We start from the raw sequence: 57,671 nt of genomic DNA, 5'->3' as shown, positions 1-57,671 counted from the left end.
AGGGCACCATCCCATGATTTTTTTGATATATTTCAGGGTCATGGTCGTTACTCCGCTTCCGCATTTACGATACAGATCTCTGACATTTTACGGTCATATACAAGCACTATTTTTCCATTCCTCTTTTCCCAGTATACATCCGTAAGGTAATACAGAAAAGCTGTCAAACAAATGCCGGCTATGCCAGATGAAAATACCGTGTTGGGTGAACCTAAGTAAAAAAGAAACACCATGGGAGAGAAATCAAACTTAAAGTAGTACAACAAAGCTATCAAACAAAAAGCAGAGATTAAAAACAAAACGAATCCCCAATTAAATTGTGAAAATAAGAGATACAGTATTACCAATGCTATTATTATATTTATTAACTTTATTATTTTCTCTTTTGACGATACAGTTATAATTTTTCTTTGTCTGCTTGAGTTCTTTATGTCATCCAGATAACTCCAGGTCCGGATACAGAGGCTCAGGTTAAAAATAATTCCTAAAATTACCCCGGACATGAAACGTTCATCCACGGGGCTAACTCCCTGGAATCCGATCAAATATATGGAAAAGAGAGTAAACACGGAGGAATCTATTAATGACCTGTTATGACGTTTGTTCCACCAGCCGGGAGATGGAACCGGAGAATTCCCGGCATCTTTTCCCCTGGATTGGTTATCAGCTTCCAGATATTCAGGGCAGACGGAACGCCTAGTTTCAAATGCTTTAGCATTAGGACACCATCCCATCAGTTTTTTGATATATTCCAGGGTCATGGTCATCGTTCCGCATCCTTATTTATAACGTAGATCTCTGGTGCGTAATACCCTTCCAGAAGCACAATTTTTTTGTTTTTCTTTTCCCAGTATGTATCCGTAAGGTAATACAGGAAAGCTGTCAAACAAAAACCGGAAGCACAAGTCAAACTGAACGTTAAAACGAATTCCCCTCCACGTGATGAAGATTCTATAAGCAGTGTTGTAAGGCCCAGTATTCCAGCTATAGTCATCAATTTATTTTTTGTCCGGACTTTTTTGTTTGAGTTTTTTATTTTATCCAGGAAACGCCAGTTCCAGATGCAAAGAAGCGGATTTAAAATAATTCCGATTATTAACCCCAGTATAAAAGCTTCATTTTTGAGAGATTCTCCCTGGAATGTAATCCAATATAAGGAAAAGATAGTAAACACGGAGGAAGCTATCAATGATCTATTATGACGTTTGTTCCACCAGCCAGATGGTAAAATGGGATTATTTCCGGCATCTTTTCCCCTGGATTGGTTATCAGCTTCCAGATATTCAGGGCAGATGGAATGCCTGGTTTCAAGTGCTTTAGCATTAGGACACCATCCCATCAGTTTCCTGATACTTTTTATGAATACATCCATCGTTTACCCTTCCTTCAATTTCACCTGTCTTAAGTCAGGCCTGTTCCACCAGTTCTTTCAATTTCCCAAACAATTCATCTGCAATCTTTGTGGGGTCGTCCGTACTCTGAAGTTTAAGCTGCATTTCTTCTGCAAAGTCCCAGAGGAGTTCGATACATTCCCTATACCTCTCGCAGGACCCACATTCTCCTTCATGTTCGTACCAGACCTGCATCCCGTGTTTTGCCGAGACAAAGATTATTGCGTTGGCTTTGAAAGGAATTGATCTTCCAAAGAGGATTCCTTTCTTTGAGTCTAGTTTCTCCACTTCTATCCTGTTTGCCCCGGCCATCTCAAGCAGAGTCTCTTCTATACGTTTATCCATACTGAGGAGGGCTCGCGAGACTGCCTGCCTGGAGACCCCGAAATGCTTTGCAATATTGATGTTCGGGAGTCCGTTTCGGCGTAGAACCCAGAATTCAAACTGTTTTTCACCTGCCGGAAGGAACATAAGTAAACATGTGAATGTTGACTATATATAGTTTTCGATCTCCTTAATTTTTTTGAGTTGCTCTGCTGAAAATCTTTGTCTGATGGGAAATCTTGGATTTTTGTTTGGAATAGTTAGATGATCTGGCCATAAAGAATATATGGAACAAGGTTAGAATTTGTTTACAAATATGAATATTTATTGAATAGTATATAATTTCCAATTAGTTCATATGCTAATATAAGTTGGAAGCTGAGGATGAGTTGAGTATCTATGCTAGAAGAGGATTGTTCAGATAAAAATTTGGAAATTCTATTTCTTTCGGAAGATTCTCGAAAACTGGTACAGACTCTTTCTAATACAAATTCTCTAAAAATCCTGAAGCTTCTGGAAACTAAGGATATGTCAGCAGGTGAGCTTGCGGAAAAACTCAGTTTGGGCTTAAGCACTCTCAAATACAATCTTGATTCCCTTTTAGATGCAGGTATGATAAGAGTTTCAGAGGTTAAATGGAGCCAGAGGGGAAGAAAAATAAAGATTTACGAGCCGGTTGAAAAAATAATAGTTCTTGTGCCGGGCTGCAGGAATAGCTGTAAGGAAGAAATCCTTGGCATATTCTTAAAAAATACGCAAGGAAACTTCTGCATCGACGGAGACTAATATTTTTTAGAATTTGTTGAAAACCCTAATTTGACAGATTCTGCTAATTAATACAGTATTTTCTTACACAAAACATGTTGCATTGACACACTACATTTTAGTAAATTAAAAAATGTCCAAAAATCATAAGATGCAAGACAAAACTTTGAATTGTATTAAGAAAACAGAAGCATGAAGCCCATTTCAACATTATAAAATGTGTGCTTCTGTCAAATTTAGGTAAAAACTGACACTATTTTCTCAGACTGCAGAAGTGACTGGATGTGGTGGGTCTCAATTTGTTCAAAATATGTTGTTTTGATAAAATCTGAGTTTTTGAGATTAACTTCCTTTTATATTATTAGCAAATGAAATAAAAGTGTTTTGTCCTGAAATAATTTCGCTTTGAAACTTTTTTCCTCTTGTCCATGTTTTCACCACCCAAACAATCTCACTCCTATTCTGAACTTTGCCTCAACTGGTAATCTATTCCAGAATGCTTCCTGTGGCGATTCTAACTGTTCAAGTTTCAAAGCTCCATGTGGCCTCTTGTTATACCACTGTACGAATTCTTCAAATGATTCAAACTCTCCTCTAAACCTTTGATATGTATCGAACCATTTCTCTATTTTTCCGTTTGTCTGAGGATGTCTTACCCTTGCAAGTATTGGTTTGATTCCAAGTTCTTCAATGCATCTTTTAAAGTCACTATCCCATGAACCATCCTTATTAATCCTGTGAGCCCCGAATTCACTTCCATGATCCATAATGAGCTCTCTTAAAGGGTATATGTCCCAGTACTCTTTGACAAGTTCATCAATCACTTTAATGGTGTTCTCCGTGTTGCAATGAACGTACTCTCCACCTGCAATTATCATTCTTGATGAATCATCAAGAATGGCACAGACTTGAAGTCCTAACAGGGGATTCTCATGCCAATCGATGTGTGCAGCAGACATGCTGTGTTCGCGTTCGTATCTACACCATTTTCTTCTCTGTTTCTTTTTTCGGTTTTCCTTGGCAAGGTCCATGCTAAGTAGGTAGTTATGGATTCTGTTATGAGATATCTTACGATTATATTTGCCTTCGATGAGAATCTCAAGGTAACAGGCTCCAAACTTATAATCAGAGTAAGTTTGGTCAATCAATTCCTGATCAGAGGAGGATAAGGGGTTCTTTGGTCTTCCAAGATTAATGCCAACTTGAGGAAGCTGACCAGTTTCAACGTATTCTTTGTAGATCTGCTGAACTCGACGGGCTGAGATCCCCTGGATCTCAGCTATCGTCGAGGTAGATTCACCTTTCGATTTTTGAGCAATGATCCAACGTATCTTTTTTCCATTAAGTTTCACAAAAGATAAGGGATTACAACCGACATATTTAGCGCGAAATAATTTCGGGATAAAACACAAATGAAATAAAAGTAAAAACATGAGTATAAAGAGGTTGACTAGTGACTAAAGGATCAAACTCTACCGTTATCTTGATAGTTGTAATACTTATTGTGCCGTCAGTACTTTTTTATTCCTATTTCATGGGCCAGCTCTTATGGGGCATTATAGCTGCGGGAATGATTATTCTGATTGCAGGCATGCTACTTTTTTTCCGATTATCGCAGATCCTTTGAGCTCATCCTATTACAGGGAAAATGAGAAATCCGAATCTTTTGGCGTTGAATCTACATGCCTTGGAGATTCCAGAGTTTATGAAAGGCCATTTTTCTTTATCGGTGTGCCTTTAATTATGGTTGCGTTTGGAGGTTTGTTTTCTAAGTACGAGAGTACATTTTCCATAGCATATGAGAGTGGAACAACATTGGTTCTATATCATGGACTCTGTATTGTTTCAAAAGACGACAAACTTAGCATTAGGGGTAAATGGTACAGGGGAAAAAAGCTCGGAATACAGGGAGATATCGTTGTTGCGGACAGAGTTGAAAACCTGAGTTCCGGAATTGTATTTGCAAGACAGTGATAACCATGTCGCTAAATCAGGTCTTATTCAATTCATATACTTAATTTACATATTTAATTCATGTTTAATTTATGTCTAATTCATGTTCGAGCCCCGTTCATAGGAAGGATGTTTGCAAAGTAAACATCCAGACGTGCGTAATACATATTATTTATAAGTTCTACTCCCGAAAGGGTAACTCGGAATTGTTACATAGACAAACTCCTTAACTTCATAAAAACTGTGAATTTCTTTGCTTATTTTGAAAAAAGTATACAAGCAAGTGTTTCCAGCTAAAATTGGAAAACGATTTCCAATAAACGCAAGTCTTTTTTTCGGAATTTTTGTCAAAAATCTATTTATCGATACCAAGCAAAGAGGAAACTGCCCGATAGGTTGGCTCCCTCAGTCTCCTTCTATCTCAAAGTCTGAAGATAGATGAATCAGCATGAAAAAAGAATCAGCATGAAAAAAGAATCAGCATGAAAAAACTGCTTGAGAGATGAACCGTCATGAAAAGGACTTTAGAATGCATACGAAACGGATGGAAGGTCAAACCCCTCATTTTTGTCTGTTGCGTGCTGGCCTTCTGCTTCTTGCTGCTCGTATTCACAGGCTCTACCTCTGCTAAAACAGTTACTGTGGATGCGCGGGGCTGGGGCGATTCCCGCAGCATCCAGGCCGCTGTGGCCATGGCAGAAGAGGGAGATACGGTTTTCGTATATGCAGGAGAATACAATGAAAATGTGGTTGTGGACAAATATCTAACATTAATTGCAGAAGACAGGGATGCTTCCTCCTCCCTCCAGAAGAGTGATGATTCTGATAGTTCTGAGTTCGGTAAAATAGTGGTAGAAGCCGATAAAATCACAGAAGAATTTGGCCTTGACCCCATGTATGAAACCTTAATGTATATCTCTCCCTCAATCAAAAAAGCAAGTTCTGATTATCTGCTGTTGATTCTTGATGCTTCCGGGCAGATAGACCTGCTCGAAGAAATCAAAAATGGACCTTTTTCAGAATCAGAAAAGCTCTTACTCGAAGAATCGGTTCGGGAAATCCGAAGAAAATATCCGATCGGTTTTGTCAGAAGGGATCGGGTTGTTTACGCTTATCTTATTTCATCCGAAAGAGAGCTTGATGACGATCACGAGGGAAATATTACTGAAAGAGCAGGGCTTGAAAACATGGCTGAAAACGTTTCTACTAATATCTCAGAAAACATAATTGAAAACAGAAGCTTTGCCCCTTCGGTCAAATTGTACCTGACGGAGGACGAAAATAGAACCTTGGATAGGATTCAGGGAGTAAGTACGGCATACCGGGACCTTTTTCAGAGAATAAGGGAGGTGGATTTAAAGGATACGGATTTCGGGCAATACGAAGCAATAAGGGAGGTGGATTTAAAGGATACAGATTTCGGGCAATACGAAATAATAAGAGAGGTGGATTTAAAGGATACAGGTTTAAGGGAGGTGGATTTAAAGGATACAGGTTTAAGGAAGGTGGATTTAAAGGATACAGATTTCGGGCAATACGAAGTTGATGATGAGGTTATTGAATACGGAAATTCTGTGCCGGGTGACGATGCCGGAGAATTCGTAATTTTCCAGACAAGGCCTTTTGATAATGTAATAATTATTCCGGCTAAGCCTGATTTTCCGGCTCTTGAAATAAATGCTGATAATGTAACTGTTCAGGGTTTTGTGATCAAATCCGATTGGGGAGAGAGACCTGAGGTGGGTCTTCTCCTTCTAGGGGCCGGAAACTGCACACTTTTAAAAAATAGAGTCTCGGGTATGGAGCACGGGATTTTTCTCCGGAACTGCACGGACTGCGTTCTGGAAAGTAATCTCCTTGACTCGAACGATGAAGCTCTCGTAATAGAAAATTCTAACAGAAGTCTTTTCAGGGCCAATATTATGGAAAGAGGAAACAATGGAATTTACCTTAAAGGTTCGGATGAAAACCGGCTCTTTGAAAACCGTGCAGAGGATTTTTCCTCAGGGTTCAGAATAGAGGAAAGCATGGGAAACACCATTGAGTCCAATATTGCGGCTTGCAACATCCAGGCAGGCTTTTATCTGCTAAAGGCGGCGGAAAATCAACTTGGTAATAATAGTGCCAATAATAATTTCCAGTGTGGGATAAGCCTGGAAACCTCTTCCGGAAACACTCTTGTCCGGAATGAATTGTGGGCTAATACTCATGGAATTTCCCTTGAAGATACCAGCAACGAAAATTCCGTACATGACAATCAGCTCTTTGAATGTGAAAAAGGGCTTCTTGTGAGTAAAGACTCAACCGAAAACCGCATCTACAACAATACGATCTGTCTGAGGAAAATACAGGATAAATCCTGGATTGAAGATGTCCTTGACCAGATATTTGTTTAATCAAAATGAGGTCCAAACCCGGATCTCAGTGAGGGATACAATTGCAGACTTCAGATTCTGGCAGAGACACAGACTTCAGAAACTGGTACATTTATAGTGGTGAAAAATTTCAGTAAGCAGGGATAGTGAAAATATGGATAATGATTCCGAAGAACAGTTATTAAAGATCCTTTCAAATCCCATCAGGGCGACAATTGTAAAAAAGCTCTATGATGACAGTCTCACATTCACGCACCTCATGCAGCTCACAGGCTGTAAAACAGGTCAGCTTAGCTTTCACCTTAAGAAACTCGATTATCTTGTGGAACAGGACGAACTGAAACGTTACGGGCTTTCCGAAAAGGGGAAAGAGGACGTGGAAGCGATACTTCCCATACTTGGAAACGGAGAGAAAGAAAAGGGCAGCTCCTGGGATAATTTTTCTGGTGAGGAAGAAGGGGCACAGCTGGGCTGCGCCTTTAAGCAGTTCTGGGACTCACTTGGTTTGCTTATTTTCAGTTTCCTGGCTGCCGTAAAACATGGAGCCCTGTATGTCCTGGGCAGCCTCAAAACATGGACTCTAAAGTTATTTGATAAAGGGAGTGAAATCTCCAGTTTTGCTAAAACACACCTTATGGAGGCAAGCTCCAGAATTCAGGTTTCCGGGAAGGGTGAGAAGGTAGGGTTCGGTAGCATAAAGTCAAAAATAGGCAGCTTGCTTTCAGCCATTCGAGCCCATGGAATTTCAGCCCTTAAAGCCGGTTGGAAGTCCTTAAACCCAATTTTTTGCTACTTTTTTTTGATATTGGGGCTCCTTCTCTTCCTCCCGGCCGTATTTTCCCTTGCACACCCAGCATTTGACTCAACCCTTGATTCCGCAGCCAGTATAGGGCTTAAGGAGCTGACTTCTGAAGAGATTAGTCTTGCAAATGATCTCTATGAAAAGGAGATGCTTCCTGATCAGCAAAATTTCCAGGGAAATTATGATTCATTAATGTACGATGCTATGTACTTTGAAAATACTGTGGGGTTTCCACTTTCTGCCCAGAAAATCGAAGCCTGGAACGAGGCCAGGGCGTTTGCAAGGGTCAGGCTTGTAAAGGATGCTGTACTTTCGGGCCTTAGTATTTCTCTGGTTCTGCTACTGCTCGGAGGAATCCTGGCCTACGGGAGAAAATTCCTGCTCAGGCGAGTTCTTAATTCCACAATTACAGCTTCAATACTTCTTATTTTGATTGCGGTATTCGTACTACTGAACGTAAATGCGGTTTTTGCATCGGAATACAGCAATCTTGACCCTGCCTTCAATATCGTCTTCGACAGTGTTCCGCTTATGCTAAAACACCTGATTGTTCTGCTCCTGCTGCTCCTGTTCTCATCAGCAGCCGGGCTCCTGTTCCTGATAAAAAGGAGACGAGCAAGTTGCGAAGAGGACGAGTCTTCTGGAAGTGATGAAGTCTTTTCTGCAGATTCTAAAAAAGAAATCTCTGTGTTAGAGGCTTCGGATGAAGCTGTGGAGCCCTCTGGAAAATATCAGGCTGGTCTGAATGAGAAAAATTCCGCAGTAGGAGGTACTGCCTGTTCGGAAGAACCCCTTGCAGAAGATGAAGGTGAGGATCTATATTCCTGGCATGAAAGGGAAGGAGTTGTAAATGGTTGATGAAAGAATGCGTGTGCATACATGTGAGGAAGTACTTTTCCTCCCTTTTTCAGAGGAGTCCAGAAAACTTACCCGACTCCTTTTCAGTGAAACCTCGATAAGGATACTTGAAGCCCTTGGAGAAAATTGCCTCTCTGCGAGCGAACTTTCGGCAAGGCTTAACCTGCGGCTAAACACCCTCCAGTATCACCTTAATTCTCTTCTCGAAGCTGACCTCATAAGAATCTCGGAGGTAAAATGGAGCCGGAAAGGGAGGAAAATCAAGGTCTACTCACCTGTTGAAAAAATGATAATTCTTATTCCGGGGAGAGGTTCCGTCAGCAGAGTCGTGCTTTTCGACCCGTTTCGAGAGTGTATGGGGGGAGATCCGGGTCCCTGCACTGTCTGGGCTTTTCATTAAACCTGCCTTTTTCGAGTTCGTTTTTCAGGCACGGGAATTATCTTGATATTTATTTTTGCCTTGAAATAATACCGATAAAGAGGAAAATTCAGGAGCTGGTATCCGTTTTTTTATATAATGGTGGAGTAATCCTAACGTACACTGAACTCAATAGTTAGATAATTTGGCCAGAAAATGTATATTTTAAGAAATTAAATTGTAGGTTAGTGATTTAATAATCACGGACGCATAATTTTTTATAAATATGCTAATGGACATCAGTTTTTACCTTCAAAAAACTGACGAGTTAAAGAGGAAAAAATGGAAATTAACAAAAGTCTGAAAGCAGGGGCTTTGCTATCTCTTATGTTGTTTTTTGCTTCAATCCCCGCGGGCTGTACGGGAGAAGCTGAAGTACCCGTATATCCTCTTGAAAAATTCAATGTGGAGGAATCCGATGTAAGTGCAGAGGAAGTCTGTGGATGCACGACTGAGTGCGTCGGAGAGATTCATTCCGATGAAGAAAGTGTTATTGTCAGTGCTGAAGCTTTTGCTTGTTTCGGCTGGCCTCCCTTTACTTCAAGGGTAGACGGGAATGGGAGTGGAAACTTTCTGACAATTGAGGAAGCCGTGAGGAATGCTTTTGCCGGGGAAATTATTCTTGTTGCCCCTGGGATTTATACCGAAAATTTGGTTGTGGATTCCCAGGTGACGCTCCGGGCTGAGTCCGGAAATCCAGAGGATACGGTGATAAGGGCAGCTGATCCCGGGGCCCCTGTGTTCCATGTGACAAGGAAGAGGGGGGTGGAAATCTGCGGGTTTACTGTGGAAGGGGCGAACGGAAGTAAAGATCCTAAAAAAAGTGCCGGCATTTTTCTCGATGGGATTCAGGAATGTACACTGGAAGATAATTTGTTCAGGAACAACACATATGCCATTTTTTTGGAAAATTCGGATAACTGCTGCCTGAGGAATAATACTGTAGAGATTAATGGCAGCTACGGCATCTGGCTTGAGAATGCCGAAAGCAACAGATTGGAAAATAATACAATCCGGGATGTTGTATACTCCGGAATCCTGCTGCAAGGAACCCAGGGGACCGAATTGGGAGACAGGGATGTCCTGAAAAGCCGTCTGGGTATAGGCCTGAACTTTTCGGATCGGAATCTTCTTTGTAACAATACCCTAAGAATGAACTGCAGGCACGGAATCGAACTCTTTTTCTTAAACAATTGCCTGCTGAGTGGGGCTTGGGGCTTTGATGACTCTGATAAGAGGCAGGCTTGGATCTGGAAAAATGTTTCCGAAAACAATACCCTTAAAGGCAATTTCATCGGAGGCAGCATAATAGGTATCAATATCCCAGATGAGGATGGGTAATGGATCTATGCAAAAGGGAGGAAGGTCTAAATGCAAGCAAGAAAAAGCGCATTTTTCTCAAAATCTGAAAATCCAGTAAACGTGATAAAAGCAAAGCAAGCTTTCTATTCGATGGGTTTGCTCTCTATGTCATCTTATGCTTTATTGTATGTGCAGCGGGCTGCATCGGGGACAGAGAGCCTGTTTCCCAGGAAGGGGAGCTGAATTTAACGGTAATCCCTGAAAAACCCGGATGGTTGAAGGGGAAATTTTTAACATCGAACTTGTCCTGAAAAATGCCGGTAGTACACCCGTAAATGTGTGGACGTTGATGGAACAGATCAGTTATGACATTATTTTTGTGGATTCAAACGGCTCTTACGTACCTTACATATGCGGGGTGCTTCAAAGGGAGTTACTAATGGATGATGCTCTTATAGAGCTTCAGCCTGGAGAGTCCCTGAAGATAAATCAGGATACAAGTTGCTGGGCTCTTCCCCCGGGAAAATATACTCTTTTTGCAGAGTACCACACTTCCGATGGGGAAGATATCACAAAACCCTACTGGATAGGGCAGATTAGTTCAAATAATGTCAGTATTTTCGTGGAGCCTGAAAACCAATCATCTTTTTCGGATCCCGGTTTTCCTGCAGGGAACGGATAAGTTGAAGAATTCAGTGCTTCAGATGCCCCCATGACCATTGGAATCAGCTATCTGGTTGAATACTTAAGCCCGGATGAGCTAGCTAAAAATTCCGACCTGGTCCTTATCGGCTCGGTAAAAGAAATCCTGCCTGCAAGATGGAATACCCCGGATGGGGGACAGCCGAAAAATGTCATGGAGGATCTGGATTCGAATGAGGTTATTTACAGGGATGTTGTGATTTCAGTGGACGAATATCTAAAGAATCCTCTCTCTTCAAATGAGGTTGTTGTTCGAGTTCTGGGTGGTACAGCCGGGAACCTTACAATGGATGTGGAAGATGAACCTTCTTTTGAACCTGGGGAAGATGTCCTGCTTTACCTGGTGGATGATACGCATCAGGCTACTAAAAATCTGGGTCTGGAGCACTTTGTGGTATGTGGGTGTTTCCAGGGTAAATTTTCCCTTACCGAAGACGGGAAAGCTGTCAGTAAAGGTGAAACCGTAGAGCTGGAAGAAATGTTGAGGCTGATTAATGCGAGTAATTCAGATTCAGTAATTCAGATTCAGTAATCAGGATCGGGTGAAATCCTTATGAGAAGTTTTAGAAGAAAGCTAATGCTTGGAGTTTCTCTCCTAGTATTGATATTCATGTTGCTGTTTGTGGTCATCCCCTATCTCATAGCAGGACCTCCTACTCCTCTTTTCCATGTCCGAAACCACGATACAGGAGTTCACGAACTCCGGGTAGAGATATATGACCTGGAAAATAATTCCGTACTCGACAAAACATACGAGCTTTCGGCAGGAGAGGAAGTTTACCATGCCAAATCTTTCAGGTTCCGTGTGCCAGGATTTGAGATTGTGGATTACACGTTCAAATTCACTCTTGACAACGAGTTTACGGAAACTTACCAGACAAATATCCAGCCCTGGAATACCGTTGAGGTAGAACTCTACTCTGAGTATGCGGAAGGTCAGCCCCTTTCCATAGGAGAGATAACTGTTTAAGGAGAGGTTTTAAGATCTTTTTCAGGTTGTTTTCAGCGAAATAAATGTTTCAGGTTTTGCAGGGCTCCGTCTGGTTCATGAGATCTTTTGACTTCTGTTTTTCCGGAGCCCTGCATCTTTCGAAAAGGACGGTCTTTACCGGAATACTTGCTTGCAGGCAGTTTTCCATGTCTGTGTTGTGGGATGATATGGTGTTTTTCAGACTTCAGGGGTTGGACTTCTACAAGCAAGCACCATCCTATTTCCTATCTTTTATAATTTATACTTTTCGCTATTGTTGATGTAAAAATCGTCTCCTGATGAATTCTTGATATTTTTCAAAAAGTCTGAAAAAGCTCAAGAAAATAAGATGAAAAAGAAGAACTTTCGGCCACTAAGACCTGAAACAGGGGCCGTTCTGAGCGATCTCAGACACGGGCCTTTTTAGTTTCTTCAAATTAAGCTTTACAGTCCGAGTACATCGTCCATGGAATATATTCCAGGTTCCTGCTTGCAGATCCATTCGGCTGCACGGACTGCGCCTTTGGCAAAGATCTGGCGGGAATGAGCCATATGCCGGATCTCGATTCTTTCGGAGTTTCCTACAAAGAGTACTGTGTGGTCTCCGGTGATATCCCCTCCGCGCACGGCGTGGATGCCGATTTCCTTCCCGCGGGGAGCGATCCCTTCCCTTCCGCATACGTATTCTTTACCGCCCAGCGCTTCACTGATCACATCAGCTGCCCGAAGAGCAGTCCCGCTCGGAGCGTCTTTTTTCTGGTTGTGATGAGCTTCGATAATCTCGATGTCATAGTCCGAAAGATACTTTGCAGCTTCTCTGACTATCTTGAAAAAGACATTAACGCCTACAGAGTAGTTCGGAGATATAACTGCACGTACCTTGTTTTTCTGGATAGTTTCATCAATTACTTTACGCTGTTCGGGGGTAAGGCCTGTAGTTCCTATTATAAGGTTTACTCCGCATCCTGCGGCAATGGGGGCGTTTACAATTGTTGCCCCGGCTGCAGTAAAGTCGATAAGGACATCAGCCTGAGTCTTTTTCAGGACTGTTTCAAGGTCTTTGACATCTGAAATCTGGATTCCCAGGTTGCTGACATGAGCAAATTCGCCTGCATCCTTTCCGATGCTCCCGATATCAAATGCAGCAACGAGCTGCATGTCGGTGGAGCAGGTAATGTTTTCTATGATTAAGGAGCCCATTCTGCCGCAGGCTCCGAGTACTGCTGCATTAATCATTTCATTACCCCCAGTTTCTTGAGCTCAGTTACGAGCTTTAACTGGTTGGCATCGCTCATGGGGGCAAGGGGAAGCCTCAGGTGTCCGCTTGCAAGTCCGATAAGTTCTGCGGCTTTCTTGGCCGGGATCGGGTTTGTTTCAAGGAAAAGAGCGCGGATCAGAGGGGCTATCTCGAAATGGATCTTTCTTGCAGTCTCATAATCTCCCTTGAGGGCTGCACTTACCATTCCCGACATTTTATCAGGCACAATATTTGCAGCGACTGAAATGACTCCGCTACCTCCCACGGAAATAATCGGCAGTGTCAGCCCGTCCTCTCCTGAAAGAACCACAAAATCGTCATCTATAGTCTGCTCCAGGATCTGAGAAACTTTGCCGACGCTCCCGCTGGCTTCTTTGATTCCCACGATGTTTTCTACCTTTGCAAGTTTGGTGATAACATCCACAGGCATATCCTGCCCTGTTCTGGAGGGGACATTGTAGAGAATCATAGGGATATCCACTGCTTCTGCAATCTTTTTGAAGTGTGCAAGCAAGCCTGCAGGATTAGGCTTATTGTAATAGGGAGATATGAGAAGTACGCCGTCGACACCCGCATCCGCGGCGTGTTTTGTAAATTGGAGGGCTTCTCCTGTGTTGTTTGAACCTGTTCCTGCAACTACAGGAACCTTTGCGCACTCCACTGCAATGTCGATAACTTCTTCATGCTCCAAAGCGGAAAGGGTTGCCGATTCTCCGGTTGTGCCACAGGGCACAATTCCTGAAACCCCTCCCTCTTCCACAAATGCTATATTCCTTCGTAAGCCTTCCCTGTCAATCCTGTCGTCTTTCGTAAATGGAGTGATCAGGGCAGGCATTGCTCCTTCAAACATATAGATATCCCCTGCCTGTTCCCGGAAGTAAGTTCTTAATCTATTCAGTAACTGATTCAGTATACTTGGTTCAGTAGACTTTCATGCGTGCAACTTTTCTTGTGACGTAGCCTGCAACCCTGTTTCTAATTATTTTGCTTTCAATGGTTGTATACTTTGTCACAAGGGCTTTGTTGGTCTCAAAGTCCTTTGTAAAAACATCTCCATAGTTTTCAAGCAGGCTGAATGCAGTTCTTTTGATGTTTGTCTCTCTTATATTTCCCATCGTATCTCCTCTTGGTTTTTTGTTTTTTATTCCAGTTATTCAAGTTTTTGTGGTTTATCTAACCATGTTTCCCTGTGAATTCTGGTTAACGTGATGCGGTTAACGTGAAGTCGGAAAAGGAAGTAGTTTCATAATACGGGTTTTCTTCTATCTCCGATTGATGATTTAGTGGAAACTGGATACAAAAATTTGACTATACTGATTTTGTCGACTAATAGGTAACTTGAGATTTATAAGTTTTGGGGTGAAAATGTATTTTCGGGAATGCTCCTGCCTTTTCTGTATATGTTTTTTTCTTCTGCCTTCTGTATGTATTTCTTTCTTCTGTCTTTTCTGGTAGAAGGATACTTTATAGAAACTTTTAGCCGGCTAACCTTGTTATTTAGTCAGTTTGCCTTCTTAAGAAAAGCATTCTTGTATTTCATCCCGTTTCTTTTCCCATTTGTTTTTGCCTTTCTCTTTTGATTCTTTCTCTCCCAGATCCTGGTTTTTCCCTTTTAGTCTTTTTCCTGTTTCCTTTTTCCCTTTTATTTCTACTTATCCTTTTCCTCCCTTCAATTTTTGTTTAATCCTGCCTTTTTGTTACCAGATCCTGGTTTTTCCCTTTTAGTCTTTTTCCTGTTTCCTTTTTCCCTTTTATTTCTACTTATCCTTTTCCTCCCTTCAATTTTTGTTTAATCCTGCCTTTTTGTTACTTCTTTTCAATCTGTTGCTCTTTACATAATCAGTTTTTCCCAGGAAACGGTCAAGTGTCCCTGCACTTGTGAAAACAGGCTCTCTTGCACCTTTACGATTTACAGTAAGCCCGAATAAAACAATGAGCAGGCCAATTTCCGGTTTTGCTTCAATGCTAATTGCCCCTATGAGGATCAGGGAAGAAGCTGCAAGCCCTTTAAGGGCACCTTTCCTGTAAGAAATATAGCCCGTCCTTTTAAAAATTCGGATATCCCGAATTGTCAGGAAGAGGACTACGAAATAGGCAAGCATTGCAATTTCCAGGTACATTCTTTTCTCCATTTTCTTTTTGGTTTTGCACTTTTACCTCTTAGAGGTTGATTCTCAAGAGTTCAACCTTATAAAGGTAATTCGTGCGGATAATTATTCAGGGGTTATTGCAAGATCAATATCAAAGTACGGTTTTTCAATATTGCAATACGGATGAATAACGACAGATAATATTTGATATGAATTTCAGCTCTGTAAATAATATACACGTAGATAATATTAGATATGGTGGATAATATTGGATATTTAAAATATTTTTGGTTATATGAATAGTAGTACGGCTGGATAATATTGGATATTAAAATATTTTCGATTATGTAAATAATATTACCGATAGTAGTTACAGCCCGGCAGCCTTAACGTCGGATAATAATCAAAATCAGGTGCCTGTATTATATATAAAAACAGCAGGTTTGGTTCTTTCTATTATTCACAGCATCCCCGGGTCAAGGAGCCCTGTCAGAAGCAAAAACCCAAGGAAAAGAGGCTGGTGGATAAAATATATGAACAGGGAATGTTCCCCTATTCGGGAAAGGGGTTTCGGAAGCAAAAATTTGTCGGCTTCGGGGACTTCAAATTGCCTATTCCCACCTTTATAAAGGGAATTCCCAAGGAAAATTCCTGCGAGGAGCACTCCAAACCAGGGAAACAGGGGAAAATAATCAAGGGTCGTGAAGCCTTCGGGCCTGAAGCCAATCCAGAGCAGGGTAGAAAATTTGAAGGTTCTCTCTTTAAGGTAGAACCCTATAAATACAAAAAACAGGCTGAAGAGCAGGTTTTCTTTTCCGTATTTCAGGAAAGGGTATGCAAGCATGGCCGAGACTCCGAAAAAGTGCAGGATTCCGAAGAGAATATACTGTCCCGGGAAAAAAATCCAGGTTATCCCTGTAATTATCATTCCCATTGACAAAAGTCTCAGTCCTCTTTTCAGGTATTTTGAAAAATTTTCCTCAGACTTTCCTAAGGCTTCACTGGCAAGAGCTCTTGAACGGCTTATGGAAAGTGCGGTTCCGGATATCAGGATGAAAAGGAAAGCTGCCCCCCTCCCAATGTAGAGTAAAGTGCCGGACTTTAAATCAACATCAGAAAGCCCAAAAAAATCGAGGTCATAGAGAAAATGGTATCCAAGCATTAAAATAACGGCAAAACCCCGCAGGCAATCAATTTCCCAGTAACGGTTTGAGTGCCTTCTCATATACTTTTTCTCCGAAATACCCTGAAATCCCGTTAGTTTAATACTTTTGACTTCCTGTAAAGAGAGCCACACTTATATATTCTGCGGGACACGGGGATAAAGAGGGCATCAATCCTTACTTTTACTCCTGAATATCAGTAGAATACCAACTCCTGCTGCGATTCCGGCAAGCAAATAGGAGAAACTGAAGACCTTATTTTCATATTCTTGAATTACCGATTCTTTTGCTGAATCTTTTGAAGGTACTTCTCCGCCAGTTGCAGCCTTAGTGGTATCTTCATCCCACGAACTTGCAGTCAGCTGAATACTGCGTTTTTCTTCATTTTCGTTGTCTGTTAATTCCATATCTGTGGATTCTTCACCTTCAAGTGCTGCCAGTTCGGAAGTTTTTCTGTCCTCAGACACTTCGGATACCTGGACCTGGGAAGAAATCGGAGAGGCCTGAAGAGCAGGGGAGTTTCCTTTTGTGTTAAAGATAATTTCCCTTTTCGAATCTTCCATCTTGATTTCAAGTTTTCCTGAAGGAACTGACCCTGTACCATATCTGTAGCTAAACTTTCCATCCGTTCCGGCTTTAAGCCTTTGAACTGTTGTGACTTTCAGGTTAACACTTGAAGCCCCTTCTTCTGCTATGCCGTCCACTCTTACCTTTCCACTCTTACCTTATATGTTCCCGGAGAAACTCTGGAATAAGACACGATAGCTATCCCGTCATCAGCCCAGGAACTCTCAGTCTTTGAGAGAACCATTTTCATTTTCACTTTAAGGCTTTCTACCCCTTCGGCTCTTACAGTAAAAAGATTATTAAAATTAAGAATTTCAACGTTTTCGAACTCGTAATTGTACTCTCTCAGGTATACAGGCACGGTCTTTTCAAAAGAAATCGAAATCTCCACTTCTTCTTCAGGGGAGCTAATCCCGCGATTACAAGGGTATCCCCTATTTTAGGGTTCTCGGGCCTTACTTCTCAGCCCGTTACCTTTGCGGTGGCAGGAGATGTTGTAGCCCCTAAAAGCAGAGTTAGTATAATAAGTAGACAAAACAGGGGGTCCTGGCCCTGCTCTGTTTGGTTTGAGCATCATAGACTTCATAGATTTTCTTCCGTATTTTTACCTCAACTAACCTGGTCAAGTTATGTGCTCTGTCATATGTAGTTTCTTTTATATTTTTTCCAACAGTTTTATATCAAGCCCAGTCCTGGCCCCAGGTAGGGGATTAGGCCGAATAAAAATATGTTTATAAAACCATGGATCATTACTACGAGAGCGAGGCTCTTTGTCCTGTAAAAAAAATATCCCAATACGCCTCCTGCAAGGAATGTATAAGCCATCTCGTAAGGCGTGCCATAGCTTGAATGCATTAGCCCGAATAAGAGGCTTGCAAGCAGGATACCTCCTGCAGGGCCCAGGAACTCTTCCAGTCTTGTCTGGATAATTCCTCTGAAGATGAATTCTTCTGTAAGGCCGATTACAAAAATCATTATAATTGTGAGTTTCAGCAGGTTGAAGAGTGAAAGATCAGGAATAAGAGGGCTGGTTTGAATGAATAAATTTTCTAACTCTGCAAAAATCAGGCCCGCAAGGATAGAAAAGGGCAGGTAAATTTTCATTTTCTTGAGTAAATCTCCTTTACTCTCCCTTGGGATTTTCTGATGAACGGATATTATAGTTGCTGGAATTGTCATGGGTACATATATGAATACGAAAGTGTAAAGGCTGGATTCAAAGAAAATTGGCATTGAAAGGTTTACCATACGAAGTATAGGCAGGAGTATAAATGCCTGATAAATTTTACGTGTCTCCAGTTTTTTTGAGACTATTATTGAAAGCGAAAGGATTATGAGGAGCAGAGTATAGGTTATTGCGGCTTCTTTTATTCTTCCGCTAAAGATTAACAGTTCGGCAAAAGCAATAGCAATAACAGGAGCTCCTACGGAAAATATCTTTTTTAAGAAGACATTCTTTTCCTCTGTTTGCATTTTAAACATTTTCCCAAGCTCCGGCAAAGAGATCTTTCCTGCTTCCAGCTCTGAGGGTGGATATTCCGGAGGTGCCACTTCAGGCCTCCTTCGTAACATTAATCCAGAGATGCACATTCCTGTAAGGTATGTCTTTCTCAGTATCATTAAAAAGCAGAAATTCCAGTTTCATGTTCTTTCCCTCAAGAGTTGGAGTAAAAGTGACTGGCTCTTTCCAGGATACATTATCTTCAAGGCTGATATATTCCTGGTTTTCTGGAAGAGATAGGGAACGATTTTCAAGCCTCAGTTCCATTGTATAGTTTACTGTTCTGTGCTCATGGTTTGTAATTCCTACAACAACTATACCACTGTCTCCCAGTGTGTAGTTTGTGGGGTAGTTCTCAGCCATCCCTTCGGGTCCCAGGATATAGAATTCGGTGAATGATTCTCCTTCCCTAGGATTCCCTATTACATAAGCGAGGCTGCCGAGAGAGGTCAGAACCAAAATTACCAGTAAGATTGAAAGGGCTCTGTCGGCTCTTGATCCTTGCTTTTCTAGAATCTCTGCCTTCAGGGCAAGGATAGAAGCTTTGAATGGGACTTCAAAGGCTTCAGCTTCAGGTAACTGTAGCCTTCTGTAGTATGCTACCCCGCACATGAGAAGAGTAAAAGTCGAAAGCCCTATGAGCACGGGCACTTCCCTGATTCCCCAGTCGGTGTAATTCATTCCAAATCCCATGAGCGGGACTACGGCAATGCTTAACCCCACGGAAAGCAGAGCCCTCTCAATTCCTTCAAGGTCTTTTTTTGCAGGAAGAAGAGCTCCTGTCAGGGCATATCCGGGTAAGAAGAGGACCAGGAGAATTCCAAGGAATGTGCGCAGAAAGCTTCCGCTCAGTGCGGGAGTAAGCACGAAAATATCAGTAAGGATTACAAGACCTGCCACAAGTAGCAGATCCAGAGGTAATTGTCTGTTCCCAGCCATTTTTATCACTGCGAAAATATTTAGTATACGATCTTCATACAATTTATACTTATGTGAGCTTCCCGTCAAGTTTTCTATGATCCATTCATTTCATGTCATATTGTGCATATTTCTCCGGTTGTTTTATGCATATTGCACATTTCACCCTTTTTCTAACCGGCATTCTCTCGGATATTGCTGCCGCAGGATAATAGAAAATCTAAAAGGAATAATAGACTGAGTAAATTGTCCAGGTAAACCGGAAAGTAAATAACTTATTTGAACCTGTTTTCTGGAAATTACCCATTTACCCCAAGCTGTATGACTAACTGTACTTTGCCGGTCAGCTGGTTTATATTGTGAAGACCTGAATTCCCCAATTTTTTTTAATTCCCCTGTACTCATAGGCTTCTTTCGATGAAAAATTTTTCCCTTCTAAAGGACTTCCACCTGATGAAAACTATTTCTTCTATATTTTGCTACGTTTTCCGAAAATATGGAAGTTTCAGACCTGCATGGAAAATTTTATTTTGTATCTTTTCCTTTTCTCGGAACATGAAAGTGCTGATTACAGGAGGAGCAGGTTTCATAGGCTCCCATATAGCTGAGTATTTCGCAGAAGCAGGACATAGTGTGAGAATACTTGATAATCTAACTACGGGTTTTTCACGAAATATCCCTCAGCATAGAAATGTCGAATTCATTCAGGGAGATATCTGTGATCCCTCTTCGGTCGAAAAGGCTGTCTCGGGAATGGACTGTGTTTTTCATGAAGCAGCTCTCGTATCGGTGCCTCTTAGTTGTGAAAAGCCAGTTGAGGCTTTCCGGATAAATACTCTTGGAACACTTAATGTATTGCAGGCATGCGTCAGGGCAGGAGTCGAAAAATTCGTGACCGCATCCTCAGCTGCAGTTTATGGAAACAACCCTGAACTTCCTAAAAGGGAGAATATGTATCCTGAACCTGCTTCACCCTATGCAATCTCCAAGCTTGACGGAGAATATCTGGCAAGAATGTTTTATGAAGAACACGGGCTTCGGACTACTTGCCTGCGCTACTTCAATGTCTATGGTCCGCGTCAGGATCCCAAATCCCCGTACGCCGCTGTGATCCCTATTTTTTTGGAAAGAGCAAAGGCTGGAAAAGACCTTGTCATTTACGGTGACGGGCTTCAGAGCAGGGACTTCGTTCATGTAAAAGATGTTGTAATGGCAAACGTAGCAGCCCTCGAGCATGGGGATGGCCAGGTCTTCAATGTGGCTATGGGAAAAAGTGTAACAGTCCTCGAGCTTGCTGAGAATATTATTGAACTGACCGGCTCCTCAAGCCAGATAATCCATGCCGAATCAAGGGCAGGAGATGTCCGGGATTCCAGGGCGGATGTCTCAAAAATTTCCGGGTGGTGGAAAGGCGAGATCGAACTGGGACAGGGATTAAAGAGTTTGATTTAAGTAAAAAAGATGATTTCTTAAAAAATGTTTTATCCCGAAATTATTTCGCGCTAAATATGTCGGTTGTAATCCCTTATCTTTTGTGAAACTTAATGGAAAAAAGATACGTTGGATCATTGCTCAAAAATCGAAAGGTGAATCTACCTCGACGATAGCTGAGATCCAGGGGATCTCAGCCCGTCGAGTTCAGCAGATCTACAAAGAATACGTTGAAACTGGTCAGCTTCCTCAAGTTGGCATTAATCTTGGAAGACCAAAGAACCCCTTATCCTCCTCTGATAAGGAATTGATTGACCAAACTTACTCTGATTATAAGTTTGGAGCCTGTTACCTTGAGATTCTCATCGAAGGCAAATATAATCGTAAGATATCTCATAACAGAATCCATAACTATCTACTTAGCATGGACCTTGCCAAGGAAAACCGAAAAAAGAAACAGAGAAGAAAATGGTGTAGATACGAACGCGAACACAGCATGTCTGCTGCACACATCGATTGGCATGAGAATCCCCTGTTAGGACTGCAAGTCTGTGCCATTCTTGATGATTCATCAAGAATGATAATTGCAGGTGGAGAGTACGTTCATTGCAACACGGAGAACACCATTAAAGTGATTGATGAACTTGTCAAAGAGTACTGGGACATATACCCTTTAAGAGAGCTCATTATGGATCATGGAAGTGAATTCGGGGCTCACAGGATTAATAAGGATGGTTCATGGGATAGTGACTTTAAAAGATGCATTGAAGAACTTGGAATCAAACCAATACTTGCAAGGGTAAGACATCCTCAGACAAACGGAAAAATAGAGAAATGGTTCGATACATATCAAAGGTTTAGAGGAGAGTTTGAATCATTTGAAGAATTCGTACAGTGGTATAACAAGAGGCCACATGGAGCTTTGAAACTTGAACAGTTAGAATCGCCACAGGAAGCATTCTGGAATAGATTACCAGTTGAGGCAAAGTTCAGAATAGGAGTGAGATTGTTTGGGTGGTGAAAACATGGACAAGAGGAAAAAAGTTTCAAAGCGAAATTATTTCAGGACAAAACAGTAATCAGTTTCTCATTTTCTTTCCGAAAGTCACTGATTGTTCTAAAATCAGGTTGTAGGTTTTCAGCTAAATACATGTAAACTATATTTTCTCGAACATTGCGAGCTATCGCTCGCGATGATCGAACTCTATCAAGCATAGATTGAATCAAAATCTTACACATTATGCAAGGATGATAAGCAGGGTGCCCAGAACCATCATACCGAGTTTCAAATTCACTAAAATCCATCTCGTCCACAAAAGAATCAACCAAGTAGCAGATATGATCAGAAGGAATAAGATCTCGAATATCTGGGGGTAAAGTCCAAACTTGATTTTTTGGCTTGATGAAAACCATAATCAGAGATATAGGAGGAATAATTATAAAATTAGAATTATATCTTCAACAGAATACTCTTATTACTGAAGGTTATTGTCGGACAGCCTCTTTAGGGTGGGGTGGCCGCACGCAATTTGATTTTTCCAGACAGTTCCTCAGGGTTTGTTGCAGGAAACAGATACCCTGTTTATCTTTCAGTCATAAGCTAGGGAACTAGCCAACATCAGTTGCCACTTCAGGGACTTCATAAGGGAAGGTTTCAAGCACTAAAATTTTTCTTCCTTCTGAGAGAAGAGGCAGCACCAGCAGGTCTGCCGCTGAAATCCAGAGGGAATTGTCCTCTGGTTTACAGGTCTAGCGAACTTGATGCAGCTTGCAATTCCAAGCTCTTCTGCACTTTTCTCCATGTTTTTTATAAGCCCATCGTCCTTGTTTATCATATGCAGGTCCGTGTTCGTACCAACAAAACTTTTTGCAGTTTCAATAAGGTAGTCTAGGTCTTTATTTTTCCCAGGGTTCTCATATATAGCAAAATATTCTTTTCTGAGACAAGCAAGACGCTTCTTGAGTATTTTTTTCCTTCAGACTTGAATATCCTTCGTATCAACGCCATCAGGAGCCACATTTACCTTTCTCTCATATACTTTGCTTTCGTATACTCTTAAATTGACTACATCGGGATTGAGGCCTTCATTAACGGAAAGAACCTTATCGTCAAAATTCATAGCTTCCATAATCTGTCTTAAAGTAAGGAACCCTTAATATGCAACTTTTCTTTCTACGTGCCAAGGGCCCTGGCCCTATTACACCAGAGGGACTTTTCATCGCCTTTCAAGCCCCATGATTCCTTATCCATCAGGATATGAAAAAGATTCATTAATGGGGGTATGGTTACGATTTTATCTTTTTTATGGCACATATGAAAAAGAAGTGGGAGTATGAAATACCGGTTATGGGCTAAAAGTACTTTTTGGGAACTGCGTAGAAATAAAGCGGATAGTGAAGGTCGTATTTTTCTGTGAGTCGGATGTAACAGGTCTCGTAGAATAGTATACTAGTACATCGATTCCATATATCCTCAATAAACCATGAATAAAAACAAGTGAACACAAATATTTTCAATTCGTGTTTATTCTTGTCCGCTTGTGGTTTTCTCATAGAAAAAACATTGACCAGTGCTGATTTCAAAGTCCAATTCTTCCCATAATTTGGAATCGATGTACTAGTGGCAAGTAATAAAATTCTTTAGTTTCTTTAATGCTTTGTTTCATGGTTCCATCTTTTTTATTTATATTTATAAGTTTTGTCCTGACTTCCTGTCTACTTTTCTTAATTTTTTCAGTCTATATTTTTATTCCTGCTAAATATTTCTTTTTTGAAAGTTTTGTTTAGCTGCATAATAACTGTTAGAAAAATTTACTCGAACACAAAGGCTTTTATTCTTTGTCGAGATCTCTTATTGGGTTAGAATGAGACTGATTTCTTCAAATGAAGACGCTGTCCAAATAAACTAAAAGTTAACGGTGAGAAAAATTTTAGACCCTCCGTTATCGAATTCTGAATTGTTCTCCGAATTAATGTGCTTTTATTACTCCAGATTATTATGCCCTTAATATAAGAATAAAGTTAACGATGAGAAGAAACTTAAAATTTTCAGACCCTTTCCCTTAGAATTGAAGGTACTTCAGATGACAATAAACATTCCGAACAGGTTACGGAAAAGCGATTGATATACAGGCTAAAACCTGAGCCGGATGATCAAAGGTATTCTAAAGGATTCATATATCGAACATTTATTGGTGATCTAACTGTGCTCCAAAAGAGGTTTTCGAGTGATAGGTTTTCGAGTGATATCTCATAATCTCCTTTAATTAAAAGCAGAAAAAAGGTGTTTTTTAAGGTGATATGATGTCATATCAAAAGTTTGCAAAGGATGTTGGATTTATCGGAATTGTTCAGATACTTACAAGCTTGGGTACATTCTTTTTACTCCCCGTTATTACAAAAACCCTTGGAGCATATGACTATGGAATCTGGGCACAGATCAACATCACAGTATCGTTAGTCTCTCCTCTCGCACTTATGGGGCTTTCGATGAGTTTCATCAGATTTTTATCTTCCGAAACTGAAAAGAAAAAAATAAGGGAAGTGGTATACTCAATCCTTTTTTTTGTTACAGTATCAGGTTTTCTGGCTTCGTCCCTTTTATATGTTTTTGCAGAACCGCTTGCAACTTTCGGCTTTCAGGATCCTAGTGCAACTTATTTTGTCCAGGCGGGCTCTCTTTTAATTTTTCTGAATGTAATTGAATCCATATCCCTTTTTTACTTCAGGGTTTTCAGGCAAATTAAGAAATTCTCCTACTTTACCCTTTTTGAAACCTTTGGAAAACTACTATTCACACTTATCTTTCTTAAAATGGGATACGGACTTTTAGGAGTAATAACTGCCACTTTAATGGTCCAGGGGCTAATTTTCTTAATAGCCTTTGTCACCATAGTTTCACAAATAGGATTTGTTATCCCGCAGTTTACTTGCATAAGAGAACACCTGCAGTTTTCTCTGCCATTAACTCCAAACGTACTTATCAGGTGGGTTACGGACTCAAGTGATAGATATATGGTTACTTATTTCCTTGGGCTTGGCAGTGTAGGCGTTTATTCTGCAGCCTGTTCAATCGGGAACCTTATTCAGCTTTTTGTAAGCCCTCTTCAGCTTATACTCTTTCCTGAGCTTTCAAAGCTGTTTGACGAGAATAAGACAGATGAGGTAAGAATCTATATGTCGCATTCCCTGAGGTATTTCCTTATTATTGCCATTCCCGCAGTTTTTGGACTTTCAGCTCTCTCAAAACCTTTGCTTGGAGTCCTTACCACTCAGGATTTTGTTTCCGGTTGGTTTGTAATCCCGATCATTGCTTTTGCCGGGCTTCTGGTAGGAATATTCCAGATTTTTGTCAATACAATATTCCTTATTAAAAAAACGAGACCTGCTACCTATATTAACATTCTTGCCGCTGTCTCGAACGTATTAATTAATCTTATTCTCATACCTTCAGTCGGCATTGCAGGCGCTGCCCTTTCAACCCTTGTTTCCTACTTTTTAATGGCTGCACTTTGCATGCGCGTGACACTGAAATATTTTAAACTTGATTTTTATTACCTGGACATTGCAAAAAGTATTCTGTCATCAATAGCCATGTACTTGTTTGTTTCAGGCTTCGCTATCTCAGATATATTCGAGCTTTTCGAAGCGGTGGGAGCGGGCACGTTTACTTATGTGGTTGTAATGTTTCTGGTAGGTGGTTTTACTGACCATGAAATGTCTTTAATAAAAAGGTATCTGTTCAGGTCAGAAGTTAGCTCTAACAGCAAATAACCAGTTTCCTATCCTCGATATCGAGCAAGCGTAGATTAGTTTATTCCCAGACTTTATAAATCCTTCAGCCTGTTATTTTCAATGCTTTCAGGAGTTACCTGATCGCCCGTCTAATTATATTCGCGAATTATTGAGTGTGCTATTGCCTCTGGATTTCTCTGTGCATCATAAAATCTCAGTTTCCGGAAAGTAATGCCCTTGCTGTTTCCCTTACACTGTTCTCCGACGTATAGACAGGTTTCCAACCTATTGCTTTTAGTTTCTCAATCCCGAGCCTCATTCTTGGCACATCGCCTTTCCAGCCCCTGCTTCCTCCGGTATATACGAACTCTACATCGGAAAGGCCCATCTCTTCAGTAACGACTTGCCCTATTTCTGTAGCACTGATTGTGTCTTCGGAACCGATATTGAAGATATTTACCTCTTCTTTGCTTTTCTCTATTGCAAAAAGGATAGCATCAACACACTCCGACACATGAAGGTAGGATTTTTCCTGTTTTCCGTCTCCAAGAATCTCGAGCCTGCCGGGATTCTCCTTCAGCTTCTTTATAAAATCAACAGTGATTCCGTGTGTGCTGCGCGGTCCGACAATATTTGCAAACCGGAAAATCCAAGCCTGCATATCGAAGGTGTGAGAGTACGAAGTGATGAGAGCTTCACAGGCAAGTTTTGAAGCCCCGTAGAGGGATATTGGGATAAGAGGGCCATAATCCTCCGGGGTGGGCATCACGCTTGCTTCCCCGTAGACTGTGGATGTCGAGGTAAATGCAATTTTTTTTGCATTGCCTTTTCTCATAGCTTCGAGGAGGTTGTAGGTTGCCAGGATATTCTGATCCAGATGGACTTTTGTATCTGAAGCTCCGAGTTTGACATCTGGATTTGCAGCTACATGGTATACCATGTCAACATCCGTACAGGCTCTTTCGATAGCCTCAGGATCAAGAAGGTCTCCTCTTACAAGGGAAAAATCCGGATTTTCAAAGTGCTGCTCTATAAATTCCAGCTTGCCGGAACTAAGGTTATCGAAAACAACAACCAAGTTTCCTTTTTCTAATAGGCGGTCTACCAGATTGCTCCCTATGAACCCGGCTCCTCCTGTTACAAGTATTCTGTTCTCTGAAAGCATGAAGATCTTCAAATAATCTGACTCTCAATATTAATATTTTTCACTCATTTAGAAAGTTCTGAAACTTTTTTCTTCCTTAACCCGATTTCTGTACGGAATAAGGGAAAAGTTAAAGAGATAAGGTGAAAAGTATTTCAACTCAGTGTAAGAATAAATTTTTACGTAATTTTTCCTTTTACGGAGAGTTAACCGTGACTATTAAAAAAGCACTCATTCCGGCAGCCGGTTTAGGAACCCGTTTCCTGCCTGCCACTAAGTCCATGCCAAAAGAAATGCTCCCGATCATTGACACTCCCGTCATCCAGTATGTCGTGGAGGAGGCTATAGCCTCAGGGATCGAGGACATAATCATTATCACTGGAAGAGGCAAGAGAGCCATCGAAGATTACTTCGACGACTCCCCTGAACTTGAAATGCACCTTGCGAAAAAGAACCAGACAGACATGTTGAAACTGGTCAGGGACATCTCCTCTCTTGTTGATATCCACTATATCCGCCAGAAAGAGCCTAACGGGCTTGGGGATGCAGTTCTCAGGGCAGAGAACCATATCGGAAATGAACCTTTTGCGGTGCTTCTCGGAGACGACATTATCGTTAATGATAAACCCTGCACTGCCCAGCTTATCGAGAACTTTGAAAAATACGGAAGGTCAACCATCGCAGTTGAAGAGGTGCCTTACGAAAAACTGAACAGTTACGGAATTATAAAGGGCAGGCCTCTTGACGATTCCCTGTACGTGCTTGAGGATATCGTGGAAAAACCCTCTCCCGAAGAGGCTCCTTCTAATATCGGGGCAATTGGGCGCTACGTTTTCACTCCTGAAATTTTTGATTGCATTAAAAAAGCCGGAACCGGAGTGGGGAGCGAGATCCAGCTTACGGACGGCATCAGGCTCCTGAGCAGGTCTCAGATGATCTACGCTTGCAGGTTCAAAGGAAAAAGGTTCGATACGGGAGACCGACTTGGATATATAAAATCTATAATCGACTTTGCCCTTCAGAACGAAAGCCTCAGAGACAATGTACTTGAGTACCTGCGGGAAATCCTGGCAGTTGAAAAGGTCACGGCAGAAAAGTAAGAGTGGAGATCGGAACAGAATCCGGTTATAAAAGAAGCAAAAGAACCGGATACTAAATGAAGCCTCAATTAACTTAGATTCAAGAAAAAATGGCCTAATGACCATATTACTGCAAAATACATTACTGCAAAATACATTACTGCAAAATACATTACTGCAAAATATGTTACTGCAAAATATGTTACTGCAAAATATGTTACTGCAAAATATGTTACTGCAAAATATAATGTATAAAATGTGAGGGGCAGGAATTTCTGCTGATTTTCACCAGCAGAGTCCCTCATAATCCACATTTTTCGCTTTAACTATCCGCCTTCCATCAATAACTATTTTTCTTTTCATGCCCTGGAACTCGGAGTCAAGATTCCTGAACTCGTCCCATTCTGTCATAACAAGGCAGGCGTCTGCATCTATAAGCGCATCCGAGGCGCTACCAAAGTATTCGACTGCAGGAAAGATACGTTTCATGTTCTCGGTTGCCATCGGGTCATAGGCCGAAACCCGGGCTTCAAGCCTGAGGAGTTCAGCGATCACAGGAATTGATCTGGATTCTCTTATGTCATCCGTTTCGTTCTTGAAGGCAAGGCCAAGGACTGCAATCTTTTTGCCTGCAAGATCTCCTATTTTCCTCTGGAGAATTTCAGTCATAAGAAGGGGTTGCCTTTCATTTACAGCTATTACGGACTCAAGGAGCACGGGAGAGTATCCGATTGCTTTTGCTTTTCCTATGAGTGCTTTTACGTCTTTCGGGAAACATGACCCTCCAAAACCTGCTCCGGAATTTAAAAACTTTGGGGAAATCCTGAAGTCCTTCCCAACAGCTTCCATTACTTCATAGGTATCGATCCCCAGATTTTTGCAGATATTCCCAATTTCATTTGCAAAGGAGATCTTGGTTGCAAGCAGGGAGTTATTTGCGTATTTGATCATTTCTGCGGTTGCCGGCCCTGTATGTGTGATCTCGCATTCGAAGATCCTGTAGAGTTCGGAAACCATGTCTCCTGATCTTCGGTCAATCGCCCCGACAACTATTTTGTCAGGGTGCATGAAGTCATGGACAGCTTTTCCTTCCCTAAGGAATTCCGGGTTCATTGCGACTCCGAAATCTTTTCCGGCTTTCTTCCCCGAGGTTTCCTCAAGGATCGGCAGGACAAATTTTTCTGTTGTTTCGGGCACGACTGTACTTTTTACTACTACCACATGGTAGCCTTCTTTCTTTGCTAGAACTGCACCGATACTTGCAGCTGCTGCCCGGACAATTGAAAGGTCTATACTCCCGTCTTCTGCCGAAGGGGTTCCAACACAAATAAAGGAAATATCCGTTTCATTGACTGCAAATTCATAATCAGTAGTTGCTATGAGTTTTTTTCCTGCATACTTTTGCAAAAGTTCTTCAAGCCCCTCCTCGTAGATTGGAGGAATGCCTGAGTTTATCTGCTCTGTTTTTTTACTGTCGATATCTACACAGATGACTTCGTGTCCTACCTCTGCAAAACAGGCTGCTGTGACCGAACCCACATATCCTGAACCTATAACCGAAACTTTCATAATCTAGACCTCTTTCTCGGGAATTGAAGAGGTAATAGCTTCAAAACCTTATTTATTTTTTGGTAGTGTGTTTCTTTACAATTCCTGATCTTTAATGCTTCTCGCTTTCAGGCTTTCGTATACTTATCCTTTTTGTGACGGTTTGAATATTTATATAGTTTGACAGTTTATAAGTTTCTATAGATAGAATTTAGTACATGTTCTTACAATACCTTTATCGATAAGCTGGGAGATATGTAGTGCTTTCAATGTTAATTCTGGGTATGGAAGAGTTTGCTCTGGGAAATAGTTTTCCCGGTTCAGGCATCTGTTTTGTTTATACGGACTTTGGAATCCCTGAATATTACAAGATAACGGTTCTGGGACTAATCGCTCTACTGGGGCTGAAAGAAATGCTTCTGGTTTGCAGAAAAGAAGACCATTTTTCGATGGATTCCATTGATATGGGGATATATCCTCTGTTGATATGTTTTGTTGCCACTTTCCTCTTTGCAGGTCTGGAAATTATTTTTACAGGGCTATCTACTTAAATCCTTGAATTTCTTTATTTTTAGATATTTCCTTCTATTCGCCTGAAGAGATCTCCCTTCTAAAATCTCAGGAGGTGTTAATATGCCATTTTTTTCGTTTGTGAAACTAAAATAATCGGGATTATCTATGTTTTTAGTTCCTTACAGACTTTAGTTCAGAACCTTAGTTTCCAAAACTATTTATTTTTGAACTATTTATCTTCTAACCATAATAGTGTTTGTTAGCTATCCTATCAGATTCAAAAATTTAAATTTAAGGAGGCGCTGTAATGGGGTTGGGCATAGCCGAGGGGGTCGGTGTTGCCGTCATCCTGTTGTCAGCTCAGGGGAAATTTAAGGGACATCGAATCCGCAAATAGGGTTCGGAAAAAGGATTTAAGAAAAACCGGGGTATATTGACTGCTTCTCTGATTAATCAAGTAAATGTGAAGTAGAAGACTCCCTGATTTCTCGAAAATATCTCGCCTTATCGGTTTCCGGGTTTGGCATTTAAATAGTTTCTTACTTTCCTTTTTACCGCTGCCCTCCAGTAAGAAAACTGTCCATTTTCCTCAGTTCGTGGAATCAAAGTGTGAGACCATTTAGGGAGTGAAAATCTTGAGGGTCATTGTTGATATAGGGCATCCGGCTCACGTTCATTTTTTTAAAAATACTATCTGGAATCTTGAAAAAAAAGGACATCAGGTAATGATTGTCTCAAGGGATAAAGACGTTGTAATAGAGTTATTAGATGCCTACAAAATCCCACATACAGTTTTAAGCAAGGTCAGGTCGGGTAAGGTCCACCTGTTTGAAGAGTGGTTCGTAAGAGAGTCTAAACTTTATAAAATTGCTCGCCAGTTTAACCCGGACCTCATTATAGGCATTCTCTCTCCTCCGGTTGCTCATGTAGCCTGGGCACTGGGAAAAAAATCCATAATTTTTAATGATACCGAACATGCAGAAATAGCCCAGAAAATGACCTATCCTTTCTGCAATATTATCTGCACTCCCACCTCCTTTAAAAAAGATGCAGGAAAAAAGCAGCTCAAGTATAGCGGCTATCATGAACTGGCATATCTTCATCCCGCTTACTTCTCCCCGAATCCTGATGTTTTACGGGAACTCGGGGTAGAGGTAGGTGAACCGTTTGTAATCTTGCGCTTTATTTCATGGGGTGCACATCATGATGTAGGCCAGCACGGAATTGATAATAAGTTGTCACTTCTTAAAGAATTCGAAAAGTTCGGGAAGGTTTTTATTTCTTCGGAAGGGAAACTGGCAGAAGAATTTGAGCGGTACAGGATCAGGGTCCCCTCTGAAAAAATCCATGATCTTCTTTATTATGCCACATTATACGTGGGGGAAGGAGCAACTATGGCTGTAGAAAGCGCAATTCTTGGTACTCCGTCTATCTATGTTTCCTCCCTTGCAGGGACTATGGGGAACTTTTCGGAGCTCGAAGAAAAGTACGGTTTGCTCTTCAATTACAGTGAGTCAGAAGCTGCCCTTGCAAAGGCTGTGGAACTTCTCAAGGATCCCGAACTTAAGAAGACCTGGGGCCTCAAAAGAGCTGCCCTGCTCAGGGACAAAATTAACGTGACCGAATTTATGGTAGAGCTCATAGAAAGTCTTCCTGGCAAAAAGCCAGGGGTTTCCATGCCAGTGGTTTCGGATGAGAGCTATGCATGACTTACTGAAGCAAAACTCAAATATTTGGGATCTTTTTTCCCGAAGAGAAGAGTACTGCCCTGAAAAGCTCGATGAGCACGGACGTTTTCTTTTCGCTGAAAAATACCTGAAAAACGCTTCCGAGCCTGAGGTTTCCAGATTCCTGGTAGATCACGGGATGGAAGTTGAATTTCCGGAAAACAGGACCTTTGCTGTGTGTTTGACTCATGATATGGATGATATTTATCCTCCTCTTTCCCACTGCCTGCTGTCCTCCGCCTGCTGCTTGAAAGATCTGGATCTCCGGGGTCTGGAATCCCAGTTTCTCTGGAAATTCCGGGGCGCTGAGTATTCCCCTTACCTTAACTTTTCCGAAATCATGGATCTTGAAGAAGATTTAGGGGCAAAGTCCTCTTTTTACTTCATTGCAAGCAGAAAAGATCCAAAAAGGTTCAGATATGATATTGAAGACTTGGAAGGCTCTCTGGGAGAGATTTCCGACAGAGGATGGGAAGCTGGCCTGCATGGGGGCTATTATTCATACAACGACCCCGAAGCGCTGAAACGTGAAAAAGAAAGGCTGGAAGCCGTACTGGGTAAAAAAGTCCTGGGTTTTCGCAACCATTATCTCCGGTTCAAAACTCCCGAAACCTGGGAACTGCTTGCAGATGCAGGGTTCGGCTATGATTCAACTTTCGGATTCAGTGATTCGGTCGGCTTCAGGAATGGCATGTGCCATCCTTTCAGACCATATAATCTAAACGAAGACAGGGAGATAGACATACTGGAAATTCCGCTTACTGTAATGGATGTTGCTCTTTTCAAGGCTTCCGGATCTTTTGAGGAAGCCTGGAGATGCACAAAGGATCTTATAGATACGACAGCAAGGTTCAATGGAGTAATTACCCTGCTGTGGCACAACTTTGTTTTCGGGTGCAGTTTCCGAAAAGACTGGATCAAACTCTACGAAAATGCGCTGCAGTACTGCTCTGAAAAAGGGGCATGGATGACAAGCGGAGAGGAGATTTACAGGTGGTGGGACAATGAATCCCGAGTCTAAAAGGAAATACCTGTTGATTACGCCTGCAAGAAATGAAGAGGACAACCTGCCTGACGTTTCCGGGTCCGTAACAGGGCAGAAAGTAACACCTACACTCTGGATCATAGTGGACGATGGGAGTACGGACGAGACTCCCCATATTCTTGAAGGGTTGAAGGCAAGACACCCCTGGATTCGAAGCATAAGGCTCCCTCCAAGGCCAAGGGACATAACCTTTCACTATAGCTACGTCTGCAAACAGGGATTTGATTATGCACTGGAATACTGCAGGGTAAATGGTATTGAGTATGATTACATAGGGCTCCTTGATGCCGATACCGTACTCGAAGAAAACTACTTCGGGAAATTAATAGGCGAATTTGAAAAAGATTCTTCTCTCGGGATTGCAAGCGGAGGGGTTTACTATGATGTCGGCGGCAAGCTTTCCCGAGAAGTCTCCGATAAAAATCTTCCTCGCGGCACAGGAAGGCTCTGGAGAAAGTCCTGTTTCCTTGAAACCGAAGGTTATCAGGTAGAACCTTCCCCGGATTCCATTTCCAATACTAAAGCTCTTCTTCGGGGCTGGCAGCTCCGACAGTATGCAGATGTGGTTGAAATCCAGAAACGAAAGACTAGCGCAGGAGAAGGTCTCTGGAAGGGATATGTCAAAAATGGCTGGATGGCTTATTACATGGATAAAAATCTGCCTATGGTTCTGTTTAATACGTTTTATTATTCCTTCAAGTCCCCATATTACACAGGAATTGCATACTTATACGGATATCTCAATTCAGCCGTTAAGAGGGAGAAAAAGATCGGGGATATGGAAATAAGGGCTTATTATAGAAAACAAAATCTGGGTCTGCTATTTTCCAGGATTTCAGGGTTTTTAAGCCGCAACTCTACAGATGCCAAGCAGGGAGAGCAATGAACACCCTAAGATATTTCAATGGAATATTGGATTAAGGTGGTAGTATGAAGTTGCTCTTTCTGGATATAGTGTGGCCACTTTACCTGGCTGACGGATCCCTTATCCACAGGCATGAGCTTGTAAGTAACCTTGCAAAGCTGGATAATGAAATCCATATCTTCACTACGGATAGTTCCACTCTTTCTCACCTGGACAACGTCCACTGCCATTATATACGTCCCGGAAGCCTGCTTACCCTTACAATCAATTATTTCCGGAGTTCTACCTGGCTGGTCGGTTCAGAAACTTTTGATGTCCTGTATACAAGAAATCCGAATTTCGGTTTTCTTGCCGGGCTCTTTTGCAAAGGCAGGTGTAAAACTCTGGTTTATGAATTAAACGGGATCCCGGAAGATGAGAGCAGCCTTATCAAATCCAGATGTGATGAAGAGAAAGCCTTGCAGGAGGGAAAAACGGTAAATTTATCCAGGTTTTTTTCTTCCGCAAAATCCAGGTTAAAGATCTCGGTTCTGAACAAAGCTCTCGGACTTTCGGATAGGATAATCGCCGTGACTCCGGGAATAAAAGCGAATCTTGAGAGTGCTTACAACATTCCCGGAGAAAAAATAACTGTGGTTCCTAACGGAGCAAATACCTCTCTCTTCAAACCTCTTGGACAGGCTGCATGCAGAAAAGAGCTTGGGCTTGACCCGGAAACTCCTTATGTCTGTTTCGTGGGAAATCTTGCTCCCTGGCAGGGAGTCGAATATCTGGTAAAGGCGGTTCCTTCAATACTTGCCAGATACCCGGAATGCCGTTTTCTTATTGTCGGCGATGGGGTTATGAAGGATGAACTGCTCTCCCTCTCAAGAGACCTCGGGTTTGCAGACAGGTTAGTTTTCACAGGTGTGGTTGCCTATGACCGGGTACCTGTGTATATCAATGCAAGTGATATTTGTGCTGCGCCCTTTATCCTGGCAAGGAATGCAAAAATAGGGCTTTCCCCTCTGAAATTATATGAGTATATGGCTTGCGGAAAGCCAGTTGTTGCAAGTGCGATCAGCGGGGTTGCCGATGTACTTGAGGCTTCGAGAGGCGGGATTCCCGTCCCTCCGGAAAACCCGGAAGCTCTTGCGGAAGCCATCTCAAAGCTACTTGAAAATCGAGAATCAAGGGAAAATATAGGCTTAAAAGGTTTAAGTTATGTTACTGAAAATCACAGCTGGTACAGTGTTGCAAAACAGGTAGACGGAGTCTGCAAATCAGGACTCAGGGACTGAATACCCAAAAATCTACTTCTTATTTTAATTGATTATAAACACATTATTGTCTATTACAGGGGTTTAAAATGTCCGAAATTGAAGTCAGAGAATTATTACCTTCTGAATCCAAAGACTGGGATCTGCTTGTGGAAAAAGCTCAACCCGGTATGATCTTTCACGCAAGTGACTGGCTGGGAATCTGCAGGGACACCCTTTCCAGAGACTTTAAGATTTATGGTTGTTCCATAAACGGTGAACTTGTGGGCGGATGCCCCTTTTTCATTAAGAACTTTAAAGGTATGCTGAAAATAGGGTCTTCAACCTGTAAAATGACTGGCTATTGCGGGCCCCTTTATAAAAGAAGGCTCCAGCTCTAAAGCTAGCACGCATGCAGGATACACATAAAATTCTTGGGACCTTCGTGGATCTTGTTATTTCAGTTTTTTCTTTTCTTTTCTATTTCGTTTTCCTCAGTTTTTTCTCAAAGGTATGAAAAGGGTCTTTAAGGCGGTTAAATTCTAAAAAATTCTGTTTCCTGAGAAGAAGATTTAATTTTCCTTCTCAGTTCCGATTTCTTACGTTTACAAGTAAAGTTGAGAACATTTTTCTGAACATGGGATCCTCGTGGAGGGTTATTGCATAATAGATGACCGTCATGATCACGGCTGCAAATATTATCAGGTAAAAGTTTGTAGAAATCAATTCTATCAGAATTAGCGGGATCGAAACGATGACGCCTATTGTAGAATATTTTATAAGAATTCCTGCGCTTTCTTTCTTGCTAATTCCTGCAAGCCCTAGCAGGTATGCATTGTTCCAGAGCCAGAACACAATTCCTGTAAAACTGTAAAGGGCAAGGGCAAACTCGGGGTCTCCGTAAGTTCCCCCGATAACCAGGGATATTATCCTTGAAGCAAGGAGAACTATACTGAAGGTGAGCCATACTTTCTGTTTTTCATATATGTTATAGAGAGTTGAGATCGGAGAAGAAAGAAAAACCAGAAAGATCCAGGGCACAAGGATTCTTACATATGTTCCTGAAATACCCCAGTTTTCTCCAAAAGCAAAAACGAAAATCTGCTCTCCGAGGATCATCAGGAGTATCATAGGGAAGAGTCCTATTGAAATCAGCTTTTTGTAAACCTCCTCAACTATAGTCTTCATGTCTCCTTCCACATTCCCGTTCTTAACCTCACTTACTTTCTGGAAAAAGACCTGGCCTATAGCGGTGCCGACAATTCCCATTGGCAGGTTTACAACCTGATTTGCAAGTGAAAAATGTCCCACAACTGATGTAGTGTAAAAGTATGCAAGTAAAAAAGAAGGGACCTGCGGAGAAATAGTGTTTGCGATCGATGACCAGGAGCTGAATAACGGAAATTTTTTGTACTGGATGGCCATCTCTTTCATTCTTTTAATTGAAACCTGTTTGAAAACCTTAATATCTTTTTTTATGCCCTTAAGCATGATAAGGTCTGCAAATGCATACCCTGCAATGAATCCGCCAATCAGACCCAATGGGGTAATAATCAATTTCGCAAATCCTATTTGAAATAACTTTGACGTTAAGGTGTTCGAAACTCTGGATCCTGCAATGACTCCGAAACGGGTTTTTCTTGAAAGCCAGTAATTTTGCACAAAAAACATCCCATTAAGGAATATTATTAACGGAAGAAGAGGAAGGTATTTTGAAATCCCAGGGGTCTTGAAAATATTGTCAATATTATCTGGAATGAGCAAAGTCACTATGCCTGTGATTAAAGTCATAAGAGTTACCAGTAAGGTACACAGGGCAGTGACATTTGCAGCATCCTCTTCTGTCTTTGGCAGCATAATTGCAAGCTGGTACGAAAAAGTAGAAACAATCACAAGTACGCCTGAGATTGCTATAAAAAGCTGAAAAATTCCAAAATCATCTGGATTATAAATTCTTGTGATTACAGGTATTAGAATTATACCTAGGAGCTGTGCAGTAACACTTCCGGAAACAAGTTTTAGTACGTTCGTGATGAAGTTCGACATGGGGTTTCCAACTTTGAAATACATTAATCCTGTTTTTTGTCGTAGATGGGGTTTTCCACACCGGCGACTTATATAATAGTTTCCAATGAATCTTTATTTTTTGACTTCTTTACTTTCTTTAAGGTAAGCCAGCACCTCTGAATTGTCATACACCAGTGCATACTCCGGAGCATCGAAGCTGTTGAAGAACTCTGCTGGCAACGGCTTGATAATGTTTACCCCGTATCTATCCGGAACATTTATGGATATTGGTTCCCGAAGGGTTGCTCTTCTTAGCAGTACCAGATGCTCGCCGCTGATCTCTCCCGACTCTACCTGGTTCGTATTGAAGTATGTTGCGTTATCCACATTGTATCCCGGGTCTCGATAAAAAAGACAGCTGTCATAGGGGGCATCCATCAGAATGTTTCCTGAATACACTGCAGATAGTGTTTTCACAGGCTGGATTTCAATGTTCTTAAACTGGTTCCTTACAGTTGTTTCTTTTCCTACAAGAGGGTTGTCTTTATTAATTCCCGGCGTAGTGACCATTACGAATGAGAAGAACAACATTATTATGAAAATTGCAGAAATTTTTGCCTTTTTGGAGTTAAACAGGCTTACCAGCTTTAACATATATGAGGCAGCTACAAGTACCAGAAACACTGCTATTAGCGGGAACCACCTGCTTGTAAGGAAATTTCTCATACCCAGTAAAGGAATCCCGTAAGCAAAGCTATACAGAATTACAACAACCAGAGCAATTGAAAACTTATCGATTTTTTCGGCGTCCCTGCGGGAAAACCAAGTCAAGACTCCTCCTATTGCAAAGAAAGGAAGGGCAAGGTAACTTATGTGAAGTATTAGTGTTTCCATTGAGTTTTGATTGGTTGCAGTCCCCATTATAAGCTCATCGCTTGAGTAACTGGATCCGGCCTGAAGTACATCTATAAGAGGTCTGAAGATCATCTCAAAAAAAGAGGTCCCTGGAGTGACATATGTAAACATCCAGTAGGTTTGCAGACAAATAACAAAAAAGAGGATGTAATTAAAACTGAACGTTGAAGTGGGTAAACTCTCATAAAGGTGGTTGTGCAGGAATTTTCCCACTATAATCGAAATTATTGCCAGAAGAACCACAAAAGTCGTTAACTGGTGGGTCAGTACTATCAGAACCGTAGCCATGAGTAGAATTCCTGTCTGCGTCAAGCCCGGCTTTTCACTAAAGATTGCATAGAGGATAATTATGAAATAGCAGAGAACCAGGGAACCCGGGGTTATATTTGTAATCCCGCTAACGATATTGTGATTATTTAAATTTATTAATAAGGCTGCAAGCAAGCCCATCTGAGGGCCTTCGAGTTTCTTTCCTATAAGGTAAATCCCCGCCGTGCTGAAAATATCGGCAAATCCTATAGAATAAAAGAAGCTGTCCTTGATGTCTAGCCCACCCATCAACTGGGTTATAGAGACAAAAATGTGGGCAAGTGGGTAATAGAAATATTTGCTGCTGACCTCAATCGGAGGAACAGCTCCTGTCTCAGTAATCAGTTTTGCCATGCCTGCATGGAAATAAGCGTCATAACCCATGAGGCTCGGGAAATTATAATAAATTCCGGCTCTTATAAGGATTGAAAGAAGGAATATCTGCAGCAGTATCGGAGCTACCTTGTCTCCTTTTCTTACATAAAGGATTTCCGAAGCTATGATTGCTGCAAGTGTGCATATCAGTATAAAATACGATATCGGTCTGTAATACAGGTTCATGCTGTATACGAGCACACTTATCAGAAACACGAGATAAAAGGAAAGGTTGAGTCTATTTTTTAACCTGTCTTTTTCTGAGGAAACGGGAGCCTCACTCTTGAATTTTTTTCTGAATAAAAAATAGATTAAGCAGGCAGAAAGCACGGCAGTTCCGATGTCCTTCTGGTTTAAATTAATCAGGTAATATAATGAAACAATGAACACGCCTAAGCTGAATCCCATTGCACTGAGAATCGTGTCCAGGTTTCCGGTAAGCCTATCTTTAAAAACTTTTATGGTTTCCATACGACCCACAACATAATAACTTTCTTTAGGATTATATAGTTTCCCGATGAAACATATTCCATCCTAAATGCGGTTAAGTTCTCCTTCGGGTTCCTCAGCGCTGAAGGTAAAATCTTTACTTCCTGTTCACCTGCATATTTACATGCATCTTCCCTGCAAAAGAGGCGAATTCATTGATTGGATCCTTATGAATTTTACCTGGCTGCAGCTTCAGATTTCAATCATTTTTTCTTCCTGGTATGACTGGATTGCAGCCAGTGCCACTTCCAGGGCATGCTTCCCCTCTTCCCCTGAGGGCATCGGGCAGGTTCCATCCCTTGCGCAGCAGATAAAATGGGAGAGTTCTTTTTGCAGAGGTTCGGCTTTTTCTACCCTGGCTTTCTGGACCCATCCATCGTTGTGGAGCTCCACACTTTGATCAAGGTAATCCAGATATGCAACCCCCTTCAGGCCAACAGCTGTAAGCTTCCGAATTTTGTGAGGAGTAAGCCAGTTTGTTTCCACAAGCCCCGAGTATTCATGGTTAAGGCGAAGGTGAATTGTCGCATGGTCTTCAAAAGAGTGAATATCCGAGCCTGCTACGGCGTATACCTGGTTAATCTTCATTCCATAGATGCAAGAGATTATATCTATGTCGTGAACCCCAATATCCAGGATTACTCCCACATCTCTTATCCTGGGATTGTAAGGACCGACTCTTCTGGTTGAAACGGAGACGACTTTCCCTAGAGTTCCCGAATCAATGATTTCTTTTAATTTCAGAACCGCAGGGTTAAATCTCTCGATATGCCCGACCATAAGGTGCCTGTCCATTTCTTCCGCGGATTCGATCATTGCAGTTGCATTTTCCACACTGTCTGCAATAGGTTTTTCTACAAGCACGTCCACCCCGGCTCTAAGGGCGTCAAGCACTATAGGGCAATGAAGGGTAGTTGGAGCTGCGATACTTATCGCGTCAAGTTTCGTTTTCTCGAACATTTTTTTATGGTCTGCAAAAGGCAGTGTACCATATCTTACCGCAAGCCCTTTTACCCTTGAAGTATTGGGATCGGAAATCCCTATCAGTTTTACGCCTTCCATTTCACTATAGATCCTGACGTGGTTCTCCCCCATGTAACCGGTTCCGACCACTCCTACACGTATCAATTATTCTACCCCCCGGAATGATTTATATCAGGTTTTCTGTCTCTATTCGTCTGATGTTCTGCTAATCAGACGGGATAATTTTCACACAGGTAGTGTGCTATCAGTAAACAAAGATCAATTTTTACAAGAAAGATTTTGAGTTCTTACTGATTTTTCAGATGGCTTCAATCCAGTTTTTTTTTTCATATTGTTCCTTTCATCCTATGGAAGCCTTCAGAATGCAGGTAAGTCGAATCTCAAACTCTTTTTCCCCAAATTAACGGCATATGCCTTCCTTATTATGCCTTCTCCCCCTAAATTCATAAATATTTTTAGAATATACGTTTCAGCCTTACATCAATATTTTTTGTCAGTAATCGCTGACTATGCGCATATATTGAACTCTTCTGCCTAATTTTTTGAAGCCTATTAAAACTTTTCATATTTTGCTTGAATTCTTCTGAACTAAAAAAACCCACTTGCCGCTTCCAGTGCTCTCAGGGATGACTATATAGGTGTGCTTTTTTGTCCCTTTACTTTCTATTCTGCAGCTCCTTCTTTCTTTATGACGGCAGGGTAAATAAGTTCTCTGTATATATGTTATTTTTTCCGGAAAGGCTGCTTCCTGAATTCCAAAGACTTTTCAGCCATTTATTTTCTCTGTTATTTTCTTCCTGCGATAACCACGTCATTTTTCTCAATGGGATATTGATTGTTATGCTATTTTTTCTCGTATCAACTTGTGCAGGGTAGTTAAATTCTTTCATGTACTGGTTCCTGAGAGTAATGCTATGATATGTGACGCGGTCGGAGCATACAATTAATATATTACTGCACCACTTATAATTTTTTTATAGTTTTTCCATGTTCCCATGATATCCGAAAAAATAACGTTGAAACATCATATATCATTTCGTTTGGATTCGGTTAAGGAACAAAACATCAAAAAGTGCTATTTTTTATGCAACATATAAGCGGATTCTATTGGAAAAACACTACACGTCGTATTCGAAGTTGTGCATAAAATTCGTTAACCGATGACAAAAGTATATCATTTTAATCAAATGACAGGGAGTTTTCCATTTTTCCAGTTACGGAGGGAGCGTAAACTTGTAATGGATAAACTTGCTTTTGCCGTAAATCCACCTGTTGAGTATGCTCTCTTTTAAGTATCCAGAATATATGCCTTATCTTTCCGGGATTCCGAAGGTTCAAAAACCGAAATCCGGGAGTTCTGGTTCTTTCTTATATACGCTCAACTCTTTATTTAATAAAAGAAGTATCCCCCTAAGTTATTAATATTTTAACAGATAATTTTCAATAAAATTTTAACTTTATATATATTTTCGTTTAAAAATCTTTTAAATGATAGCCTTTAATATTTTTGCATTTATACACATACAGGGGGTTATAGTATAATGCATATTCATAAGGGGGTGGAAAGGGTTTGTATTCGGCCCTTACGCTTTGTCTTAGTTCTCTAATTTCCAATCCTACCAGTATAGTTTCATCGCCGTCTCAACTTTCCGATAGGCATCTAAGGCACGAGTTTACGGTTTTGATTCCGGCTCAAAACGAAGAAGCTTCCATAGGAAGCAAAGTCCTGCTTGCGGCAAGTTACTCAGACCGCGTACTTGTGCTTGACAAAGGGTCTACTGACCGAACTATGGAAGTGGCATCTCTTGGTGGGGCAAGAGTTGTTCCCTTGGTAGGAGGAGAGGAAGCCCTGCTCAAAGTCCTTTACAGGGTATCCCTTGATTCCGAGCTTGTTGTTCTTATCTATCCTGAGTGCATGCAGGACATAGACCTGATTTCTCATGTCCTTGAGCCGTTGAGGCTGGGATTTGACCTGTCGGTAGGTTCCTGGCCCTGTAGGGTTTCCTGTGAACAGGAAACAGTCATGCTTCTGAACAGGAAAAGTACCTTCAAAGAAAAGATAGGTTTTCTTGCCGTGACTTCGAAAGCACTTCAGGATATTAACTCAGGCAAAGAGCATCTGTCTTTGAACTCCCTGCTTTCTGCTGCGAAATCCGAAAAACTTAAGGTTAACTACCTGAGCTTTGACGTTGACCCGGCATTCAGAAAGCTTGAAAGCACCCGTATAGGGGTAGTAGTGCCTGCCTATAACGAAGAACTGCTTATCGGAGAGACCTTGAACGGGATTCCGGAATATGTTGACCGGATCTATGTTATCGATGATGGGAGTACTGACCGGACCGGAGAAATTGTAAAAAAGTTCGGAGACTCGAGAATCGTTTATCTGCGCCACGAAGTAAACAAAGGTGTCGGAGCAGGGATCATTGACGGGTACAAGCTTGCTCTAAAAGACGAAATGGATATTGTAGCAGTTATGGCTGGGGATAACCAGATGGACCCTACCCAGCTTCCGAGATTGATCTTCCCGATTATTGAGGGACTGGCCGACTATACAAAGGGCAACCGGCTTCTCTCAGACAATTTCATGGCCGGGATGAGCAGGTGGAGGTCTTTTGGAAACCTCCTGCTAAGTTTCCTGACTAAAATAGGAAGTGGATACTGGCATATCATGGACCCGCAGAACGGGTATACAGCCATTTCCAGGCAGGCTCTTGAGGTTATCGATCTGGACTCCGTTTATCCTTACTACGGCTACTGTAACGACCTGCTGATCAAGCTCAACGCCTTTGGAATGAGGGTCATGGACGTGGTAATTCCTGCCCGTTACGGCAGAGAAAAATCTTCCATAAGGTACAGTAAGTATATCCGTAAGGTTTCACCAATGCTTTTCAGGGGTTTTCTCTGGAGGCTCAGGATCAAATACACGGTGCTTGACTTCCATCCTCTGGTGTTGTTCTACTTCCTCGGGATGTTCGCCTTGCCTTTGAGCGTCCTCCTTGGGATCTGGGGACTTTTGCAGCTATTGCTTCAAAATCCGCTTCCATCCTATTACCCACTGCTCGGTTTCCTTGTACTGGGTACCGGACTTCAGATGCTCCTGTTCGGAATGCTCTTTGATATGCAGGTTGAAAAGAAAAAGAATGAAAAGGTAGGACTTGCTCGTTGAGGTCCGGAAGTAAAACTTCCAGGTCCTTCCCTTAAGTATTTTGTTTAATAAACAACCCATCTGTTTAATCCGGGATCTTTTAATCCTCTCTTTTTTATCCCGGATTTCCTACTCGGAGCTGTATTTAGTCAACATTTTTTTATTCGGCTCCCCGTAAAAATAACAATTTATTCCTATCCCCAGAATTTCCGAAATGAACGTAGGAGATAATTCCTGTTTGAATGAGCTTTCAAGCATTTTTACCAGGTATTCAAGGCCTGTATAATAATGGATCCTTAGGAAAACTCCATCCAAGCAGAGTCCAGAAAAAAGCTTGAGGGCGTCCAAACATGATCTTCCTGGATATGGAAAAAAGAACTAAAAACAGGGGCAAATACTCTGGGATCTCTTCTTTTTTGATACAGGTAAATTCCTGCAAGAACAAGATGACAGCTGAACAACAGGGTATACCCTATCATAAGCCCATTCGAAAAGGTCGATGCAAATATTACTTTCCCTATCGGCTTGTCTATAAGGTCAGGTAAAAGGGCTCCAAGAGCGAGATACCTTAAATCTATTGCGGATTTCAGGCTAGGGATAATTACCCCGAGTCCGACGAATATCCCCCGCGTTATTCCATGATGTCCGAAAAGAAGCATCGAAGGACATGAAGAGTCTTCATTTATATCTATATGTTGCCTGTACCTTATATGCCCGTACTCTTTACTGGGTCCGAATTATATTGTTTTGTCTGAATTATATTGCTTTATTATTTTGGCTTGTATTGCTTATCTCATTCTGGTTTGTATTGCTTATCTCATTCTGGTTTGTATTATTCGTTCACTTATTCATTTACATACTCTATAGTAAGTTTTGGCCTCTGGGCTTTGTTTTGCCATTCCGAACTGTAAAATGCAATATAATTGCTGCTTTCACTGCGGGCTTTGATCAGGAAACCGGTATTTTCGTATTCTCCACTGACATATTCTTTTACGAGCTCGGTTACATCCAGTTCATAATACCTGTTGTCAGGAAGGGTACTGCCTTTAATGGTAATCGTAGCATATGGCATGCTGCCCTGCAGAACATCGTTCCTGTCGTACCAGTCTCCTCCCGGGTTCTGCCAGGGGGTTTCTATTTCTCTTTCTTCCCAGGTAACGTGTTCCTCACACCATTTTTCCGGCCTGTAAACTTCCAGAACAATATCTTCCGGCCTGGCTTCTTCAGGGTAATACCAGAACAGAGAAAGGGTTGCCTTTTCAATACTGTCTGTTTCATCCAGCTGCTTCAGTTCAAACAGCATAACGTCCCTGTATATTCCTCCACCCGGCCTTTCTCCCACATCTATATATTCGGTTTCCCTGTACGTCGTGTTAGGAGCTTCTTCTTTCAGCCGGTTGTCCGAGGCAACCGAAAGTGAGATGATTTTTAGGTTTTCTTCCTCCGATTCTCCCGAAGCAAAACCCAAAAACGTATTTTTCACAAACCCTACCATTTTTGAGATCGCCCTTTCAATATATGATCCTTCTTCCTGTCCCATGCCGTGCTCGATCTCAGGTGGCGTTTCCTGCGGTCCGGCATTTATGGCGTCTGCGCAGGGCAGATTTTGCACTGAAGACCCGTTTTTACCTATCTGTTCGATAAGTGCGGGATCGGCCTGTACATCCGAAGTAGAGCTGGCATACATGTAGTCTCCGCCCAAATTGTTTGAGAGGCAGTTGTTTTCAAGGATGAATGAGTGGGTGTTTTGCAATTTGTTATAAAATGCATAACCTTCCCCGGCTGTAGGGCTTGATTGGGTATTTATTATTATATTATTTCGTGCGATGGTTGTGTAGTTTGAGCCCGGAGCTGAAAACTCTTCATCTACTTCTTTATGGGCAATTGCTGCCCCGTAGCAGCTATCGAATATGTTGTTTTCTATCAGGGTGTCGTAAAAACCGTTGAGGACAATTCCTCCTGACCAGTCAGCTCCGGCATTAATACCGGTTTTATAAAATTTATTATTGTGAATGTACACGTCTTTTGCAGAGTCTTTTGAATATTCGGACCCGTAGCCTGTAATCCAGATGCCTGCAGTATTTGTTTCATAAATCAGGTTGTTGTAGATTTCGATATCATTCATTGCTGTTGAAGCGCCTGCTTTCTGGATTTCAATTCCTGCTCCTCCTTCCCCTTCGGAATTGATGACGTTGTTATAGAATTTAACGTGGTTTCCATTATATACTCTGAGTCCGCTGTTTGTTCTGCACGTTATCCTGTTGTTCCAGGCTTCTATGTTCGAAGAATAGATTATGTAAAGAGCGTCATGCCCGAGTTTATAGACGGTGTTATTGTAAAACTGAATATTGGATCCTTTCACCACTTTCAGCCCATCGCCGTGGTTGTCGTGCATATACATATCGTAAACCTGAATATTTTTACAATTTAGGAAATGGATCAGGTTGTGGTACCCTTTCCCTCTGCTTTTTTCTTTATTCCCATCGTGGTTCCCGTCAATCTCAAAGCCTCTTATTGTAATATTATGGTTTTCCGAACTATCGATCTGGGTAATCAGGGGTTTCTCTAATGGCCAGTCTGCCTTATCTTCAAGTTTTATCACAGCTGTGGAGTCCCCTTCCAGGATTGTATCGCTACCAATGAAGATGCTGTCCGAGATGACGTATGTGTTGGGGCCTTTCAAATGAACGGTTGTGTACTCCGGGTTTTCTGTAACGTATGCGAGGGCTTTGTTAATCTCGACATGGTCATCGGTTCCATCACAATTGAAATCTCCACTCCCGTCGGTATTTACATAAACAGTCTGTTCGGGCGGGGCATTTGAGAGAGCAATAGTTACAATTGTAACAAGAGTTATAAGAGTTAAGATCAGGATCCCTTTTCTCTTTTTTTCCCCCAGTCTGTATATCTGCTGATTTTCGTTCATTTTATACCCCCGATACACTTAACTATAAATCTCTAAGCTTAAAAAAGGTTATCTGTTGGGAGGCGCAAAAAAACTTTAACGGTAAAGTCCCGGTTATATCCTGCTTTCAGCAGGTAACTTGTTTTTTTCAGAATATTTTTACTGATGGCGTTTTTACTGAAAGACACATTATCCCTGATACTAAACATTATTGCAAAAATGGTTCATTGTTTATATATGCCGTGAGATCTGAGTTGTATGTTAACCAGTTTCAAACCAATTATATATTTATGAAACGTATGAAAAACACAATCAATAAAAATCCTCAAAATCTAATGTCGACCTGTCGAATATAGGTTATATTCTTAGTTCCTCATTTTTAAGTGCATAAATGTCGTTCGATCTTATATTAGGCAGGTCGACATTATGAATTAAATATTTTTGCTGATATTGTTTTTTAAACATTCTGCAAATTTGTAATATACTTGAAGCTGGTTAACATATGACTCAAATCTTACGCCTTATATAAGTAACGAACCATTTTTGCAGTAATGTTTAATGTGGAAGAAAATGTGTTTTCCCACAAAAACGCTATCAGTAAAACTACTTGGAAAAAATCAAGTTACCTGCCGAAAGTAGGTTCGATGCTGACTTATGTGTTCAAACTTAAGCGCATCAGATATAAGGTATCATCCATAAAACCGCAATCAATTGACTTCATAAATTTGCAGAAAAGCATGTATCCCACATTCCGCAGTATTTTTTCAAAAATCAATATTTTCCCTGATAGCGTTTTTGAAACAAATCAAATTAATTTGGACTTTTAATGGAACTTGGTGAAAATTGAATGATATCGTTTTTTTGTCTCTATGATACACCATATAGCTGCTTTACCTCCTGCATAAAAGTCCAATAAATCCACTTTTTATTGAAAATCGATAGCAGGAAAAAATGTGAATATGCGAAAATTTACTGCGGAAAGTGGGATGTATGTACCTAAAAAGGCGGAAGTCAGGTTATATTCGTATCCACAAACCTGTAAAGACTGATCCTTAAGTAAAGAATTCTCAAATCTCTTTTAAAATTATTGCACCACAGGTCTGGAAGTCATAACCTTTAAGGTTGGTAGAAGAATCTGGCTAAACCAGATAGTGTTTTAGCCTGAATTTTTTCTTATATAAAAATGAGCTGGAAAAACTCAAAGGCTGGTTACGGAGATTTTATTCTCTCCGCATTTCCAGCTTCTCTGAGTTCTTTTCCTGAAGTCAGGGTTTTTATGCTACAGCTTTCTCTTCTATATTCAGCGTTGGACGCTTGTCTTTGTCTTCGATATCGCTGCTGTAGAATGCTACATAATCCGCATTTTCGTTTTGGGTCTTGATCAGGAACCCTGTATTTTCGTACTCGCCGCTGACGTATTCTTTTACGAGCTCGGTTACATTCAGCTCATAGTACCTGTTGTCCGGAATATCGCTTCCTTTCAGGGTTATCGTAGCATACGGTGCATCTCCCTGAGAGGTATTGTTCATGTCGAACCAGTCTCCTCCGGGCTGTGTCCAGAGCACTCCCGTATCCCGGCTGTTCCAGGTCACATTTTCGGGACTCCAGGCTGCAGCAGGTCTGTATATCTCCACGATCGTATCTTCCGGTCTTTCTATTCCATCAGGATAGTACCAGTAAAGGGACAGGGTTGCATTGGTAATATTCTCTGCTTCATCGTATTTGCTCAGGTCAAAAAGGATCAGGTCTCTATACCTACCTACTCCGGGCCTGCCTCCGATGTCAATATATACCTTGTCCTGGTAAACGACATCAGGAGATGCTTCCCTGAGGCGGTTGTCTATGACAATGCCTGTTGCATTTTCTTCTGTTGAAGATGTGTTCTCAGTTCCAGCTACCTGTTCAGGAGTAGTCGCTGTTACAGTGTTTTCATTAACTGTTGTCTGATCATTGGTTGTTGCAACTTCAGTTTCTTTTGTTTCCGTTGCAGCAGTTGCATTAATTGCAGTCTGGGTATCCGTTTCAGATGTCGAATCTACAGTTGTATCCTGTGAGCTTGACACACTGCCAAGAGAGCCATATCCATACCCTTTTGCTACCCAATTCTCAACACTGTGATCAGACGGTCCCAGTATGTTTGTGCCTGAACCTACCTCTACGTAAGGGGACACGTTCCACATAACATTATCATGGACGCTAATCGATCCTTTTGCATTCCAATTTCCAATGCCTGCACTGCTGCTTGATCCTTTGTAATCATGCATAATGTTGTGATGGACATTCACATTTGTCAGTGTATTTTCCAGTTCAACACAACACCAGCCAGACCCGGCGCTACCTGTGAAGGTATTATGGTCCACTTCAATATTTGCACAGTTGTCTACCCTGACACCTGTGTTGGTCTGAACCTCAACATAGCAGTTATACATTCTGGAATCCTTGGTGCCGGACAAAAATGACACGCCATCGTGTCCTGAGGATGTTATTCTACAGTTATATACATTTATTCCAGAACTTTTACTGATTCTGACACCATCACCATATAGATAGCGAGTGAATAAAATGTCGTGTACTTTACTGTTAGTCGAAGACGTGAGTTTTATGCAGTTTCGATAGTCTCCATGGCCTCCGTCACTTGGTCCAGTTGCTGTACTTTTGAATTGAAGATTAGATACTTCAACGTTAGAAACACCTGACCCGAATACATATGCAGGTGATCCCTCGGAGTTACAAACTGAACCCGTAGCATATATTATTGTGCTGTCGCCCGCACCTTTCAGTATTACATTAGATTTCAAAATTATAGGTGCACTTATCTGATAAGTACCAGCACTAAGGAGGACATATCCCGGGTTACTTGATGTTGCTCCGGCTGCTACAGAATTTATTGCGTTATTAATTGCAGTCTGGGCATTTGTTCCAGACGTCGGACTTACAGTTATTGTATTCTGTGCGCCTAACGCAGCGGGTACGGCTGTTAAAATTAGGCATGCTGCTAGGAGTAGGGCTCCTATCTGTCTTTTTAGCATCGTATCACCTTTGGGTTGGATTTGGGATTTGAGTTTCAAAAAACTTTATAGAGTTTTTTGTTGGGTTTTAGTATATTTCCCAAGGTACATACGGCAGTCAAACTAAGGCACGTCGTCAGGAATAGGGTTTCCTGCTTCATTTTTATCACCACATCACCTTTGGGTTGGATTTAGAATTTTGGTAAACTCAAAAAAACTATCGAATAGTTCTATATTTCTCCAACAGTTGATACGGTTGTTAAAATAAGACATGTTGTCAGGAATAGGGTTCCTAGATTCTTTTTTAGCATCGTATCGCCTCTGGATTGGATTTAGAATTTGAGTAAACTCAAAAACTCTAGGATAATCATATACTCTTTCCCAGATATTTCTCAAAATTCCATATTACGTACTCGTAATGTTTTTCCGAACTATCTAATTAGACCGAGTCTATATCAAATATCTAATTGTGTCGGATCTATACGGTAATTCAAAAATCCTAATTACGTCTGCGTAATATTTTTGAATCTATCCAATTCGGTTCTCTGCGTTTTGTGGGGCGGACACGGTGCAGAGGATTTTTCACTCTTTATTCTCACTTTACAAGTGGATGGTTTTTTGAGGTGGACGGACATAAGAAGCTCTGGCTCTGGACTTTTATTCAAAATTTGCCACAATTACAGGATATTTTCAGATCAAATTTCCTGTTTTTGTCAACCGTAGCTTTCAGCCCGGTCAACTCATCTGCGAAACTTTTGTTTATTTGTGTTATAATGAGTTGACTTCGGAATTTATGTGATTCTATTATAAAATATTTTTGGTATTTTTTAAAACATTTTTATAAAGATTTTGAAAATTTTATACTCTTGTACGTTCCTTAAAACGAAAAAAAGCAGTTTTTAGAGAAAAGGTTGCGTGAATTTTCGGGAACGAGCTGGTTGAATTAAGGAGTGCAGAGGTCTCCTTTATCTGTTTTTTTTAATTAAGACCATTTTGGGTGCGTAGTGATCTTTCTTTCCAACCTACAGGAGTTACACTTAAATAATTGTGGCTGTCTTTTCTCCTCATAATTGCTCAACAAGAAGATTCGAGTTAAATTATTTTGTTTTCTTCACTTCTCTTTCGGCTAAAATGAAACGATTCTAATGCTATTGTTTTCATCCTAATTGGATTTATGCCATTCCTGCTTTCTTCCAGGCTCAAAACCTGAAATTTCAACATTGTAACTTATCTTTTGTAACTTCTCTTTATTCCTATTCTAAAACTTCGCTTTTCCTGTTCTAAATCTTATTCCTAATGTTAGGTCGGTTCACGGGTGTGTGCAAGAACCTCCTGAAAGGAATTTTGCAATGGTCCTTCATTGGTCATCGGTTGAGGAATTTTCTTGCCTGAAGGATATCGATTTTGCACCAAAAGTCGCCTTAAATTTTGTCCTCTTTACATGAACTCGATACCCAGTTCCAACTCCCGATGGGATACAGTTTTTGAGAACTGTTACGAAAATGGAGGCAATTTATCATGATTCCTCACTTAACCGAAGACGCATGAATGGTCCTTTAATGGAACGGGGGAAATTGGCTTAATTAACACACAACGTAGTTTCACTTTTTCCCTTTGTCTATTATCTATTTCTAGTAAAGTACATTTTTTCTTTCCAAACTGACTTTCCCGCTGTTCTATTCAACTACATTTCTTAAATTCAACTACATTTCTTAAAACTCAAATCAATATGACATTGATACAGGATAAACAGCTTCAGTAGCCGAACCTCACTTATCAAAGTTTTGAGTTCGTCCACTACATCCAGAAATGCTTTTTCTGGAGTTTCCGTAAACTGTAGAATCCACTCCTTATCCTGTGGACTAATACAATAATACTTTTTCTCTCTCCGGCAGCACAATTAATATTCAGGAGTCTGGCAGAGATTATTTTTCGAGCCTGCCTTTTTTCTCAAAGACGTGGAATTCTGTTCGATATGCTGGAAATTTGGGAAAAGATCTCTTTTTTTCAATTGGTTTGTAACTCAAAAGCTGTTTCAGATATTAGCAGTTCCAATAAACGTTCTGGGTTACGAATCTTCAAGTATCGGCTTAAAAAACCAGTTAAAACGGTTTTATCAGAGCTCTCACCTTGGAATCTCTTATAATAATCTCCTTCTTATAAGTCTCTATAACAATACATTCGTAATATATTCCCCAAAAAAGATTTCTATCTGTTTTGTTTCAGGAAAATCCACACCTCTTTTTTCCGGGAAAACAATTGTATTCATGAATTAGCTTGCTTTGAATGAAGCCTTCATATTTTACTAAATGTCTGGTCAGACGATTTGTGGGGGACATCTATTATTTATACTTATCTCCCTGGTAAAATTTTCTTTATTTTGTTTTCGCCGTTACAGTAATTTTTCATTAATTCAGTGTTTCTTAGTTCTTTTCTTTCTTCTGATGTCTCAAAAAATCTTTTATACTCTAGAGATGTTATTTTAGCTGGGGAAGCTTTCTAAGCCAGTGGGGAATGCATAGTTGCTAAATTACCACTTTTAGTGGAACTCTCAATCTGGTTTCACAATGAAGCAAATGTTCGGGGTGAGGGGTTTTAATGTCCGGTAGTCTTTCAGTTACTGTAGATCTTGAAGATTGGTATCATATTCCTTCTGTCTGCAGTTCTCCGTTTTCGGTTTACAGGAATGTAGACGAATTCTTCAAGAACTGGAACGGAAGGTATGATTTCTTAAGTGAGCCCACGAAAAGGGTGCTGAATCTTCTTGATGAGTTTAACATAAATGCTACTTTCTTTGTAGTTGCGGATACAATCGAACACTACCCTGGCTTGGTAGAGTTAATTGTAGATCGGGGACATGAACTTGCCTGTCACGGGTTGAACCACGCCTGTAAAATAGATCCTAAAACGAAAAGACCTTTAATGAGTGTGGAAGAGTTTGAGCAGAGAACTCTGGTTGCAAAGAAAATGCTCGAAAAAATCAGCGGAGAAAAGCTGGTTGGCTACAGAGCACCAAACGCTCTGGTAGGCGGGTGGATGATCGATTCCCTTGAAAAAATGGGATTTAAGTATGATTCGTCCGTTTCCGTGAATTCCTTTTACAACAAAACGGATTCATCTCTCAGAAACGTTTCTTCTTTTCCTTATTATCCTGAGGAAAACGAACTTGAAGCAAGCAGTGACCGGAACTTTATCGAGTTCCCCTGGGCTTATTGCCAGCACGGGTTAAAGTTTCCCTCATCAGGCGGGCCTATGCTTCGATTCCTGGGGTCTTCATTCATACTTGACGGGCTTACGCAGAGTCTTAAAAGAGGGCACACAATTTTCTATTTCCATCCTCTGGATATCTCCTGTGCAAGATTTCCCTCTCTTGGAAATAGAAGGCCATTTTACTGGTGCATAAAAGGGAGGCTTGTTGAAGAGAGAATCCGGCATGTCTTGGGTAAGATGAGCGAAGTTGAGAAAATATGCTTGAGGGATTATCCGGGAGTATCATGCGTTTAAAAGGAAACTTCTCAGTGTTCTAAAAAAATTTTGGGCAGAAATTTGCCTTTTCCTGCTTTTTGAATGTTTCCTGCTCCCTGAACTGATTTTATCTCTAATATCTAATTCTGAACATAGTCAGGAAGTCTAAGAGTGGCGGGATTTGTAAAGAAACCGAATTCTTGTCCCTTAAATCTTATTTTCGGAAAACCGCTTTCTAGATCTTTCAGGGCTCTACGATCTATTTTTAATTAATGGATATTTATATATCTTAATGGACAGAAATTTGTGACTTATTCATATATCTCAATAATGATGGAAATATAATGAAGGTCTGTAGATTACGTGTGTAAAAACCCGAAAGCCTTTAATTCTTAAGGATTTTTATCTATGATAAAATTACTTTTATTGATAATAAGTATCTTAACCTGAGCATCAAGCACAACAATTAATTATTTGTTGAGCGATTGGATACCAGAAAAATAAAAAGGAGAAATTATAAGGAAATTTTTAGATAGAAGGAAATCTTGAGAACGGAAGTTTACCTGCAGCAGACTGCCTGTAGAAGCGTATTCTATGAGAGTAGAGTCGCTGTAAGGGAAGTCCTTATATACAGGTAAGGAAACTGGGTTTTGCAACTTTCTGGAAGGATGGGGACACATTGTCTATACTTAATAATAAAATCTTAAACTTTATAACATCGGTTTCTCTGCTATTGCTTGTTTACAGTCTCTTTGTTCTCAGAGAAGTCCAGCCTGAAGGATATGCAGTTAATATTTATGAGCAGCTTCCTTTCCATTTTTTCCTGATTCTGCTCTTTTGCTACCTTTCTTCCTGCTTTATTCTTCTGACATCTCGAAAGATCGAGGCAGTCTTCCCCTTGATACTTGTCCACATTACCGTGTTAATCGTCCCCTATATGCTTGGCTACGCTTCAGTAGGAAGAGGAGATGAATTCTCATATCCAGTCCTGGTAAATACGGAGGCTTTCGACTCTTCAGGGCTTTCTGCCTTTTCAAGTCTCTCACCTACCGGTCCTCTACTGGTCTCAGCGCTGTCTCTGATCTCAGGAATGAAGGAACAGGCATTATCTTACTTTTTGCCTGTTTTCTTTTCGATTGTATTCATCACCGGTATGTTTCTCTTTTATCGGGGCTTTATGAGCCGGGAAAAGCTGGTCCTAGTAACTTTTCTATCCTCGGTCATTCCATATTTCGGGCATTTCCAGGTCTCAACGGTTCCCTATTACCTCAGTTTTTGCCTTATTCCTGTCTATCTCCTCTTGCTATGGAATTCAATCTCCGACAAAAATCGGAAGGCTTCGATTGTTTGTTTGCTCCTTATGATGCCTTTGCTCGCGTTGGCTCATCCTTTTATCTTTACGTACCTGGTATGTTTCGCTCTGCTGCTCACTTTTGCAGGTAAAGCCATGCAGTCGGGATTTCTTAAAAAAATCCTCAATCTTAAGCATCTTGTTCAGGATTCCCTTTCCAGTTCTTCGGGAAAAATAGTTCCTCTCTTTATTTTCCTGTCATTTACCTCTGGGGGTTTCTTGTTCTGCGCAAAGTACGCTTCGGTGTTTTTTGGTATTTTCCTCCCGGCTCTTACCCTGCGTATTGAAACCATGGTAAATGCAGGTTTTTCTACAATTCCAAGCATGGAACCCGGGATTTTCGAGTTCATACACCTTTTCAACCTCTATTACGGCAAGTACTACATCCCGTTAATTTTTATTCTAATCAATACAGTAATCGTATGGCAGAACCGCAACCGTTTTTGTCAACACTTTGTCCGCAGGTACCCTCGCTTCTTATTCCTTTATATAGTCTCGTTCTTTCTGGAGCTGGGCTTTCTCTTAAACCCCTTCATTCCTTACCCTCCTGACCGATTTGTAAACTTAAGTTTCATCATCTTTGCTCAGATCCCGCTTCTGGGGTACTCTCTTTATATTGTTCTTCTCAGGAAGGGGTATGCCCCCGGACTTTTCGCCACAATCCTAGCTCTGGGGCTTCTCTGGACTTTAGGGTTTTTCAGCTGTTTCAGCTCCCCATATGCAGGCGGTATCTCGGAAGCCGTCGCACAGAATGAAGTGGAAGGAATGAACTGGCTGACCGGATCAAAAGCCGAATATCCATACGTCCTGTATTCCGGAGAAAAAGCGGATGCCACCCTTTCAGGAAATTCTACCGGCATTCCGGGCCAATATGATGTATTTCCTGGGGTTTACACCACTTCCGGGTCCGCCCCTGTAAACCGTCCTGAGGATGTAATGTCTTTGAAAGGTCCTTCCACGGCCGGACCTTTCTATCTTGTCGTAACAACTTTTTCAGAAGCTCTGAACCAGGAAAATTCAGTATCCTATATGGGTTCTTCAGCCGGAAACAGCTCCGAAACTCAGGAAGATAAACCTCTGTGCAAGATTTACGATTCTCTTGACATAAAAATTTACGAGCACAGTTCTTGAGCTGCCGGAATTGCCATCCGAGTTGCGCTTCCCGAATTTCGCTTCGGCAGAGTTGCGACTCTGCAGTACGCTGCCCTTTTCGCTTCGCTCAAGAGGGCTAATTTTGGGTTATAGTAGTGAGCTGCGCTCAAGAGATTAAATTTGGCAGTAGATCATAAATTCTGTCCTCTCAACGCAACAGAGTGTTTTTTCAGATAATAAAGAAGACTCCAACCAAAAATAAAGGCGTTAGGATGTATAAAAAACTAAAAATGGCAGAAAACCCGGATATTTCTTCTTTTTTGCCTTCAAAGGCTGCTGCAACCCTGCAGGACGCAGAAAAGTAAAGCGAAAGATCTCGGTTTTTAAATATGTATCTCAACCGATTTCAGATACTACTTTTTTAGTCCTGTTCCTTTGCTTTTTCTTTCATTGTTTGAGAGCTGATATTTTTTGCTTCTATTTTTGACCTGATCCGACTTGCCGCAAAGAGGAGTATAATGCTTAACCCTACTATTTCCGGGATAAATACGTCTGTGGAAGCCGGATTGTATGAATTATTCAAAATTTTCATGAAGTATTCGGTAAAACCTCCGGAGAACGTATCTTTTGGAAACTTCCAGCCCAGAAACGGCCAGAAAAGGACTTCAGGGGAGTTCCAGATCTGGTCTTCAAGCAGGTGACAGAATGAAGCTCCTGCAACAATGAGGGGTACCGTCCAGCCTTTCTGGTAGAAGGCATAAGCTGCAAGCATCCCCAGCAGGATTGCAAAGAGGAGGGTATGGGCAAAGATTCGCCCGCTTCCTATAGTTTCAGCAAGGATTATCCTGCCAAGGGGTTTGTCGATAAAGTCCGGCAGGAGAGCTCCAAAAGCGATCCACTTAAAGTCTACCGGAATATTCTTTTTTGGCAATAACCTGTTCAAGGAATAGAAAATCCCCAGGGTAATGCCTATATGCCCGAAGATAAACATCAGACTAAAAAAGTTGGTGGTGTATATTTATTTTTTGGCCGGCCTGCCTGAAAAACATGCCAGCCCGGGTTCCCACCATTGGTTCCCACCATTTTATACTCGACTGGGTACGGACTTCTTAGATCTGGCATTCAGCCACGAGCTTTTCTACAAGTTCCTGCCTGATTGCAGTTCTTCGATCTCCGCCACAAACCATTCCCCGGACTCCAATTATGTCGGGACCTATCCTTTCGAGTACCGGGAGGTCTTCAAATTTCAGGGAACCGGCAATTGCATTTTCAAGCCCGTGCTCATGAGCAAGGTCAGTAAATTCCTTCAGTTCCTGTTCATCCATAAATTCGAAGGTAGATTTTCCGTCCTTGATGCCTGTATCTACCATGACCACATCTACTCCGGCCTCTGCGGCAACTGCGGGAAGTAAGAGAGGAGAAATCGAGTTTATGCGTTTGTAGTCCGAATATCCTGAGGCAACAACCTTTTTTGAGGGGTCATAGTCTTTTACAGCTAGTGTGATCTTCGTAAGCAGTTCAAGGGCTTGTGCTTCAGTCTGGATATCATAAAGCCCTACTTTTATGTAGTCTGCTCCTGCGACTGCTGCCCCAAGGGCTGCAAGGGAGGCAGTTCCGGGTTTGTAGTTGAAGTCCCCTATTGTTGCGCTTATCGGCTGCCTGCCGTTTACAACCTCTTTAACATCTCTGATTACCCAGGGGAAATTGGCTCCGAGGGAACCTTCTTTTGGGTTTTTGACATCTACAATGTCCGCGCCGCCTAAAGAAGCGATAATCGCCTCCTCCCTGTTGATTGGACTTACAAGCAGTTTCATAGAAAGCCTCTAGTTAACACAAAGTTAAATTTTTTTTAATGTATGCTGATTCTTTTATACAATAAATCTTATTTTATATTTTTTTATAGGATGATGTAACTATCGAATAAGTATGTTCCGAGTAGTCTTTGTAATGGATATATTTAACCGTAACGTGGTTCTTGCAAAAGGCGGGGTAAGGGAGAATTATCGCCCTGTTTCGGATTCAAGTGCTGTGTGCAGAACCTCAGCTCCCCTGGAAATCGTGGAGGCTTTACGTCCAAGAGAAGTCTACATTGCCGATCTCAATGCCCTGCAGGGTAAAGGCCCTCTCGATATTAATGCGGAAGTTATCCGGGAAGTAAGTTTAAAAGCGGATACGATGCTTGACTTTGGGGTTTCCTGTCTGGGGGATGTGGACAGAGCCCTTTCCATTGCAGGAACTGCTGTTCTCGGGACCGAAACCGGCAAGCTTTCAGTAATCAGGGATGCAGTTGCCAGATGCCCGGGACGTATCAGTGTCAGTATCGATGTCAAGTATGGAAAGCTTCTGAAACAGGACCCTGAAATCCCGGAAGACCCCTTTGAAATTGTAAAGCTTCTTAACGAGCTTCCCTTAAAAGACCTGATATTCCTTGACCTCGACAGGGTCGGTACAGCTTCAGGTTTTGATCCGGAATTTCTGCACAAACTGGCTGAGACTTCCATACACGATGTACTGCTTGCAGGGGGGGTCAGGGGTATGGAAGACCTTTTCACTCTTGACAGGCTAGGTATAAAGGGCGCTCTGGTAGCAACTGCAATCCACTCAGGTGAGGTTCCTCTGGAAGTCATGAACCTGGGGCTTGAACAGATAAAACGGGATGATTGATGAATTTCCGGGAAGGATTTGTTCCTGCCTTATGCCCTGGTATATAAAGCATTAAGTATCTTTATAATCCAATTCGTAGATTTATATTCAGATCACCATATTTCAGCATAAAAGTAAAGAGTTTACGAGGTTACAGTATGGCGAAAAGAAAGGTACCTGAGGAAAGCATCGAAGAGCCAGTAGAAGAGAACACCGGAGAAAGCGGTGGAGACGGATATGTGGAGATCAAGATGGGAGGTGGCTGGTATATGACCATCTCTCTGGCGCACAGCGACCGTTTC

Annotated in this window: 54 protein-coding genes and 1 pseudogene (2 of these 55 only partly in view); 25 read left to right on the top strand and 30 right to left on the bottom strand. The window is 41.4% G+C overall.

Features of this window, described 5'->3' with window-relative positions:
- The 4 genes in view from MA_RS23420 to MA_RS23405 are tightly spaced (at most 34 nt apart) and all read right to left on the bottom strand, a layout consistent with a single transcriptional unit that may run on beyond the window.
- On the bottom strand, positions 1 to 42 hold the beginning of the coding sequence (locus MA_RS23420; RefSeq protein WP_048066000.1) for a DUF1673 domain-containing protein. It extends 573 nt beyond the left edge of the window; 42 of the gene's 615 nt are visible here — the first part of the coding sequence; it begins with the start codon at positions 40 to 42; its stop codon lies off the left edge, out of view.
- A 5-nt stretch (positions 43 to 47) separates the two neighbouring features.
- Positions 48 to 767: a DUF1673 domain-containing protein gene (locus MA_RS23415; RefSeq protein ID WP_011024363.1), complete on the bottom strand. Its 720-nt coding sequence runs from the start codon at positions 765 to 767 to the stop codon at positions 48 to 50.
- Positions 764 to 1,372, bottom strand: a complete 609-nt coding sequence (locus MA_RS23410) for a DUF1673 domain-containing protein (protein ID WP_011024362.1) — start codon at positions 1,370 to 1,372, stop codon at positions 764 to 766. Before MA_RS23410 ends, MA_RS23415 begins: the two co-directional genes overlap by 4 nt.
- A gap of 34 nt (positions 1,373 to 1,406) precedes the next feature.
- A complete protein-coding gene (locus MA_RS23405) occupies positions 1,407 to 1,862 on the bottom strand; it encodes a hypothetical protein (protein ID WP_011024361.1) in 456 nt (151 codons plus the stop codon).
- A 282-nt stretch (positions 1,863 to 2,144) separates the two neighbouring features.
- On the opposite strand from MA_RS23405, the gene MA_RS23400 reads away from it, so the two are divergent.
- Positions 2,145 to 2,501: an ArsR/SmtB family transcription factor gene (locus MA_RS23400; RefSeq protein ID WP_226990702.1), complete on the top strand. Its 357-nt coding sequence runs from the start codon at positions 2,145 to 2,147 to the stop codon at positions 2,499 to 2,501.
- Between the two features lie 413 nt (positions 2,502 to 2,914).
- Here MA_RS23400 and MA_RS23395 read toward each other — a convergent pair whose 3' ends face one another.
- Positions 2,915 to 3,832 (bottom strand): IS481-like element ISMac4 family transposase, encoded by a 918-nt coding sequence (locus MA_RS23395; protein WP_011020628.1) that lies wholly within the window; start codon positions 3,830 to 3,832, stop codon positions 2,915 to 2,917.
- Positions 3,833 to 4,028: 196 nt separating this feature from the next.
- Between MA_RS23395 and MA_RS23390 the strand changes: the two genes are divergently transcribed.
- The 9 genes from MA_RS23390 to MA_RS23355 all read left to right on the top strand — a co-directional run bounded on the left by MA_RS23390 (position 4,029) and on the right by MA_RS23355 (position 11,860).
- The gene (locus MA_RS23390; RefSeq protein ID WP_157860404.1) at positions 4,029 to 4,454 is read left to right on the top strand and encodes a hypothetical protein; all 426 of its coding nucleotides are present in this window, start codon (positions 4,029 to 4,031) and stop codon (positions 4,452 to 4,454) included.
- 491 nt (positions 4,455 to 4,945) lie between these two features.
- A complete protein-coding gene (locus MA_RS23385; protein ID WP_011024357.1) occupies positions 4,946 to 6,829 on the top strand; it encodes a right-handed parallel beta-helix repeat-containing protein in 1,884 nt (627 codons plus the stop codon).
- 133 nt (positions 6,830 to 6,962) lie between these two features.
- Complete coding sequence (locus MA_RS23380) at positions 6,963 to 8,468, top strand: ArsR/SmtB family transcription factor (RefSeq protein ID WP_011024356.1); 1,506 nt, start codon at positions 6,963 to 6,965, stop codon at positions 8,466 to 8,468.
- Positions 8,461 to 8,868, top strand: a complete 408-nt coding sequence (locus MA_RS23375) for an ArsR/SmtB family transcription factor (RefSeq protein WP_011024355.1) — start codon at positions 8,461 to 8,463, stop codon at positions 8,866 to 8,868. The genes MA_RS23380 and MA_RS23375 overlap by 8 nt, the downstream gene beginning before the upstream one ends.
- Before the next feature lie 300 nt (positions 8,869 to 9,168).
- Entirely contained in the window at positions 9,169 to 10,227 is a 1,059-nt protein-coding gene (locus tag MA_RS23370) for a right-handed parallel beta-helix repeat-containing protein (protein WP_011024354.1), read from the top strand.
- 30 nt (positions 10,228 to 10,257) lie between these two features.
- Positions 10,258 to 10,431, top strand: coding sequence for a hypothetical protein (locus tag MA_RS27785; RefSeq protein WP_157860403.1), 174 nt, complete (start codon positions 10,258 to 10,260; stop codon positions 10,429 to 10,431).
- A 28-nt stretch (positions 10,432 to 10,459) separates the two neighbouring features.
- Positions 10,460 to 10,870 carry a hypothetical protein gene (locus MA_RS23365; protein ID WP_011024353.1) on the top strand — a complete coding sequence of 137 codons (411 nt, stop codon included), beginning with the start codon at positions 10,460 to 10,462 and terminating at the stop codon, positions 10,868 to 10,870.
- Between the two features lie 30 nt (positions 10,871 to 10,900).
- On the top strand, positions 10,901 to 11,422 hold the full coding sequence (locus tag MA_RS23360; RefSeq protein WP_011024352.1) for a hypothetical protein: 522 nt from the start codon (positions 10,901 to 10,903) through the stop codon (positions 11,420 to 11,422).
- A 21-nt stretch (positions 11,423 to 11,443) separates the two neighbouring features.
- Complete coding sequence (locus MA_RS23355) at positions 11,444 to 11,860, top strand: hypothetical protein (protein WP_011024351.1); 417 nt, start codon at positions 11,444 to 11,446, stop codon at positions 11,858 to 11,860.
- A 444-nt stretch (positions 11,861 to 12,304) separates the two neighbouring features.
- Here the strand turns inward: MA_RS23355 and dapB are convergent, their stop codons facing one another.
- From dapB to MA_RS27780, 10 genes are all read right to left on the bottom strand, one after another.
- The gene (dapB, locus tag MA_RS23350; RefSeq protein WP_011024350.1) at positions 12,305 to 13,096 is read right to left on the bottom strand and encodes a 4-hydroxy-tetrahydrodipicolinate reductase; all 792 of its coding nucleotides are present in this window, start codon (positions 13,094 to 13,096) and stop codon (positions 12,305 to 12,307) included.
- Entirely contained in the window at positions 13,093 to 13,968 is an 876-nt protein-coding gene (gene dapA / locus MA_RS23345; protein WP_011024349.1) for a 4-hydroxy-tetrahydrodipicolinate synthase, read from the bottom strand. Before dapA ends, dapB begins: the two co-directional genes overlap by 4 nt.
- A gap of 70 nt (positions 13,969 to 14,038) precedes the next feature.
- A complete protein-coding gene (locus MA_RS23340; RefSeq protein WP_011024348.1) occupies positions 14,039 to 14,233 on the bottom strand; it encodes a 30S ribosomal protein S17e in 195 nt (64 codons plus the stop codon).
- Between the two features lie 663 nt (positions 14,234 to 14,896).
- Positions 14,897 to 15,238, bottom strand: a complete 342-nt coding sequence (locus tag MA_RS23335; protein WP_048065999.1) for a hypothetical protein — start codon at positions 15,236 to 15,238, stop codon at positions 14,897 to 14,899.
- Between the two features lie 430 nt (positions 15,239 to 15,668).
- On the bottom strand, positions 15,669 to 16,433 hold the full coding sequence (locus MA_RS23330; RefSeq protein ID WP_048065998.1) for a heparan-alpha-glucosaminide N-acetyltransferase: 765 nt from the start codon (positions 16,431 to 16,433) through the stop codon (positions 15,669 to 15,671).
- 108 nt (positions 16,434 to 16,541) lie between these two features.
- Positions 16,542 to 17,075 carry a hypothetical protein gene (locus MA_RS29120; RefSeq protein WP_052279222.1) on the bottom strand — a complete coding sequence of 178 codons (534 nt, stop codon included), beginning with the start codon at positions 17,073 to 17,075 and terminating at the stop codon, positions 16,542 to 16,544.
- A gap of 2 nt (positions 17,076 to 17,077) precedes the next feature.
- Positions 17,078 to 17,329 (bottom strand): hypothetical protein, encoded by a 252-nt coding sequence (locus tag MA_RS29115; protein WP_011024344.1) that lies wholly within the window; start codon positions 17,327 to 17,329, stop codon positions 17,078 to 17,080.
- Positions 17,330 to 17,613: 284 nt separating this feature from the next.
- On the bottom strand, positions 17,614 to 18,489 hold the full coding sequence (locus MA_RS23320; RefSeq protein WP_048065997.1) for a CPBP family intramembrane glutamic endopeptidase: 876 nt from the start codon (positions 18,487 to 18,489) through the stop codon (positions 17,614 to 17,616).
- A gap of 1 nt (position 18,490) precedes the next feature.
- A complete protein-coding gene (locus tag MA_RS23315; RefSeq protein WP_048065996.1) occupies positions 18,491 to 19,378 on the bottom strand; it encodes a DUF1616 domain-containing protein in 888 nt (295 codons plus the stop codon).
- A 141-nt stretch (positions 19,379 to 19,519) separates the two neighbouring features.
- Positions 19,520 to 19,762, bottom strand: a complete 243-nt coding sequence (locus MA_RS27780) for a hypothetical protein (RefSeq protein ID WP_157860402.1) — start codon at positions 19,760 to 19,762, stop codon at positions 19,520 to 19,522.
- A gap of 150 nt (positions 19,763 to 19,912) precedes the next feature.
- On the opposite strand from MA_RS27780, the gene MA_RS23310 reads away from it, so the two are divergent.
- Positions 19,913 to 20,809, top strand: a complete 897-nt coding sequence (locus tag MA_RS23310; protein ID WP_011024341.1) for an SDR family NAD(P)-dependent oxidoreductase — start codon at positions 19,913 to 19,915, stop codon at positions 20,807 to 20,809.
- 82 nt (positions 20,810 to 20,891) lie between these two features.
- Positions 20,892 to 21,809: an IS481-like element ISMac4 family transposase gene (locus tag MA_RS23305; protein ID WP_011021141.1), complete on the top strand. Its 918-nt coding sequence runs from the start codon at positions 20,892 to 20,894 to the stop codon at positions 21,807 to 21,809.
- A gap of 47 nt (positions 21,810 to 21,856) precedes the next feature.
- Here MA_RS23305 and MA_RS26140 read toward each other — a convergent pair.
- The 3 genes and pseudogenes from MA_RS26140 to MA_RS27770 form a co-directional block, all read right to left on the bottom strand.
- A pseudogene (locus tag MA_RS26140) lies at positions 21,857 to 22,201 on the bottom strand (transposase); the annotation flags it as partial.
- Between the two features lie 248 nt (positions 22,202 to 22,449).
- The gene (locus MA_RS27775; RefSeq protein ID WP_157860401.1) at positions 22,450 to 22,623 is read right to left on the bottom strand and encodes a hypothetical protein; all 174 of its coding nucleotides are present in this window, start codon (positions 22,621 to 22,623) and stop codon (positions 22,450 to 22,452) included.
- A 141-nt stretch (positions 22,624 to 22,764) separates the two neighbouring features.
- Positions 22,765 to 22,917, bottom strand: coding sequence for a hypothetical protein (locus MA_RS27770; RefSeq protein WP_157860400.1), 153 nt, complete (start codon positions 22,915 to 22,917; stop codon positions 22,765 to 22,767).
- Positions 22,918 to 24,088: 1,171 nt separating this feature from the next.
- On the opposite strand from MA_RS27770, the gene MA_RS23295 reads away from it, so the two are divergent.
- On the top strand, positions 24,089 to 25,561 hold the full coding sequence (locus MA_RS23295; protein ID WP_011024339.1) for a flippase: 1,473 nt from the start codon (positions 24,089 to 24,091) through the stop codon (positions 25,559 to 25,561).
- 175 nt (positions 25,562 to 25,736) lie between these two features.
- Here the strand turns inward: MA_RS23295 and MA_RS23290 are convergent, their stop codons facing one another.
- Positions 25,737 to 26,687: an NAD-dependent epimerase/dehydratase family protein gene (locus MA_RS23290; protein ID WP_048065995.1), complete on the bottom strand. Its 951-nt coding sequence runs from the start codon at positions 26,685 to 26,687 to the stop codon at positions 25,737 to 25,739.
- 191 nt (positions 26,688 to 26,878) lie between these two features.
- Here MA_RS23290 and galU point away from each other — a divergent pair, with 191 nt between their 5' ends.
- Positions 26,879 to 27,766: a UTP--glucose-1-phosphate uridylyltransferase GalU gene (gene galU / locus MA_RS23285; RefSeq protein ID WP_048065994.1), complete on the top strand. Its 888-nt coding sequence runs from the start codon at positions 26,879 to 26,881 to the stop codon at positions 27,764 to 27,766.
- A 68-nt stretch (positions 27,767 to 27,834) separates the two neighbouring features.
- On the opposite strand, the gene MA_RS23280 is transcribed toward galU, so the two are convergent.
- Both MA_RS23280 and MA_RS23275 read right to left on the bottom strand, forming a co-directional pair.
- Positions 27,835 to 28,059, bottom strand: a complete 225-nt coding sequence (locus tag MA_RS23280) for a hypothetical protein (RefSeq protein WP_011024336.1) — start codon at positions 28,057 to 28,059, stop codon at positions 27,835 to 27,837.
- Positions 28,031 to 29,314, bottom strand: coding sequence for a UDP-glucose dehydrogenase family protein (locus MA_RS23275; protein WP_011024335.1), 1,284 nt, complete (start codon positions 29,312 to 29,314; stop codon positions 28,031 to 28,033). Before MA_RS23275 ends, MA_RS23280 begins: the two co-directional genes overlap by 29 nt.
- A gap of 248 nt (positions 29,315 to 29,562) precedes the next feature.
- On the opposite strand from MA_RS23275, the gene MA_RS23270 reads away from it, so the two are divergent.
- The 6 genes from MA_RS23270 (at position 29,563) to MA_RS23245 (ending at position 35,082) form a co-directional block, all read left to right on the top strand.
- Complete coding sequence (locus MA_RS23270) at positions 29,563 to 29,844, top strand: hypothetical protein (protein WP_226990914.1); 282 nt, start codon at positions 29,563 to 29,565, stop codon at positions 29,842 to 29,844.
- A 597-nt stretch (positions 29,845 to 30,441) separates the two neighbouring features.
- The gene (locus MA_RS23265; RefSeq protein ID WP_011024333.1) at positions 30,442 to 31,515 is read left to right on the top strand and encodes a DUF354 domain-containing protein; all 1,074 of its coding nucleotides are present in this window, start codon (positions 30,442 to 30,444) and stop codon (positions 31,513 to 31,515) included.
- Positions 31,499 to 32,554, top strand: a complete 1,056-nt coding sequence (locus MA_RS23260; RefSeq protein WP_011024332.1) for a polysaccharide deacetylase family protein — start codon at positions 31,499 to 31,501, stop codon at positions 32,552 to 32,554. Before MA_RS23265 ends, MA_RS23260 begins: the two co-directional genes overlap by 17 nt.
- Positions 32,538 to 33,464: a glycosyltransferase gene (locus MA_RS23255; RefSeq protein ID WP_011024331.1), complete on the top strand. Its 927-nt coding sequence runs from the start codon at positions 32,538 to 32,540 to the stop codon at positions 33,462 to 33,464. Before MA_RS23260 ends, MA_RS23255 begins: the two co-directional genes overlap by 17 nt.
- Positions 33,465 to 33,508: 44 nt before the next feature.
- Complete coding sequence (locus MA_RS23250; protein WP_011024330.1) at positions 33,509 to 34,723, top strand: glycosyltransferase family 4 protein; 1,215 nt, start codon at positions 33,509 to 33,511, stop codon at positions 34,721 to 34,723.
- Between the two features lie 68 nt (positions 34,724 to 34,791).
- On the top strand, positions 34,792 to 35,082 hold the full coding sequence (locus MA_RS23245) for a hypothetical protein (protein WP_011024329.1): 291 nt from the start codon (positions 34,792 to 34,794) through the stop codon (positions 35,080 to 35,082).
- A gap of 184 nt (positions 35,083 to 35,266) precedes the next feature.
- On the opposite strand, the gene MA_RS23240 is transcribed toward MA_RS23245, so the two are convergent.
- The 4 genes from MA_RS23240 to MA_RS23225 form a co-directional block, all read right to left on the bottom strand.
- Positions 35,267 to 36,727 (bottom strand): lipopolysaccharide biosynthesis protein, encoded by a 1,461-nt coding sequence (locus MA_RS23240; RefSeq protein ID WP_048066597.1) that lies wholly within the window; start codon positions 36,725 to 36,727, stop codon positions 35,267 to 35,269.
- 93 nt (positions 36,728 to 36,820) lie between these two features.
- On the bottom strand, positions 36,821 to 38,758 hold the full coding sequence (locus MA_RS23235) for a hypothetical protein (protein ID WP_048065991.1): 1,938 nt from the start codon (positions 38,756 to 38,758) through the stop codon (positions 36,821 to 36,823).
- A gap of 210 nt (positions 38,759 to 38,968) precedes the next feature.
- Positions 38,969 to 39,904, bottom strand: a complete 936-nt coding sequence (locus MA_RS23230) for a UDP-N-acetylglucosamine 3-dehydrogenase (RefSeq protein ID WP_011024326.1) — start codon at positions 39,902 to 39,904, stop codon at positions 38,969 to 38,971.
- A gap of 542 nt (positions 39,905 to 40,446) precedes the next feature.
- A complete protein-coding gene (locus MA_RS23225) occupies positions 40,447 to 40,650 on the bottom strand; it encodes a hypothetical protein (protein ID WP_048065990.1) in 204 nt (67 codons plus the stop codon).
- A 680-nt stretch (positions 40,651 to 41,330) separates the two neighbouring features.
- On the opposite strand from MA_RS23225, the gene MA_RS23220 reads away from it, so the two are divergent.
- Positions 41,331 to 42,926, top strand: coding sequence for a glycosyltransferase family 2 protein (locus MA_RS23220; RefSeq protein ID WP_011024324.1), 1,596 nt, complete (start codon positions 41,331 to 41,333; stop codon positions 42,924 to 42,926).
- A gap of 275 nt (positions 42,927 to 43,201) precedes the next feature.
- Here the strand turns inward: MA_RS23220 and MA_RS23215 are convergent, their stop codons facing one another.
- The 3 genes from MA_RS23215 to MA_RS23205 all read right to left on the bottom strand — a co-directional run bounded on the left by MA_RS23215 (position 43,202) and on the right by MA_RS23205 (position 48,839).
- The gene (locus tag MA_RS23215) at positions 43,202 to 43,564 is read right to left on the bottom strand and encodes a hypothetical protein (RefSeq protein WP_011024323.1); all 363 of its coding nucleotides are present in this window, start codon (positions 43,562 to 43,564) and stop codon (positions 43,202 to 43,204) included.
- A 185-nt stretch (positions 43,565 to 43,749) separates the two neighbouring features.
- Positions 43,750 to 45,831: a disaggregatase related repeat-containing protein gene (locus tag MA_RS23210; protein ID WP_048065989.1), complete on the bottom strand. Its 2,082-nt coding sequence runs from the start codon at positions 45,829 to 45,831 to the stop codon at positions 43,750 to 43,752.
- Positions 45,832 to 47,084: 1,253 nt separating this feature from the next.
- A complete protein-coding gene (locus MA_RS23205) occupies positions 47,085 to 48,839 on the bottom strand; it encodes a disaggregatase related repeat-containing protein (RefSeq protein ID WP_048065988.1) in 1,755 nt (584 codons plus the stop codon).
- A 2,577-nt stretch (positions 48,840 to 51,416) separates the two neighbouring features.
- Here MA_RS23205 and MA_RS23195 point away from each other — a divergent pair.
- Together MA_RS23195 and MA_RS23190 are read left to right on the top strand one after the other, a co-directional pair.
- On the top strand, positions 51,417 to 52,322 hold the full coding sequence (locus tag MA_RS23195; RefSeq protein WP_011024318.1) for a polysaccharide deacetylase family protein: 906 nt from the start codon (positions 51,417 to 51,419) through the stop codon (positions 52,320 to 52,322).
- A gap of 694 nt (positions 52,323 to 53,016) precedes the next feature.
- Positions 53,017 to 54,765, top strand: a complete 1,749-nt coding sequence (locus MA_RS23190; RefSeq protein WP_226990701.1) for a DUF6541 family protein — start codon at positions 53,017 to 53,019, stop codon at positions 54,763 to 54,765.
- Positions 54,766 to 55,147: 382 nt separating this feature from the next.
- Here the strand turns inward: MA_RS23190 and MA_RS23185 are convergent, their stop codons facing one another.
- Together MA_RS23185 and MA_RS23180 are read right to left on the bottom strand one after the other, a co-directional pair.
- Complete coding sequence (locus MA_RS23185; protein WP_011024315.1) at positions 55,148 to 55,717, bottom strand: metal-dependent hydrolase; 570 nt, start codon at positions 55,715 to 55,717, stop codon at positions 55,148 to 55,150.
- 118 nt (positions 55,718 to 55,835) lie between these two features.
- The gene (locus tag MA_RS23180; RefSeq protein WP_011024314.1) at positions 55,836 to 56,540 is read right to left on the bottom strand and encodes a (5-formylfuran-3-yl)methyl phosphate synthase; all 705 of its coding nucleotides are present in this window, start codon (positions 56,538 to 56,540) and stop codon (positions 55,836 to 55,838) included.
- A 112-nt stretch (positions 56,541 to 56,652) separates the two neighbouring features.
- Here MA_RS23180 and MA_RS23175 point away from each other — a divergent pair, with 112 nt between their 5' ends.
- Together MA_RS23175 and MA_RS23170 are read left to right on the top strand one after the other, a co-directional pair.
- The gene (locus MA_RS23175; protein ID WP_011024313.1) at positions 56,653 to 57,390 is read left to right on the top strand and encodes a HisA/HisF-related TIM barrel protein; all 738 of its coding nucleotides are present in this window, start codon (positions 56,653 to 56,655) and stop codon (positions 57,388 to 57,390) included.
- Between the two features lie 137 nt (positions 57,391 to 57,527).
- On the top strand, positions 57,528 to 57,671 hold the 5' portion of the coding sequence (locus MA_RS23170) for a hypothetical protein (protein WP_011024312.1). It continues 129 nt past the right edge of the window; 144 of the gene's 273 nt are visible here — the first part of the coding sequence; it begins with the start codon at positions 57,528 to 57,530; its stop codon lies off the right edge, out of view.

It is taken from the genome of Methanosarcina acetivorans C2A (assembly GCF_000007345.1).
Lineage (GTDB): Archaea > Halobacteriota > Methanosarcinia > Methanosarcinales > Methanosarcinaceae > Methanosarcina > Methanosarcina acetivorans.
This window is presented reverse-complemented; position numbering and strand designations above follow the sequence as displayed.

Bases quoted from the DNA above. Each gene is read 5' to 3' on its own strand.
- MA_RS23215 (WP_011024323.1), bottom strand. From the start codon at position 43,564: ATGCTTCTTTTCGGACATCATGGAATAACGCGGGGGATATTCGTCGGA.
- dapA (WP_011024349.1), bottom strand. From the start codon at position 13,968: ATGTTTGAAGGAGCAATGCCTGCCCTGATCACTCCATTTACGAAAGAC.
- MA_RS23365 (WP_011024353.1), top strand. From the start codon at position 10,460: ATGGTTGAAGGGGAAATTTTTAACATCGAACTTGTCCTGAAAAATGCC.
- MA_RS23370 (WP_011024354.1), top strand. From the start codon at position 9,169: ATGGAAATTAACAAAAGTCTGAAAGCAGGGGCTTTGCTATCTCTTATG.
- MA_RS23275 (WP_011024335.1), bottom strand. From the start codon at position 29,314: ATGAAAGTTTCGGTTATAGGTTCAGGATATGTGGGTTCGGTCACAGCA.
- MA_RS23180 (WP_011024314.1), bottom strand. From the start codon at position 56,540: ATGAAACTGCTTGTAAGTCCAATCAACAGGGAGGAGGCGATTATCGCT.
- MA_RS23290 (WP_048065995.1), bottom strand. From the start codon at position 26,687: ATGCTTTCAGAGAACAGAATACTTGTAACAGGAGGAGCCGGGTTCATA.
- MA_RS23280 (WP_011024336.1), bottom strand. From the start codon at position 28,059: ATGTGGATTATGAGGGACTCTGCTGGTGAAAATCAGCAGAAATTCCTG.
- dapB (WP_011024350.1), bottom strand. From the start codon at position 13,096: ATGATTAATGCAGCAGTACTCGGAGCCTGCGGCAGAATGGGCTCCTTA.
- MA_RS23240 (WP_048066597.1), bottom strand. From the start codon at position 36,727: ATGTCGAACTTCATCACGAACGTACTAAAACTTGTTTCCGGAAGTGTT.
- MA_RS23390 (WP_157860404.1), top strand. From the start codon at position 4,029: ATGGGGCATTATAGCTGCGGGAATGATTATTCTGATTGCAGGCATGCT.
- MA_RS23405 (WP_011024361.1), bottom strand. From the start codon at position 1,862: ATGTTCCTTCCGGCAGGTGAAAAACAGTTTGAATTCTGGGTTCTACGC.
- MA_RS23195 (WP_011024318.1), top strand. From the start codon at position 51,417: ATGTCCGGTAGTCTTTCAGTTACTGTAGATCTTGAAGATTGGTATCAT.
- MA_RS23380 (WP_011024356.1), top strand. From the start codon at position 6,963: ATGGATAATGATTCCGAAGAACAGTTATTAAAGATCCTTTCAAATCCC.
- MA_RS23185 (WP_011024315.1), bottom strand. From the start codon at position 55,717: ATGTTTATCTTCGGGCATATAGGCATTACCCTGGGGATTTTCTATTCC.
- MA_RS23385 (WP_011024357.1), top strand. From the start codon at position 4,946: ATGAAAAGGACTTTAGAATGCATACGAAACGGATGGAAGGTCAAACCC.
- MA_RS23255 (WP_011024331.1), top strand. From the start codon at position 32,538: ATGAATCCCGAGTCTAAAAGGAAATACCTGTTGATTACGCCTGCAAGA.
- MA_RS23210 (WP_048065989.1), bottom strand. From the start codon at position 45,831: ATGAACGAAAATCAGCAGATATACAGACTGGGGGAAAAAAAGAGAAAA.
- MA_RS23295 (WP_011024339.1), top strand. From the start codon at position 24,089: ATGATGTCATATCAAAAGTTTGCAAAGGATGTTGGATTTATCGGAATT.
- MA_RS27770 (WP_157860400.1), bottom strand. From the start codon at position 22,917: ATGGAAGCTATGAATTTTGACGATAAGGTTCTTTCCGTTAATGAAGGC.
- MA_RS23355 (WP_011024351.1), top strand. From the start codon at position 11,444: ATGAGAAGTTTTAGAAGAAAGCTAATGCTTGGAGTTTCTCTCCTAGTA.
- MA_RS23415 (WP_011024363.1), bottom strand. From the start codon at position 767: ATGACCATGACCCTGGAATATATCAAAAAACTGATGGGATGGTGTCCT.
- MA_RS23235 (WP_048065991.1), bottom strand. From the start codon at position 38,758: ATGGAAACCATAAAAGTTTTTAAAGATAGGCTTACCGGAAACCTGGAC.
- MA_RS23360 (WP_011024352.1), top strand. From the start codon at position 10,901: ATGACCATTGGAATCAGCTATCTGGTTGAATACTTAAGCCCGGATGAG.
- MA_RS23315 (WP_048065996.1), bottom strand. From the start codon at position 19,378: ATGGCTGGGAACAGACAATTACCTCTGGATCTGCTACTTGTGGCAGGT.
- MA_RS23335 (WP_048065999.1), bottom strand. From the start codon at position 15,238: ATGTACCTGGAAATTGCAATGCTTGCCTATTTCGTAGTCCTCTTCCTG.
- MA_RS23410 (WP_011024362.1), bottom strand. From the start codon at position 1,372: ATGGATGTATTCATAAAAAGTATCAGGAAACTGATGGGATGGTGTCCT.
- MA_RS23225 (WP_048065990.1), bottom strand. From the start codon at position 40,650: ATGAAAGAATTTAACTACCCTGCACAAGTTGATACGAGAAAAAATAGC.
- MA_RS23250 (WP_011024330.1), top strand. From the start codon at position 33,509: ATGAAGTTGCTCTTTCTGGATATAGTGTGGCCACTTTACCTGGCTGAC.
- MA_RS23205 (WP_048065988.1), bottom strand. From the start codon at position 48,839: ATGCTAAAAAGACAGATAGGAGCCCTACTCCTAGCAGCATGCCTAATT.
- MA_RS23340 (WP_011024348.1), bottom strand. From the start codon at position 14,233: ATGGGAAATATAAGAGAGACAAACATCAAAAGAACTGCATTCAGCCTG.
- MA_RS27780 (WP_157860402.1), bottom strand. From the start codon at position 19,762: ATGAGTACAGGGGAATTAAAAAAAATTGGGGAATTCAGGTCTTCACAA.
- MA_RS23310 (WP_011024341.1), top strand. From the start codon at position 19,913: ATGAAAGTGCTGATTACAGGAGGAGCAGGTTTCATAGGCTCCCATATA.
- MA_RS27775 (WP_157860401.1), bottom strand. From the start codon at position 22,623: ATGATAAACAAGGACGATGGGCTTATAAAAAACATGGAGAAAAGTGCA.
- MA_RS23175 (WP_011024313.1), top strand. From the start codon at position 56,653: ATGTTCCGAGTAGTCTTTGTAATGGATATATTTAACCGTAACGTGGTT.
- MA_RS23270 (WP_226990914.1), top strand. From the start codon at position 29,563: ATGTTAATTCTGGGTATGGAAGAGTTTGCTCTGGGAAATAGTTTTCCC.
- MA_RS27785 (WP_157860403.1), top strand. From the start codon at position 10,258: ATGCAAGCAAGAAAAAGCGCATTTTTCTCAAAATCTGAAAATCCAGTA.
- MA_RS23330 (WP_048065998.1), bottom strand. From the start codon at position 16,433: ATGAGAAGGCACTCAAACCGTTACTGGGAAATTGATTGCCTGCGGGGT.
- MA_RS23245 (WP_011024329.1), top strand. From the start codon at position 34,792: ATGTCCGAAATTGAAGTCAGAGAATTATTACCTTCTGAATCCAAAGAC.
- MA_RS23260 (WP_011024332.1), top strand. From the start codon at position 31,499: ATGAGAGCTATGCATGACTTACTGAAGCAAAACTCAAATATTTGGGAT.
- MA_RS23375 (WP_011024355.1), top strand. From the start codon at position 8,461: ATGGTTGATGAAAGAATGCGTGTGCATACATGTGAGGAAGTACTTTTC.